Origin of the sequence: Mesorhizobium sp. B2-4-15 (assembly GCF_006658505.1) — a bacterium.
GTDB lineage: Bacteria > Pseudomonadota > Alphaproteobacteria > Rhizobiales > Rhizobiaceae > Mesorhizobium.
On record NZ_VFUZ01000006.1, the window covers coordinates 1 to 55,429 of the forward strand.

At 64.6% G+C, this 55,429-nt stretch carries 56 protein-coding genes (1 of these 56 cut by a window edge); 36 read left to right on the top strand and 20 right to left on the bottom strand.

Features of this window, described 5'->3' with window-relative positions; genetic code table 11:
* Positions 1 to 661 (top strand): sugar ABC transporter permease (locus tag FJ930_RS09100; RefSeq protein WP_141836930.1); only part of this gene is annotated, 661 nt, incomplete at its 5' end.
* The gene (locus tag FJ930_RS09105; RefSeq protein WP_141836932.1) at positions 658 to 1,533 is read left to right on the top strand and encodes a carbohydrate ABC transporter permease; all 876 of its coding nucleotides are present in this window, start codon (positions 658 to 660) and stop codon (positions 1,531 to 1,533) included. The genes FJ930_RS09100 and FJ930_RS09105, both read left to right, overlap by 4 nt.
* A 6-nt stretch (positions 1,534 to 1,539) precedes the next feature.
* Here FJ930_RS09105 and pobA read toward each other — a convergent pair whose 3' ends face one another.
* Genes pobA through pcaD form a run of 6 tightly spaced genes read right to left on the bottom strand, consistent with a single transcriptional unit; the run spans position 1,540 to position 6,345 of the window.
* Positions 1,540 to 2,712 carry a 4-hydroxybenzoate 3-monooxygenase gene (gene pobA, locus FJ930_RS09110; RefSeq protein WP_141836934.1) on the bottom strand — a complete coding sequence of 391 codons (1,173 nt, stop codon included), beginning with the start codon at positions 2,710 to 2,712 and terminating at the stop codon, positions 1,540 to 1,542.
* Positions 2,712 to 3,764 (bottom strand): 3-carboxy-cis,cis-muconate cycloisomerase, encoded by a 1,053-nt coding sequence (locus tag FJ930_RS09115; RefSeq protein WP_141836936.1) that lies wholly within the window; start codon positions 3,762 to 3,764, stop codon positions 2,712 to 2,714. The genes pobA and FJ930_RS09115 overlap by 1 nt, the downstream gene beginning before the upstream one ends.
* A 12-nt stretch (positions 3,765 to 3,776) precedes the next feature.
* Positions 3,777 to 4,391: a protocatechuate 3,4-dioxygenase subunit alpha gene (gene pcaG, locus FJ930_RS09120; RefSeq protein ID WP_141836938.1), complete on the bottom strand. Its 615-nt coding sequence runs from the start codon at positions 4,389 to 4,391 to the stop codon at positions 3,777 to 3,779.
* On the bottom strand, positions 4,391 to 5,143 hold the full coding sequence (pcaH, locus tag FJ930_RS09125) for a protocatechuate 3,4-dioxygenase subunit beta (RefSeq protein ID WP_141836940.1): 753 nt from the start codon (positions 5,141 to 5,143) through the stop codon (positions 4,391 to 4,393). The genes pcaG and pcaH overlap by 1 nt, the downstream gene beginning before the upstream one ends.
* The gene (gene pcaC, locus FJ930_RS09130) at positions 5,136 to 5,540 is read right to left on the bottom strand and encodes a 4-carboxymuconolactone decarboxylase (RefSeq protein ID WP_141836942.1); all 405 of its coding nucleotides are present in this window, start codon (positions 5,538 to 5,540) and stop codon (positions 5,136 to 5,138) included. Before pcaC ends, pcaH begins: the two co-directional genes overlap by 8 nt.
* Positions 5,533 to 6,345, bottom strand: a complete 813-nt coding sequence (gene pcaD, locus FJ930_RS09135) for a 3-oxoadipate enol-lactonase (RefSeq protein WP_141836944.1) — start codon at positions 6,343 to 6,345, stop codon at positions 5,533 to 5,535. The genes pcaC and pcaD overlap by 8 nt, the downstream gene beginning before the upstream one ends.
* Positions 6,346 to 6,438: 93 nt before the next feature.
* Here pcaD and pcaQ point away from each other — a divergent pair, with 93 nt between their 5' ends.
* From pcaQ to FJ930_RS09175, 8 genes are all read left to right on the top strand, one after another.
* The gene (gene pcaQ, locus FJ930_RS09140; protein ID WP_140743591.1) at positions 6,439 to 7,356 is read left to right on the top strand and encodes a pca operon transcription factor PcaQ; all 918 of its coding nucleotides are present in this window, start codon (positions 6,439 to 6,441) and stop codon (positions 7,354 to 7,356) included.
* Between the two features lie 140 nt (positions 7,357 to 7,496).
* Positions 7,497 to 8,813, top strand: a complete 1,317-nt coding sequence (locus tag FJ930_RS09145) for an ABC transporter substrate-binding protein (RefSeq protein WP_141836946.1) — start codon at positions 7,497 to 7,499, stop codon at positions 8,811 to 8,813.
* Positions 8,814 to 8,835: 22 nt separating this feature from the next.
* Positions 8,836 to 9,579: an ATP-binding cassette domain-containing protein gene (locus FJ930_RS09150; RefSeq protein ID WP_141836948.1), complete on the top strand. Its 744-nt coding sequence runs from the start codon at positions 8,836 to 8,838 to the stop codon at positions 9,577 to 9,579.
* A complete protein-coding gene (locus FJ930_RS09155; protein WP_141836950.1) occupies positions 9,576 to 10,301 on the top strand; it encodes an ABC transporter ATP-binding protein in 726 nt (241 codons plus the stop codon). Before FJ930_RS09150 ends, FJ930_RS09155 begins: the two co-directional genes overlap by 4 nt.
* Positions 10,298 to 11,194 carry a branched-chain amino acid ABC transporter permease gene (locus FJ930_RS09160; RefSeq protein WP_141836952.1) on the top strand — a complete coding sequence of 299 codons (897 nt, stop codon included), beginning with the start codon at positions 10,298 to 10,300 and terminating at the stop codon, positions 11,192 to 11,194. Before FJ930_RS09155 ends, FJ930_RS09160 begins: the two co-directional genes overlap by 4 nt.
* Positions 11,191 to 12,264, top strand: coding sequence for a branched-chain amino acid ABC transporter permease (locus FJ930_RS09165; protein ID WP_141836954.1), 1,074 nt, complete (start codon positions 11,191 to 11,193; stop codon positions 12,262 to 12,264). The genes FJ930_RS09160 and FJ930_RS09165 overlap by 4 nt, the downstream gene beginning before the upstream one ends.
* A 2-nt stretch (positions 12,265 to 12,266) precedes the next feature.
* Positions 12,267 to 13,052: a coniferyl-alcohol dehydrogenase gene (locus FJ930_RS09170; protein WP_141837286.1), complete on the top strand. Its 786-nt coding sequence runs from the start codon at positions 12,267 to 12,269 to the stop codon at positions 13,050 to 13,052.
* Positions 13,053 to 13,094: 42 nt separating this feature from the next.
* Entirely contained in the window at positions 13,095 to 14,540 is a 1,446-nt protein-coding gene (locus FJ930_RS09175) for an aldehyde dehydrogenase (RefSeq protein WP_141836956.1), read from the top strand.
* Between the two features lie 27 nt (positions 14,541 to 14,567).
* Here the strand turns inward: FJ930_RS09175 and FJ930_RS09180 are convergent, their stop codons facing one another.
* Entirely contained in the window at positions 14,568 to 15,482 is a 915-nt protein-coding gene (locus tag FJ930_RS09180) for an aldose 1-epimerase (RefSeq protein WP_141836958.1), read from the bottom strand.
* A 59-nt stretch (positions 15,483 to 15,541) separates the two neighbouring features.
* On the opposite strand from FJ930_RS09180, the gene FJ930_RS09185 reads away from it, so the two are divergent.
* From FJ930_RS09185 to FJ930_RS09220, 8 genes are all read left to right on the top strand, one after another.
* Complete coding sequence (locus FJ930_RS09185) at positions 15,542 to 16,333, top strand: FadR/GntR family transcriptional regulator (RefSeq protein ID WP_141836959.1); 792 nt, start codon at positions 15,542 to 15,544, stop codon at positions 16,331 to 16,333.
* Positions 16,330 to 18,057 (top strand): IlvD/Edd family dehydratase, encoded by a 1,728-nt coding sequence (locus tag FJ930_RS09190; protein WP_141836961.1) that lies wholly within the window; start codon positions 16,330 to 16,332, stop codon positions 18,055 to 18,057. The genes FJ930_RS09185 and FJ930_RS09190 overlap by 4 nt, the downstream gene beginning before the upstream one ends.
* Positions 18,058 to 18,068: 11 nt before the next feature.
* Entirely contained in the window at positions 18,069 to 18,848 is a 780-nt protein-coding gene (locus tag FJ930_RS09195; RefSeq protein ID WP_141836963.1) for an SDR family oxidoreductase, read from the top strand.
* A gap of 32 nt (positions 18,849 to 18,880) precedes the next feature.
* Entirely contained in the window at positions 18,881 to 19,879 is a 999-nt protein-coding gene (gene araD1, locus FJ930_RS09200; protein ID WP_141836965.1) for an AraD1 family protein, read from the top strand.
* 51 nt (positions 19,880 to 19,930) lie between these two features.
* Entirely contained in the window at positions 19,931 to 20,956 is a 1,026-nt protein-coding gene (locus tag FJ930_RS09205; RefSeq protein WP_140743615.1) for an ABC transporter substrate-binding protein, read from the top strand.
* A 72-nt stretch (positions 20,957 to 21,028) separates the two neighbouring features.
* Positions 21,029 to 22,132, top strand: coding sequence for an ABC transporter ATP-binding protein (locus tag FJ930_RS09210; RefSeq protein WP_141836967.1), 1,104 nt, complete (start codon positions 21,029 to 21,031; stop codon positions 22,130 to 22,132).
* Positions 22,129 to 23,001: an ABC transporter permease gene (locus FJ930_RS09215; protein ID WP_141836969.1), complete on the top strand. Its 873-nt coding sequence runs from the start codon at positions 22,129 to 22,131 to the stop codon at positions 22,999 to 23,001. The genes FJ930_RS09210 and FJ930_RS09215 overlap by 4 nt, the downstream gene beginning before the upstream one ends.
* A complete protein-coding gene (locus FJ930_RS09220) occupies positions 22,998 to 23,798 on the top strand; it encodes an ABC transporter permease (protein ID WP_141836971.1) in 801 nt (266 codons plus the stop codon). The genes FJ930_RS09215 and FJ930_RS09220 overlap by 4 nt, the downstream gene beginning before the upstream one ends.
* Positions 23,799 to 23,813: 15 nt before the next feature.
* On the opposite strand, the gene FJ930_RS09225 is transcribed toward FJ930_RS09220, so the two are convergent.
* From FJ930_RS09225 to FJ930_RS09255, 7 genes are all read right to left on the bottom strand, one after another.
* Positions 23,814 to 25,217 (bottom strand): FAD-binding oxidoreductase, encoded by a 1,404-nt coding sequence (locus FJ930_RS09225; RefSeq protein ID WP_141836973.1) that lies wholly within the window; start codon positions 25,215 to 25,217, stop codon positions 23,814 to 23,816.
* A 213-nt stretch (positions 25,218 to 25,430) separates the two neighbouring features.
* The gene (locus FJ930_RS09230) at positions 25,431 to 26,690 is read right to left on the bottom strand and encodes an ABC transporter substrate-binding protein (RefSeq protein WP_141836975.1); all 1,260 of its coding nucleotides are present in this window, start codon (positions 26,688 to 26,690) and stop codon (positions 25,431 to 25,433) included.
* 47 nt (positions 26,691 to 26,737) lie between these two features.
* Positions 26,738 to 27,160: a DUF4440 domain-containing protein gene (locus FJ930_RS09235; protein ID WP_141836977.1), complete on the bottom strand. Its 423-nt coding sequence runs from the start codon at positions 27,158 to 27,160 to the stop codon at positions 26,738 to 26,740.
* 5 nt (positions 27,161 to 27,165) lie between these two features.
* Complete coding sequence (locus tag FJ930_RS09240; RefSeq protein WP_141836979.1) at positions 27,166 to 28,221, bottom strand: aldo/keto reductase; 1,056 nt, start codon at positions 28,219 to 28,221, stop codon at positions 27,166 to 27,168.
* Complete coding sequence (locus tag FJ930_RS09245) at positions 28,218 to 28,571, bottom strand: TIGR04076 family protein (protein WP_141836981.1); 354 nt, start codon at positions 28,569 to 28,571, stop codon at positions 28,218 to 28,220. Before FJ930_RS09245 ends, FJ930_RS09240 begins: the two co-directional genes overlap by 4 nt.
* A gap of 1 nt (position 28,572) precedes the next feature.
* Positions 28,573 to 29,055: a DUF3830 family protein gene (locus FJ930_RS09250; protein WP_141836983.1), complete on the bottom strand. Its 483-nt coding sequence runs from the start codon at positions 29,053 to 29,055 to the stop codon at positions 28,573 to 28,575.
* Positions 29,052 to 29,786, bottom strand: a complete 735-nt coding sequence (locus FJ930_RS09255) for a GntR family transcriptional regulator (RefSeq protein WP_141836985.1) — start codon at positions 29,784 to 29,786, stop codon at positions 29,052 to 29,054. Before FJ930_RS09255 ends, FJ930_RS09250 begins: the two co-directional genes overlap by 4 nt.
* Before the next feature lie 127 nt (positions 29,787 to 29,913).
* Here FJ930_RS09255 and FJ930_RS09260 point away from each other — a divergent pair, with 127 nt between their 5' ends.
* Genes FJ930_RS09260 through FJ930_RS09280 form a run of 5 tightly spaced genes read left to right on the top strand, consistent with a single transcriptional unit; the run spans position 29,914 to position 34,664 of the window.
* On the top strand, positions 29,914 to 30,714 hold the full coding sequence (locus FJ930_RS09260; protein ID WP_141836987.1) for an ABC transporter ATP-binding protein: 801 nt from the start codon (positions 29,914 to 29,916) through the stop codon (positions 30,712 to 30,714).
* Positions 30,711 to 31,478 carry an ABC transporter ATP-binding protein gene (locus tag FJ930_RS09265; protein WP_141836989.1) on the top strand — a complete coding sequence of 256 codons (768 nt, stop codon included), beginning with the start codon at positions 30,711 to 30,713 and terminating at the stop codon, positions 31,476 to 31,478. The genes FJ930_RS09260 and FJ930_RS09265 overlap by 4 nt, the downstream gene beginning before the upstream one ends.
* Positions 31,475 to 32,383, top strand: coding sequence for a branched-chain amino acid ABC transporter permease (locus FJ930_RS09270; RefSeq protein WP_141836991.1), 909 nt, complete (start codon positions 31,475 to 31,477; stop codon positions 32,381 to 32,383). The genes FJ930_RS09265 and FJ930_RS09270 overlap by 4 nt, the downstream gene beginning before the upstream one ends.
* Positions 32,380 to 33,363, top strand: coding sequence for a branched-chain amino acid ABC transporter permease (locus FJ930_RS09275; protein WP_181763323.1), 984 nt, complete (start codon positions 32,380 to 32,382; stop codon positions 33,361 to 33,363). The genes FJ930_RS09270 and FJ930_RS09275 overlap by 4 nt, the downstream gene beginning before the upstream one ends.
* Entirely contained in the window at positions 33,360 to 34,664 is a 1,305-nt protein-coding gene (locus FJ930_RS09280; RefSeq protein WP_141836993.1) for an FAD-dependent oxidoreductase, read from the top strand. The genes FJ930_RS09275 and FJ930_RS09280 overlap by 4 nt, the downstream gene beginning before the upstream one ends.
* Before the next feature lie 22 nt (positions 34,665 to 34,686).
* Here the strand turns inward: FJ930_RS09280 and FJ930_RS09285 are convergent, their stop codons facing one another.
* Genes FJ930_RS09285 through FJ930_RS09300 form a run of 4 tightly spaced genes read right to left on the bottom strand, consistent with a single transcriptional unit; the run spans position 34,687 to position 39,030 of the window.
* Positions 34,687 to 35,343, bottom strand: coding sequence for a GntR family transcriptional regulator (locus tag FJ930_RS09285; RefSeq protein WP_141836995.1), 657 nt, complete (start codon positions 35,341 to 35,343; stop codon positions 34,687 to 34,689).
* Between the two features lie 13 nt (positions 35,344 to 35,356).
* Entirely contained in the window at positions 35,357 to 36,673 is a 1,317-nt protein-coding gene (locus tag FJ930_RS09290) for an aspartate aminotransferase family protein (protein WP_181763324.1), read from the bottom strand.
* Positions 36,674 to 37,732 carry a phosphotransferase gene (locus tag FJ930_RS09295; RefSeq protein WP_141836997.1) on the bottom strand — a complete coding sequence of 353 codons (1,059 nt, stop codon included), beginning with the start codon at positions 37,730 to 37,732 and terminating at the stop codon, positions 36,674 to 36,676.
* The gene (locus tag FJ930_RS09300) at positions 37,729 to 39,030 is read right to left on the bottom strand and encodes an ArgE/DapE family deacylase (protein WP_181763325.1); all 1,302 of its coding nucleotides are present in this window, start codon (positions 39,028 to 39,030) and stop codon (positions 37,729 to 37,731) included. Before FJ930_RS09300 ends, FJ930_RS09295 begins: the two co-directional genes overlap by 4 nt.
* Positions 39,031 to 39,206: 176 nt before the next feature.
* Between FJ930_RS09300 and FJ930_RS09305 the strand changes: the two genes are divergently transcribed.
* The 8 genes from FJ930_RS09305 to FJ930_RS09340 all read left to right on the top strand — a co-directional run bounded on the left by FJ930_RS09305 (position 39,207) and on the right by FJ930_RS09340 (position 48,231).
* Positions 39,207 to 39,854, top strand: a complete 648-nt coding sequence (locus FJ930_RS09305) for a GNAT family N-acetyltransferase (protein ID WP_181763326.1) — start codon at positions 39,207 to 39,209, stop codon at positions 39,852 to 39,854.
* Entirely contained in the window at positions 39,851 to 42,565 is a 2,715-nt protein-coding gene (locus FJ930_RS09310) for a LuxR C-terminal-related transcriptional regulator (RefSeq protein WP_141836999.1), read from the top strand. The genes FJ930_RS09305 and FJ930_RS09310 overlap by 4 nt, the downstream gene beginning before the upstream one ends.
* A gap of 83 nt (positions 42,566 to 42,648) precedes the next feature.
* The gene (locus FJ930_RS09315) at positions 42,649 to 43,770 is read left to right on the top strand and encodes a class II histone deacetylase (RefSeq protein ID WP_141837001.1); all 1,122 of its coding nucleotides are present in this window, start codon (positions 42,649 to 42,651) and stop codon (positions 43,768 to 43,770) included.
* A gap of 4 nt (positions 43,771 to 43,774) precedes the next feature.
* Complete coding sequence (urtB, locus tag FJ930_RS09320) at positions 43,775 to 44,632, top strand: urea ABC transporter permease subunit UrtB (RefSeq protein WP_140743651.1); 858 nt, start codon at positions 43,775 to 43,777, stop codon at positions 44,630 to 44,632.
* On the top strand, positions 44,629 to 45,615 hold the full coding sequence (locus tag FJ930_RS09325) for a branched-chain amino acid ABC transporter permease (protein ID WP_141837002.1): 987 nt from the start codon (positions 44,629 to 44,631) through the stop codon (positions 45,613 to 45,615). The genes urtB and FJ930_RS09325 overlap by 4 nt, the downstream gene beginning before the upstream one ends.
* Positions 45,612 to 46,316, top strand: a complete 705-nt coding sequence (locus FJ930_RS09330; RefSeq protein ID WP_141837005.1) for an ATP-binding cassette domain-containing protein — start codon at positions 45,612 to 45,614, stop codon at positions 46,314 to 46,316. Before FJ930_RS09325 ends, FJ930_RS09330 begins: the two co-directional genes overlap by 4 nt.
* A 2-nt stretch (positions 46,317 to 46,318) precedes the next feature.
* The gene (locus FJ930_RS09335) at positions 46,319 to 47,020 is read left to right on the top strand and encodes an ABC transporter ATP-binding protein (protein ID WP_141837008.1); all 702 of its coding nucleotides are present in this window, start codon (positions 46,319 to 46,321) and stop codon (positions 47,018 to 47,020) included.
* 41 nt (positions 47,021 to 47,061) lie between these two features.
* The gene (locus tag FJ930_RS09340) at positions 47,062 to 48,231 is read left to right on the top strand and encodes a substrate-binding protein (RefSeq protein WP_141837010.1); all 1,170 of its coding nucleotides are present in this window, start codon (positions 47,062 to 47,064) and stop codon (positions 48,229 to 48,231) included.
* A 64-nt stretch (positions 48,232 to 48,295) separates the two neighbouring features.
* On the opposite strand, the gene FJ930_RS09345 is transcribed toward FJ930_RS09340, so the two are convergent.
* Positions 48,296 to 49,942: an acetolactate synthase large subunit gene (locus tag FJ930_RS09345; protein WP_141837012.1), complete on the bottom strand. Its 1,647-nt coding sequence runs from the start codon at positions 49,940 to 49,942 to the stop codon at positions 48,296 to 48,298.
* A gap of 368 nt (positions 49,943 to 50,310) precedes the next feature.
* Between FJ930_RS09345 and FJ930_RS09350 the strand changes: the two genes are divergently transcribed.
* Both FJ930_RS09350 and FJ930_RS09355 read left to right on the top strand, forming a co-directional pair.
* Complete coding sequence (locus FJ930_RS09350) at positions 50,311 to 50,610, top strand: zf-TFIIB domain-containing protein (RefSeq protein WP_181763327.1); 300 nt, start codon at positions 50,311 to 50,313, stop codon at positions 50,608 to 50,610.
* Between the two features lie 75 nt (positions 50,611 to 50,685).
* Positions 50,686 to 51,669: a Tim44 domain-containing protein gene (locus FJ930_RS09355; RefSeq protein WP_140743663.1), complete on the top strand. Its 984-nt coding sequence runs from the start codon at positions 50,686 to 50,688 to the stop codon at positions 51,667 to 51,669.
* Positions 51,670 to 51,726: 57 nt separating this feature from the next.
* On the opposite strand, the gene FJ930_RS09360 is transcribed toward FJ930_RS09355, so the two are convergent.
* A complete protein-coding gene (locus FJ930_RS09360; RefSeq protein ID WP_141837014.1) occupies positions 51,727 to 52,824 on the bottom strand; it encodes a lactonase family protein in 1,098 nt (365 codons plus the stop codon).
* A gap of 201 nt (positions 52,825 to 53,025) precedes the next feature.
* Between FJ930_RS09360 and FJ930_RS09365 the strand changes: the two genes are divergently transcribed.
* The 3 genes in view from FJ930_RS09365 to FJ930_RS09375 are tightly spaced (at most 20 nt apart) and all read left to right on the top strand, a layout consistent with a single transcriptional unit that may run on beyond the window.
* The gene (locus FJ930_RS09365) at positions 53,026 to 53,577 is read left to right on the top strand and encodes a MaoC family dehydratase (RefSeq protein ID WP_141837016.1); all 552 of its coding nucleotides are present in this window, start codon (positions 53,026 to 53,028) and stop codon (positions 53,575 to 53,577) included.
* Positions 53,574 to 54,734 carry a CaiB/BaiF CoA-transferase family protein gene (locus FJ930_RS09370; RefSeq protein ID WP_141837297.1) on the top strand — a complete coding sequence of 387 codons (1,161 nt, stop codon included), beginning with the start codon at positions 53,574 to 53,576 and terminating at the stop codon, positions 54,732 to 54,734. Before FJ930_RS09365 ends, FJ930_RS09370 begins: the two co-directional genes overlap by 4 nt.
* A gap of 20 nt (positions 54,735 to 54,754) precedes the next feature.
* Positions 54,755 to 55,429: the 5' portion of an ABC transporter substrate-binding protein gene (locus FJ930_RS09375; RefSeq protein WP_181763336.1), read on the top strand. 471 nt of this gene lie beyond the right edge of the window; only the first 675 of its 1,146 coding nucleotides appear in the window; it begins with the start codon at positions 54,755 to 54,757; its stop codon lies off the right edge, out of view.

The following is a 55,429-nucleotide window of genomic DNA, read 5'->3' on the forward strand; positions in this document are numbered from 1 at the left end:
GATCTACACCGCGCTGTCCGTCATCCTCATCCTGCCGCTGTCGGTGGCCTTCGGCCTGATGGTCTACCAGCATGACATGGCCGGCGGCACGGCTCTGCGGACGGTGCTGTTCTCCACCTACATGGTGCCGATGATCGCGGTGGCGCTTGTTTGGTCGAAGCTCTATTCGCCGAGCGAAGGACCGTTCAACCAGATGCTCGGCCTGGTCGGCATCGGCCCGCAGCCCTGGCTGTCGTCGCCGCGCTCGGCGCTGATCTCCATCGTCTTCCTCAATGTCTGGCAGCAGGTCGGCTACTTCACCGTGCTGGCGATCGCCGGCCTGACGCAAATTCCCGGCAGCCTCTACGAGGCGGCCAAGCTCGATGGCGCCAACCGCTTCGAGCAGTTCCGCTTCATCACCCTGCCGCTGCTGCGACGCACGCTCCTGTTCAGCGCCGTCATCGCCATCATCAATGCCGTGCAGGTCTTCGAGCCCGTGGCGCTGATCACGCAAGGCGGGCCGGTCGGCTCGACCAATGTCCTGACCTATCACATCCGCCGCGTCGGCATCGAGCGCGCGCAGGGCGGACTGGGTTCGGCCATGGCGGTGATGCTGATGCTGTCGCTGATCGTCGTGGTTTGCGCGCTGTTCGCAATTGCCAACCGGAAGGACGACGAATGAGCGCGCGCGACCTGTCGGGACCCTTAAGCCGGCTGCCGCGCAAACGCCCCTCCGGCCGCAAGGCGCTGCTGGCGACGCTGATGCTGCTGGTTGCCGTGGCCTCGGCCTTCCCACTGATGTGGATGGTGCTTTCGAGCCTGAAAACCCCGGCCGAGAGCATGCAGGTGCCGCCAGTGTGGATACCGCATACGCCGAGCTTCGACGCCTATGAGAAGGTTTCGGGCGTGGTCAATGTCGGCCGCTCGATGTGGAACTCGCTGGTCATCGCCTCGATCACCACCGCCGGCATCCTGATCACCAGCATGATGGCCGGCTATGCCTTCGCCAAATACCGCTTCCCTGCCCGCTCGCTTTTGTTCTCGGTGCTGATTGCCACCATGTTCCTGCCGCCGATCGTGACGCTGATCCCGCTCTACCGCCTGGTGGGCTCGATGGGGCTGAACGCCAGCCTTGCCGGCATCATCGTTCCCAACCTCGCCAATGCCTTCGGCATCTTCCTGATGCGCCAGTTCATATCAGGCGTGCCGGACGATCTGATCGACGCCGCGCGCATGGACGGCGCGTCGGAATTGCTGATCCTCTACAAGATCGTAGCGCCCAGCGTCGCGCCGGCGATCGCCGCACTTGCGCTGTTTGCCTTCGTCTATCACTGGAACAGCTATCTGTGGCCGCTGACCGTGCTGCAGGGCAATGCCGACGCCTATCCGATCGTCATCAGCCTCAGCCGGCTCTTGAGCTACAACCGGGGTGCTATGAATACCGGATTGGTGATGGCCGGCGCAACGCTGGCCGTGCTGCCGCCGCTCGTCCTCTTCGCCTTCCTGCAGCGCTTCTTCGTCGATTCCATCGTCGGCTCGGCGATCAAGGGATAGCCGCCCTCAATGGGGCAGACCGACATAGTTCTCGGCGAGCGCCGTCGCTGCCGCGCGCGAATGCACGAGATAGTCGAGTTCCGCCTCCTGGATGCGCTGGCCGAATTCGCCGGTGTCTGGAAAGCGGTGCAGCATGGTCGTCATCCACCAGGAAAAGCGCACCGCTTTCCAAACCCGCGCCAATGCCTTGCCGGAATAAGCGTCGAGACCTGCTTGAGATTTGGCCTCATAGAACTCACGAAACCCGTCGAAGAGATAGCGCACATCGCTGGCGGCGAGGTTAAGGCCCTTGGCACCGGTCGGCGGCACGATGTGGGCGGCGTCGCCGACCAGGAAAAGCCGGCCAAAGCGCATCGGCTCGGCAACGAAGGAGCGCAGCGGCGCGATCGATTTCTCGAAGGATGGCCCTGTCGTGACGCCCGCCGCCGTCCGCTCCGGCAAGCGGCGGCGCAACTCATCCCAGAAGCGGTCGTCGGACCAGTCCTCGACGCGATCGTCCTGTGGGCACTGTACATAGTAGCGGCTGCGGTGTGGCGAGCGCATCGAGCACAGCGCAAAACCCCGCTCGTGATTGGCATAGATCAGTTCATGATCGGCCGGCGGCACTTCGGCCAGCACGCCGAGCCAGCCAAACGGATACTGCCGCTCGAAGGTTTTCAGCGCGCGCTCCGGCACCGATTTGCGGCTGACACCGTGATAGCCGTCGCATCCGGCAATGAAGTCGCAGTCGATGCGGTGCGCCACGCCATGCCTGGTATAGGTGACGAAAGGCGCTGCGCCGTCGAAATCGTGCGGCGCGACATCAGCGGCCTCATAGACAGTGACAAGCCCCGCCGCCTCGCGCTTGTCCATCAGATCATGCGTCACTTCGGTCTGGCCGTAGACGGTGACATGCTTGCCGCCGGTGAGCGCCGCGAGATCGATGCGGTGCAGGCGCTCGTCGAAAGCCAGCGAGATGCCGGAATGCGGCAAGCCTTCGGCATGCAGCCGCGCGGCAGCACCGGCCTCCCCGAGCAGATCGACGGTACCCTGTTCGAGCACGCCGGCGCGCACGCGGCCAAGCACATGGTCGCGGCTCGAGCGTTCCAGAATGATGGTCTCGACGCCGACGCCGGCGAGAAGCTGCCCGAGCAGCAAGCCCGAGGGTCCCGAGCCGATGATGACGACCTGGGTGCGCATCAGTGGCCGAGACTTTCGATCTGCCCGGCCAGGCCGGCGGCAAGGCGCAGCGATGCGGCGGTTGCGACCACCATCTGCGGGAGCAGCAGCCATTCCAGCGTCCAGGCCGCGCCCGAGCGTTCCTGCTCATGGACCAGCGCCTGATGCATGCCCGAAAGCTGCGTTGCGTTGAAGTGGGCGAGCGCCACCAGCGCCTCGGCCTTCACCGGGTTCTGCTTGTGCGGCATGGCCGACGAGCCGCCCCCACCCGACAGCGCGATGTCGGTGCCACCCTGCGCCATCAGCGCGATGTCCTGGCCGAACTTGCCGAGGCTGCCGGTCAGCAGCGACAGCCAGCCGGCAAAATCGGCGAGCGCGTCGCGCTGGCTATGCCATTGCGGCGCATCGGCAAGACCAAGTCTTTCGGCAAGCGCCGCACGCACCACCGGCCCCTTGTCGCCAAACTTTTCCAGCGTGCCGGCGGCTCCGCCGAATTGCACCACCAGCAGGCGCCTGGACTGTTCCGATAGCCTTTCCTGATGCCGCTGCAGTGGCGCGCGCCACGCTGCGACACGGTCCGCCATTCTGATAGGGATCGCCTTCTGCATGCGCGTCACGCCTGTCAGCGTCCTGTCCCCGAAACGCTCCTCGAGTGAGGCGAGGCGCAAAACGGTCTCGGTCAGGAGCAAGCCGAGATGCTCGACGACGGATTTCAGCCGAAGCACAAGACCGGTATCGACGACATCCTGGCTTGTGGCACCGAAATGCACTTTGTCGCCATGCGGTTCGCCGACCGCCGTCCTGAGCTGGCGCACCAATTCCGGCACGATGACGCCGTCCTTGGCGGCAGCGGCCCGCAGCAACGCCGTGTCCAGCCGGAATGAGGCGAGTGCCACCGTGATCGCCGACGCAGCGTCCTGGGTGATGATCCCGCTTTCAGCCTCGGCTTGCGCCAGCGCGCGCTCGAAGGCCAACATCGCCTCGATTTCCGCCTCCACGGAAAAATGCCTGGCCGCCTCCATGTCGCCGAGAAGCGCGGAGAGCAGCGGATGGTCGAAGGGCGATACAGTCATGTCAGGGGTCGCCTAGCTGTCGAAGAAGACCGTTTCCTTCTCCCCCTGGAGATGGACGTCGAAGATATAGGTATCGCCTTGGCGCGCGGCGATCAGGGTGGGCACGCGAACGCGGTGCTCGATGCGCGCCAGGATCGGATCCCCGGCATTGGCTTCTTCCTCGTCGGAGAAGTAAAGCCGCGTATGCAGGCCGATATTGATGCCGCGCGCGACGATCCACAATGTGATGTGCGGCGCCATCAGGCGGCCATCCCGGAACGGCACCCGGCCCGGCTTGACCGTCTCGAATGCGCAGAGCCCGGTTTCCATGTCGGTCGGGCAACGGCCCCAGCCGGAAAAGTTCGGATCGGCGGCACCGCGCAATTCTGCGGGCGAATTGTAGAGCCCCTCCGCGTCCGCCTGCCAGATCTCGATCAGCGCATCCTTGAGCGGCGTGCCGGTGCCGTCGAGAACCCGGATGTGAAGTTTGATGCGCTCGCCTTTGGTCTTGTCGTTGACCATGGCTGCACCGAGATCGCTGGGGTAGACATCGCCGATACCACAGAAATTGGGCGTCAGCCCGATATGGACGTAGGGTCCCGCGGTCTGCGATGGGCTTTCCCTGAGCCGGTCGAGCGACTGGGCCATCAATTGCCCTCCAATCGGTTTTCGAACAGCGATGAGCGCCGCCCGCGCAGCACGATGTCGAACTTGTAGGCGAGCGCATCCATCGGAATGGTCGCCTGCGTGTCGAGAACAGCCGTCAGCGCCTCTATGGCCGCCTTGTCGGCGATGCCGCGCACGATCGGGCATTTCCAGATCAGCGGGTCGCCCTCGAAATACATCTGCGTGATCAGCCGCTGCGCGAAACCATGGCCGAAGACCGAGAAATGGATATGCGCCGGACGCCAGTCGTTGGGACCGTTCGGCCAAGGATACGGTCCGGGCTTGACGGTGCGAAAGGCGTAGCCGCCATCCTCACCCGACAAGGTGCGGCCACAACCGCCGAAATTCGGGTCGAGCGGCGCCAGGTAACCATCCTTCTTGTGGCGGTAACGGCCGCCGGCATTGGCCTGCCAGAACTCCAGCAGCACGCCGGGAACGCCAACGCCGCGTTCGTCGATCACCCTGCCATGGACGATGATGCGCTCGCCGATGGCGCTCTCTCCCGGCCTTGCGAAATTGTGGATCAGGTCGTTGTCCAGTTCGCCGAGCATGGCATGACCGAAGACCGGACCCGATATCTCCGACAGCGTGTTGTCGAAGGACAGCAGCGCCTTCCGCGGCGAGCGCAATACCGAGCTCTTGTAGCCCGGCGTCAGCGCAGGCGGGTGCCATGTCCGGTCGCGCTGGAAGAAAGCGCCGGTCTCGGGCACCCGGTTCGAGCCGGACTCAGGCATTCTTGGCTCTATCCATTTCCGAAAACACGTCCTTGGCAATTCTGAAGGCCCGGTTGGCAGCAGGCACGCCGGCATAGATGGCGACATGCAGGAACGCTTCGCAGATATCGTCGCGTGTGGCGCCGGTGTTGGCGGTTGCGCGCAGATGCAAGGCGACCTCTTCATCATGGCCAAGCGCCGCCAGCAGCGCCAGGGTGACGATCGAGCGCTCGCGTTTGCTGAAGCCCGGCCGCGACCACACCGTTCCCCAGGCGGCCTCGGTGATCAGTTCCTGAAACGGTTGATCGAAATCGGTGGCGCCGACCTCGGCCCGGTCGACATGGCGGTCGCCGAGCACCGACCGTCGGACGGCGAGACCCTTCCGATATCTGGCTGTGTTGCCGGGGACTTCATCCATGGGTTTCTGCTCCAGGGGCAAGCGATGCGATAAAACCGCGGATCAGCGCGACCAGCGCCTCCGGCTGTTCGATGCAGGGAATATGTCCGGCATTGCGGATGATCTCGAAACGCGCGCCCGGGATCAGATCGGCCAGAGAGCGGACAAGATCTGGAGGCGTCGAACCGTCCCGATCGCCGGCGATGCAGAGCGTCGGCACGGCAATGCACCGCGCGCTCTCGGTGAAGTCGGCGTCGCGGACAGCCTTGCATGTCCCGATATAGCCGGGCAGCGCCTGCCTGGTCAGCATGTTGCGGCAACCGGCAAGGTCGGCGGCGCGGGCGGCATGGAAATCCGGCGTGAACCACACTTTCATCACGCCGTCGGCGATCGCATCGATGCCGAAGCGCTCCACGGCCGCAATGCGGCTGTTCCAGCTTTCGGCGGTGCCGATCTTGTGGGCGGTGTCGCTGAGGATCAGGCCCTCGACACGTTCCGGATGGCGGGCATGGAAGCCCTGCGCGATCATGCCGCCGACCGACAGACCGAACAGCACGATCTTGTCGAAACCGAAATGGTCGACGAGGGCGCAGAGATCGTCGACATGGTCATCAATCGAACGGACGCCGTTGCCATTGTCGGAAAGGCCGTGACCGCGCTTGTCGTAGACGAGCAGAGGCATCTCACCGGCCAGAAGCGTAACGACCTCGTCCCATATCCGCAGATCGGTGCCGAGCGAATTGATGAACACGACCGGGGGCGTCCTGCCTTTCGCCTCGACATATCGGTGGTGCAGCGTGATGCCGCCAATGGTGACGAATGGCACGGGTCCGATCCTCCATCTCCACATTGCACGCTGCGTTTGGTTCGGTAAAATGATATTTTGCGCCATTTCATTAACTCAAGGGTTATCAAATTCATGCCCGACAGCCGCATCCGGTTCCGTCATCTGCAAGCATTCCTGGAAGTCGCAAGGCAGGGCAGCGTGGCCCGTGCCGCAGACTTCCTGCATGTCAGCGCGCCGGCGGTGACCAAGACCCTGCGCGAACTGGAGGAGGCGCTGGGTGTGGCCGTCGTCGAGCGTGACGGGCGCGGCATTCGCGTCACAAGGCTTGGCGAAATCTTCCTGGACCATGCCGGCTCGGCGATATCGGCGTTGAGGCGCGGCATCGATTCCGTTCGCCAGGACGGCGCCGTCAACCGCCACCCGATCCGCATCGGCGCGCTGCCGACAGTATCGGCGAAGGTCATGCCGCAAGCCATGAGCCTGTTCCTCAGGGAAAACACCGGGGCGGCGATCAAGATCGTCACCGGCGAGAACGCCGTGCTGCTTGAACAATTGCGCATCGGCGCGCTCGATCTCGTTGTCGGACGGCTGGCGGCGCCCGAAAACATGACCGGCTTCTTCTTCGAGCACCTCTACTCCGAACAGGTGCTGTTCGTGGTGCGGGCCGGGCATCCGTTGCTGGAACCGGGAGCCGACATCTTCGCGAGGCTCGACGAATTCCCGGTGCTCATGCCAACTCGGGAATCCGTCATCCGCCCCTTCGTCGATCGCCTGTTCATCACCAATGGCATGACCGCGCCGGCGATGGAAATCGAGACGGTTTCGGACTCCTTCGGCCGCTCCTTCATGCGGCAGAGCAACGCGGTGTGGATCATCTCGGCCGGCGTGGTCGCCAACGAGCTCGCAAGCCGCGCCTTCGTCGCGCTGCCGGTCGACACGGACGAAACCAAAGGACCGGTCGGCCTGACGATGCGCACCGACACCGCCCCCTCGCCCGCCTTCATGATCCTGCTGCAAACCATTCGCGAGGCGGCACGGCCTGATGCCTGAGCTCCAAGACGGTTCGAACCGAGCTCGGCTGCGGCGCGGTCTCCTAACCCAGGGGTTAATAAAACACCGCAAAATATCATTTTACTGAACCAAACCGCAGGTGCACTGTACCGACCGAGGAGCACAGAGGGAGGAACCGCATGACCCATTCCATTGGCAGCAGGCCCATCATTCGTGGCGTGTCGCGGCGCCAGTTCATCGCCACCTCGATCGCCGGTGGCGCGGCACTCGCGCTTGGCGGCAAGAGAGCCTTCGCCCAGGCAGGCGGCACGCTCAAGGTCGGCTTCGTCAGTCCGCGCACCGGGCCGCTGGCAGGCTTCGGCCAAACCGACGGCTATGTGCTCGATCTGGCCCGCAAGGCACTGGCCGGCGGCCTTGAGATCGGCGGCAAGAAATACAGCGTCGAGATCCTCGACCAGGACACGCAGTCCGATCCGTCACGGGCCGGCCAGCTCGCCAAGGATTTGATCAACAACCAGGCCATCGACCTGATGCTGGCGGTATCGACGCCCGAGGTGATCAATCCAGTGGCCGACGCCTGCGAAGCCGCCGGCGTGCCGTGTCTGTCGACAGTCATGCCGTGGGAAGCCTGGTATTTCGGCCGCGGCGCCAAACCCGGCGCGCCCTCGCCATTCAAATGGACCTATCATTTCGGCTTCGGCGTCGGCGAGTTCTTCAAGACCTACATCTCGCAATGGAACCTGATCGAGACCAACAAGAAGGTCGGCGTCATGTATCCCAACGACGCCGACGGCAACGCCATCCGCGCCAATCTCGCGCCGCTGCTGGCCAAGCAGGGTTTCACCATCGTCGATCCCGGCGCCTACGAAACCGGCACCACCGACTATTCCTCGCAGATCGCGCTGTTCAAGCAGGAAGGCGTCGAGATATTCAACTCCTTCCCGATCCCGCCGGATTTCGCCGCCTTCTGGCGCCAGGCGGCGCAGCAGGGCCTGATCAGGCAGATCAAGATCGCCCAGGTCGCAAAGACCGGCCTGTTCCCATCGGATATCGAGGCGCTCGGCGACCTCGGCGCGAAGATTTCGAGCGCCGCCTACTGGCACAAGGCCTTCCCCTACAAATCGCCGCTGACAGGCGTTTCGGGCACCGAGTTGGCCGACGGCTATGAGGCGGCAAGCGGCAAGCAGTGGACACAGCAACTCGGCGCCTCGATGTCTCTGCTCGATGCCGGCTTCGAGGCCTTGAAGGCGAGCGCCGACGCCAAGGACAAGGCGGCGGTGGCGAAGGCGCTGAGCACGCTCAAGACCGAAACCATGATTGGCAAGGTCGACTTCACCAGCGGACCCGTGGCCAATGTCTCGCCCGGGCCGATCATCGGCACGCAGTGGGTCGCCGCCAAGGAAGGAGCCAAGTTCCCGCTCGATTATGTGGTGACCGAGAACGCCACCGATCCGAAGGTTCCGGTCGGCGCCAAGCTTCTTCCTTACAACGGCTGATGGACCGCTGACGAGGATAGCCCTGGTGACCCATCCGCAACAACAGGCGTTCCTCACTGCCACTGGGATCCACAAGCGCTTCGGCGCGCTTGTGGTGCTGGACGCCGTCGATTTCACCATGGCAGCCGACGAAGCCGTCGGCATTGTCGGCCCGAATGGCGCCGGCAAGACCACGCTGCTCAGCGTGCTTGCTGGCGCCTTTCCGCCCAGTTCGGGCTCGGTCAGCTTCAAGGGCGGTGATGTGACGGCGCTGCCGGCGACACGGCGTTGCCGGCTGGGTCTGGTGCGTACGCACCAGGTGCCGAAACCGTTCAGCGGCATGACCACCTTCGAAAATGTCTTCGTCGCCGCGTCGCATGGCGCCGGGCTCGGCCGCGACGAAGCCTATGAGGAGGCACTCGGTTCGCTGAAACTTTGCGGCATGCTGGGTGTTGCCAACCGGCGAGCCGAGACGCTTGGCCTGCTCGACCGCAAGCGACTGGAACTGGCGCGGGCGCTGGCGGCCAGGCCGGCGCTTTTGCTGCTGGACGAGATCGGCGGCGGCCTGACCGATGCAGAAGCGGGCGAGCTCGTCGACACGATCAAGGAGTTGCGCCGACGCAAGATCGGCATCGTCTGGATCGAGCACATCGTGCACATCCTGCTGCAGGTGGCCGAGCGGCTGATCTGCATGGACGCGGGAAAGATCATCGCCGACGGCGATCCGCAAGCAGTGATGGCCGATCCGCGGGTGGTCCACGCCTATCTCGGCGGAGGCCCGAAATGAGCCTGCTGTCGGTCGAGAATCTTGTCGTCCGGCACGGCCTGCTGCAGGCGGTGCGCGGCGTCAGCTTCAACGTCGAACGCGGCGAGACGCTGGCGCTGGTCGGCGCCAACGGCGCCGGCAAGACGACGCTGCTGCGGGCGATTGCCGGCGCGCACCCGCCGGCCGCCGGGCGTGTGCTGCTGGATGGTGCCGATCTTGCCGGCGTGCCGTCGCACAGGCGCGTCGGCATGGGCATCGCACTGGTACCGGAGGGGCGAAAACTGTTCGTGCAGATGACGGTCGAGGAGAACCTGCTGCTCGGCAGGACCGCTCGCCGGCCGGGCGACTGGAGCGTCGACAGAGTGCTGGAGATGTTCCCAAACCTGAAGCCGCGCCGCCATGCCCGGACGGGCCATCTTTCAGGCGGCGAGCAGCAGGCGACCGCGATCGGCCGGGCACTGATGAGCAATCCGGACGTGCTGCTGCTCGACGAGGTTTCGCTCGGCCTGTCGCCGGCAATCGTCGACCGCGTCTATGCGGCGCTTCAGGGCCTGATCGCTTCCGGCACGACGATCATCCTGGTCGAACAGGATCTCAACCGCGCGCTTGCGGTCTCCGACAGGGTCATCTGCATGCTCGAAGGGCGTGTCGCGCTCGAAGGACCAAGCAAGGAGGTTTCGCGCGACGAGGTGACAAAAGCCTATTTCGGCCTGCATCGGAAAAGCGGGAACGTTCCGGCATGAGCAACCAGATCATCCAGGGCATTCTGCTCGGCGGCTATTACGCGCTGATCGCCTGCGGCCTGTCCTTCATGTTTTCGGTGATGCGCATCATCAACCTCGCCCATGGCAGCCTCGCCGTGTTCGCCGCCTTTGCGCTGTGGCTGCTCGCCTCGCGGTTCCATGTCCCGCCATTCCTGGGCCTGCTCATCGTGCTGCCATTGATGGCGGCGATCGGCTGGGCGCTGCAGCGCTTCCTGCTCGAGCGCAGCGCGCGCGGCGGCGCGCTGCTGCCGATCCTGACCACGTTCGGCCTCGCCATCGTCATCGACAACATGCTGTTCGAGCAGTTCGGCGCCGACACGCGTTCGCTGGCGCCCTATATCGGCAGCCTCTCCTACGATTCATGGGAATGGCCGGGCGGCATCTATGTCGGCAAGCTCGCCGTGATCATGTTCGCCACCGCCGTGATCCTGCTTGGCGGACTGCAATTGTTCCTGACCCGCACAAGGCTTGGCCGCTCGATCCGCGCCACGTCGGAGGATCCCGACACCGCCGGCCTGGTCGGCGTCGACGCGCGCCGCGCCAATGCCATTGCCGCGGCCATCGCCATGGTCACGGTCGGCCTTGCCGGCGCCTTCCTCGGCATGCGCGCCACCTTCGATCCCTATGCCGGCGCACCGCAATTGCTGTTTGCTTTCGAAGCCGCGGTGATCGGCGGCGCCGGTTCGCTGTGGGGGACGCTGATCGGCGGCATCGTGCTGGCGCTTGCCCAGACGCTCGGCGCTCAAGTGCATCCGCAAGGCTTTCTCATCGGTGGTCACGCCGTCTTCCTCGTCGTCCTGTTCGTGCGGCTTTCCACCTCGGGCCTGGGCCTGCGCGGCCTGTTGCGCTTGCCCTCCCGGAGCGCGCCATGAGCGCCTCCGCCCCCATGCCAGTCATCGAGCGCGGCACCGCGACGTCGCGGATCGCCGCGATCGCGACCGCCCTCATCATCGCGCTGCTCGCGATCGCGCCGCGGGTCCTGTCGGCCGGCGCGGTCGACCGGATGACCGCGCTGTTCATCTATGTGATCCTGGCGGCGATGTGGAACGCGCTGGCCGGCTTCGGCGGACTGGTCTCGGTCGGACAGCAGGTGTTCTTCGGGCTCGGCGCCTATTTCGCCATCCGGCTGGCCGATGCCGGCCTCAACCCTTTCGCCGCGCTTTTCGTTTCAGCCATGGCCGTCGGCGCGGTTTCGTGGCCGCTGTCGCTGTTCATGCTGCGGCTCAGGAACGGTGAGTTCGCCATCGGCATGTGGGTGATCGCGGCGCTGACGCATCTCCTGATCAATCTCGACCGGCTGGTGCAGGGCGAAACCGGCACCTCGCTGATCTCGCTCAATGTCTACGACGCCGGCCCCAGGCGGGTGACCATCTACTGGCTGGCTCTGGCATCGATGACGGCGCTGCTCGCGGTCCTGTTCGGCTTGCTGCGCGGCAGCACGGGTGCCGCGATCCGCGCCATCCGGGACAATGAGGATGCCGCCGCTTCGGTCGGCGTGCGCGTCACCGGCACAAAGCGGCTGCTGTTTGTGCTTGCCGCCTTCGGGATCGGCATTGCAGGTGCGCTGTGGCTGGCAACATCCATTACTTTCCAGCCGAAGACCTACTTCAACGTGCAGTGGACCGCCTACATGATCTTCATGGTGCTGGTCGGCGGCATCGGCACCTTCGAGGGCGCCATCTTGGGCGCGCTGGTGTTCTTCCTCATCGAGACATGGTTCGGCGGCACCGGCGTCTGGTACCTCGTCGGCCTTGGCGCCACGGCGGTGCTGTTCTCGCTGTTCCTGCCGCGCGGCCTGTGGGGGACGATCGAGGAACGCTTTGGCCTGCGCCTGCTGCCGGTCGGCTACCGCGTCAGGCTTACGGGAAATCCTGCAGCTTTAGCCGGGGATGGCGCTTCATCCCCGCCGCGCCAAACCATACAGCATCAGGAGAGGGCATGACCATGCTTTTCGGCAAGACCATCCTCATCACCGGCGTCGCCTCCGGCATCGGCGCGCGCACGGCGGAACTCGCCGGCCAGTTCGGCGCGGATGTGATCGGCGTCGATGTGCGCGAGCCGGCCGCATCGGTCGGCAGCTTCGTCAAGGCCGACATCTCGTCGAAGGCGGGCGTCGACGATCTCATCGCGCGCCTGCCGCAACGCATCGATGCGCTTTGCAATGTCGCAGGCCTCTCCGGTAACACTGGCGCGGTGTCGACGCTGGCCGTGAACTTCTTCGGGCTGCGTGCACTTTCGGAAGGCCTCGCGCCCAGGCTTCGCGAAGGTGGCGCGATCGTCAACGTCGCCTCGATCGCCGGCTATGGCTGGCGCGCCAATCTCAATCGCGCCGCTTCGATGGTCGGCATCGAAGGCTTTCCCGACGTCGCCAAGGTGGTCGCTGATCACGCAGTCAGGAACGAGGAAGGCTATCCCGTCTCAAAGGAACTGCTGCTGCTGTGGACCTTCCGCGCGGCGCATCAGGATCTGTTCAAACGCCGTGGCATCCGCGTCAATGCCGTGAGCCCAGGGCCGGTCGAGACGCCGATCCTGAAACAGTTCCGCACCGTGCTTGGCGACGCCCGCGTCGACAGCGACATTGCCAGGGTCGGTCGCGCCGGAACATCGGGCGATATCGCGCCCGTCGTGCTGTTCCTGTGCTCGGATGGCGCACGCTGGATCAATGGCGCCAACGTGCCCGTTGATGGCGGCCTCGAGGCATCGATCAATGCCGAAATGTTTGGCTTCTAACACCCAATTTGTAAGGCTCCATCGAGAGCGAGGGAAAGAACAATGGATATCGGACTTCTGATCGACGGCGACGAAAGGGCGGCAACAGGCTCGGCTTCCTACGAGCGCCTGGATCCCTTCACCGGCAGACTGGCGACGCGCGCCGCCGCGGCTAGTGTCTCTGATGCCGACGCAGCCGTCGAAGCCGCTGCGGCCGCCTTCCCGGCATGGTCGAAGACCGGCCCCGGGGAGCGCCGCGCCTTGCTGTCAAAAGCGGCGGATGTGATGGCGGCCAAGGTCGGCGAATTTACCAAGCTCATGATGGAAGAGACCGGCGCGACAGGTCCCTGGGCTGGCTTCAACGTCATGTTGGCCGCCAACATGCTGCGCGAGGCAGCCGCCATGACGACGCAGATCTCCGGCGAGATCATCCCCTCCGACAAGCCCGGCACTTTAGCCATGGCAATCCGCCAACCCGCGGGTGTGTGCCTCGGAATCGCGCCATGGAACGCGCCGGTCATCCTCGGCACACGCGCCGTGGCGATGCCGATCGCCTGCGGCAATACGGTGGTGCTGAAGGCCTCCGAACTATGTCCCGGTACGCACCGGCTGATCGGCCAGGTCCTGGTTGAGGCTGGGCTGCCGAAGGGCGTCATCAATGTGGTCACCAACGATCCTAAGGACGCCGCCGCCATCGTCGAGACACTGGTCGCGCACCCGGCCGTCCGGCGCGTGAACTTCACCGGCTCGACAAAGGTCGGCCGCATCATCGCGGAACTCGCCGGACGGCACCTCAAGCCGGCGCTGCTCGAGCTTGGCGGCAAGGCGCCGCTGATCGTGCTCGACGATGCCGACATCGATGCCGCGGTCAATGCCGCGGCCTTCGGCGCTTTCATGCATCAGGGCCAGATCTGCATGTCGACCGAACGGCTGATCGTCGACGAAAAGATCGCCGACGAGTTCGTGGCCAAGCTTGCCGCCCGCGCTTCGAAACTGCCGGCCGGCGATCCGCGCGGCAATGTCGTCCTGGGCTCCCTGATCAGCAGCCAGGCGGCCGACAAAATGGAGGAACTGGTCGCCGACGCGCTCGCCAAGGATGCCTCCCTGGCGGCGGGCGGCAAGCGTAGCGGAACTGTCGTGGAAGCGACGCTCCTTGATCATGTCACCGCGTCAATGCGCGTCTATGCGGAAGAATCCTTTGGGCCGGTCAAGCCAGTCATCCGCGTCAAAGGCGAGGACGAAGCGGTGCGCGTTGCCAACGATACCGAATACGGCCTGTCGTCGGCGGTCTTCAGCCGCGATATAAGGCGCGCCATGGCGGTCGCCGCCCGCCTCCAGGCCGGCATCTGCCATATCAATGGCCCAACCGTTGGCGACGAAGCGCAGATGCCGTTCGGCGGCGTTAAGGGCTCCGGCTATGGCCGTTTCGGCGGCAAGGCCTCGATCGCCGAATTCACCGACCTGCGTTGGGTAACGATCGAGGATCCGGGCCAGCATTATCCGTTCTGACCCTGCCTCGCTTTGAGCTACCGAGCGTCAAACAGCCATTGAGGGCGTGAAGCGAACGCTGGCGGATTGCTTCTGGCCGGGCGCCAGCACGATGCGGCCGGTCTCCTCGCCGCCAGGCCGGTTGAAGGCATCGGTGATGTTGCTGACCGGCTCGGCGCAAAAATACGGCTCGCCGGGCGGCGTATAGAGGACCAGGAAATCGAGCGGCGCCTCTGCCTCGATGTCCAGTTGGCGTCCCTGCTCCGGCCAGGAGATCCGGGCGCGGCGCGTCCATCCGGTGAAGACCGTATTGAAGTCCACCTCCGACACATCAAAGCCAGTGGATGGATCGGCCCCCGCCGGCGGCGGGACGTGGCGCGTTGGCAAGACCTCCGCATCCGTCTCCCACATGCCGGACACCGGCGCCTGGATGTGCGTCCACGGCGTCGACGGGAAATAGGGATGGAGGCCGAAGCCGAGCGGCATCGGTGCATCCGACAGATTGCGCACCGCGACGGTCACGCAAAGCCTGCCATCGGTCAGCGCGATTTCCTGCTCGGCCTCATAGCTCCAAGGCCAGGAATCGGCGGTGTGGCGATAGCGCAAGACAACCGCACCAGCTTCGTGCCGCGCGACCGTCCATGGCCTGCGCCAGCCATGGCCATGCTCATAATGCGGATCGTCAGGGGCCGTCGGCAGCTCAACGATGCGTCCAGCGAATTCGAAGCGGCCGCTTCTTATGCGGTTGGAGTAGGGAACGAGCGGAAAGCAGGCCATGGCGCCCGCATCGCGGCGACCGATCGCCGTCGGATCCGCCGGGCGTAGCCAATCCACCGCAGCGCCATTTCGCCACCAGCGATACGACGCCAGCGCGCCGCCGGCGGTCGGAGCAATCTCTGCCGTCGCCAGGGCGTCGCTGATCGAGACCAGCTCCGTGTGCCGTCCGGTGGAATTCTTTGCCATCGCCACTCCCCTCCCTTGACTCCCGCTGCGACCTCTTTAAAACATATCATATGAATAGTATGAAGAATAGAAAATCTTTCAGCACGGCCCGCACGTCAAGGGTCGCGGTAGCGGTTTCCAGCGGCTCCACCGCCCTGCACGCAACGGTCGTCGAGCAGATTGGGCTGCGCATCGTGCAGGGTGACTTTCTGCCTGGCGAGGCCCTGCCCAATGCCGACGATTCCAGCGAGATGCTGGGCGTCAGCCGCACGGTATTGCGTGAGGCGATCAAGGTGCTGGCCGGCAAGGGGCTGGTCGAATCGCGGCCAAAGACCGGCACTCGCGTGCGTCCCCGCTCCGACTGGAACTTCCTCGATCCCGACGTTCTGTCGTGGCGCTATTCCGGCGGCGTCAGCACCGAGGACGTTCGCGCCCTGTTCGAGCTGCGCCGCGCCATCGAGCCGATGTCGGCAGCACTCGCCGCCCAGCGCGCAACCCCGGCGCAGATCGCCGAAATCCGCGCCGCGCTGGCCGAGATGGAAGCGGTGAGCGACGACGGCGACCGCTTCGCCAAGCCAGACCTGGTGTTCCACCAGACCATTCTGCGCATGACCGGCAATGAACTGATCGGCTCGCTGGCGGCGCTGGTCGAAACCGCTCTGGTGATGAGCTTTCGGCTCTCCAACGACAATCCGGAAGGGCAGCGCCATTCCTTGCCGCTGCATCGCGAGGTGGCCGAGAAGATCGCCGCCGGTGACGCGCTCGGCGCGCAAAAGGCACTGCTGGTGCTCATCGACAATGCCGAGGACGACGTGCGCCGCAGCGTCGAGAACCGCAACAAACGCCGCAACGACCGGGGCCAGCAATCGTGACCGAGACCAAACGCAAACTGCGGTCCGAAGCCTGGTTCGGCGGCGAAGGCAAGAACGCCTTCATGCACCGCAGCTGGATGAAGAACCAGGGCATACCCGCCGATGCCTTTGACGGCCGCCCGGTGATCGGCATCTGCAACACCTGGTCGGAACTGACCCCCTGTAATGCCCACCTGCGGGCGCTCGCCGATCACGTCAAGCGCGGCGTCTATGAAGCCGGCGGCCTGCCGCTGGAGTTTCCGGTGATGTCGCTGGGCGAGAGCAATATGCGCCCCACCGCCATGCTGTTCCGCAACCTGGTCAGCATGGATGTCGAGGAATCCATCCGCGGCAATCCGATCGACGGCGTGATCCTGCTCGTCGGCTGCGACAAGACCACGCCGGCGCTGCTGATGGGGGCCGCCTCGTGCAACCTGCCGACCATCGCGGTCTCCGGCGGGCCGATGCTCAACGGCAAGTTCCGTGGGCAGGATATCGGCTCGGGCACCCATGTCTGGAAATTCGCCGAGGACGTGAAGGCCGGCCGCATGAAGGTCGCCGACTTCCTCGCCGCCGAGCAGGGCCAGAGCCGGTCGGCGGGCAGCTGCATGACGATGGGCACGGCGTCAACCATGGCCAGCATGGTGGAGGCGCTCGGCATCGGCATGCCGGACAATGCCGCGATACCGGCGGTGGATTCGCGCCGTGGGGTGCTTGCCCAGTTGGCCGGGCGCCAGATCGTCGACCTTGTCCACCGCGACATGACGATTTCGCAGATCCTCACCAGGCAAGCTTTCGAGAATGCCATCCGCGTCAACGGCGCCATCGGCGGATCGACCAATGCGGTTCTGCACCTGATCGCCATCGCCAACCGGGTCGGTGTCGATCTCGGCCTCGAGGATTGGGATCGCCTTGGACGCGACGTTCCGACCATTGTCGACCTGATGCCGTCGGGTCGGTTCCTGATGGAAGATTTCTACTATGCCGGGGGGCTGGCTGCGGTCATGGCGTCGCTTGATGAAGTGGGGCTTCTTCATCGCGACGCCATGACCGTCAGCGACAAGACGATCGGCGAATTGATCGATGGCGCCCCCAACTACAATAGCGAAGTCATCCGCCCGCTGAGTGAGCCGCTGACCAAGGAAGGCGGCATCTCGATCCTGCGCGGCAATCTGGCGCCCAATGGGGCGGTCATCAAGCCGTCGGCGGCAACGCCCGAACTGATGCAGCATCGCGGCAAGGCGGTCGTCTTCGAAAACATCGAACATTACTACGCCCGCATCGACGATCCGGATCTGGATATCGACGCCTCATCGGTGATGGTGCTGAAGAACTGCGGACCGCGTGGTTATCCCGGAATGGCCGAGGTCGGCAACATGCCGCTGCCGGCCAAGCTGCTCAAGCAGGGCGTCTCCGACATGGTGCGCATCTCGGACGCGCGCATGAGCGGCACCGCCTACGGCACCGTGGTTCTGCACGTAGCGCCCGAAGCCGCGGCAGGTGGCGTACTGGCGCTAGTGCGCGACGGCGATCTAATCGAGCTCGATGTCGCCGGCCGCCGGCTGGAGCTCTTGGTATCGGAGGAGGAACTGGCGATCCGCCGTCGCGACTGGAAGCCGCCGGCGCCGCCCCAAGGTGGCTACCAGAGCCTCTATGTCGAGCGCGTGCTGCAGGCCGACAAGGGCTGCGACTTCGACTTCCTCGTCGGTCGGCGTGACGCCGGCATCCCCCGGCATTCCCACTAGAGAGGCACGCTATGACGGATCAGATCGGCGGCTACGCGACCTACCCCAGCCTCAGGGACCGCAGCGTGTTCATAACCGGCGGAGGCAGCGGCATCGGCGAAAGCCTGGTGCGCCATTTCTGCGCGCAAGGCAGCCGCGTCGCCTTCGTTGACCTGGCGGAAGAGCCTTCACGGCGCCTGGTCGAGGCGATCGCGGCCGAGGGGCATGCCGCGCCGCTGTTCATTGCCTGCGACCTGCGCAACGTCGAGGAGCTGCAGGCAGCCACGGCGCAGGCGGCACAGCACAACGGCCCGATCCAGGCCTTGTGCAACAATGCCGGCAATGACGACCGCCACCAGACCAAGGACGTGACACCAGCCTATTGGGACGACCGCATGGCGGTCAATCTGCGCCACCAGTTCTTCGCGGCCCAGGCGGTGAGGCCGCAGATGAGCGCGCAGGGTGGTGGCTCGATCATCAATTTCGGCTCCATCACCTGGATGGTCGGCGATCCCGATTGCCCGGCCTATGTCACCGCGAAAGCCGCGGTCTACGGCATGACGCGGGCGCTGGCCCGCGAACTCGGCCCCGAGCGCATTCGCGTCAACTGCATGGTGCCCGGCTGGGTGATGACCGAGCGCCAGATGCGCCTGTGGCTGAACCCGGCCGGTGAGCGCCAAATCGCGGAAAGGCAGTGCCTGCCCGACCGGGTGCAACCCTCGGATATCGCGCGCATGGCGCTGTTCCTCGCCGCCGACGACAGCCGCATGTGCACCAGCCAGCAGTTCATCGTCGACGCGGGCTGGGTGTGACCCGGACAGCCCCGAAAGAGGAAGGGAATCTCATGCGTCTTGTTCAGTTCAAAATGTCCGATGGAAGCCGGCGCGTCGGCCGCGTCTCCAAGGATGGCGACCATCTGCATCCGCTCAAGGGAACGACCACCGTCGTGGAACTGGCGGAAGCCGCGATCGCGCGTGGCGTGTCCATCGCGGCGCTCGTCGAGGAGCGCACGACGGCGGAACAGGTCGACTACGACCAACTGTTGAATGGAGGTCGCGTGCTGGCCCCCGTCGATCATGCCGAGCCGGCGCGTTTCCTTGTCACCGGCACCGGCCTGACCCACACCGGAAGTGCGGCCGCGCGCAACCAGATGCATGTGCTGACCCATGGCGAAGGTGCCGCGGAATCCGATTCCCTCAAGATCTTTCGCATGGGGTTGGAGGGAGGCAAGCCCGGTGCCGGCAAGATCGGCATCCAGCCCGAGTGGTTCTTCAAGGGCGTTGGCACCTGCGTCGTGCCGCCCGGCGCGCCGCTGCCGATGCCGGCATTCGCGAAGGCCGGAGCCGAGGAAGCCGAGATCGTCGGGCTTTATCTCAACGGACCGGACGGCCATCCCTATCGCATCGGCTATGCGCTCGGAAACGAATATTCCGACCACGTGACGGAGGGCGAGAACTACCTTTATCTCGCCCATTCCAAGCTCCGTTCCTGCTCGATCGGCCCGGAACTGCTGATCGGTAATTTGCCGGAAGAAGTGCGCGGCCATTCCCGCATCACGCGCGACGGCGCGGTCATCTGGGAACAGGAGTTCCTGTCGGGCGAGGCACACATGTCGCACTCGATCGCCAATCTCGAACACTACCATTTCCGCTACCCGATGCATCGCCGGCCAGGCGACCTGCATGCCTACTTCTTCGGCGCGGCGGTGATGAGCTACGCCTCCGGCGTCCAGACGGCTCCCGGGGACGAGTATGAAATCCAGGCACCGACATTCGGCAAGCCACTGCGCAACCGGATGGAAAAGGTGCCGGACGAAGGACTGGTCACCGTCACGAAGCTGTGACGGCGAAAGTCCGGAAATCGCGGTCCACCAGAAAGAAAATGGGAGATTAAAATGGGACTGAAGAGACTGTTTCTGAAGATGGCGACGGTCGGGCTCGGCATCGGCCTCATGACGTCGGCGGCGCTGGCCGCGAACCTGCGCGTGCTGGCCTGGGATGGCTATGCAGACGCTGACTGGGTCAAGGACTTCACCGCCGCCACCGGCATCGGAGTCGATGTCGTGTTCATCGGCAGCGATGACGAGATCTGGGCCAAGATCAAGGGCAGCGAAGGGCAGGACTTCGACGTCTTCGCCGTCAACACTGCCCAGCTGCAGCGCTATATCAAGGCCGATCTCGTCTCGCCGATCGATGTGACCAAGCTGCCGAACCAGAAGGAGGTGCTGCCACGCTTCCGTGACCTGAGCACGGTGAGCGGCGTCACCAAGGACGGCAAGGTCTACGGCATCCCGTTCTGCTTCGACTCCATCGGCCTGATCTACGACACCGACAAGGTCAAGCCGGCGCCGACCTCGATGTCGGTGCTGTGGGATCCGGCCTATAGGGGCAAGATCCTCGCCTACGACAATGGCGAGCACAATTTCTCGTTCACCGCGCTGACGCTCGGCTACAAGGATCCATTCAACCTGAGCGCGGAGCAGATGGCGGCGGTCAAGGCCAAGCTGGTCGAACTCAAGCGCAATGTGCTCAGCTTCTACACCACCGCCGACGAGGCGCAGCAGATCTACCAGAACAACGACGTTGCGCTGATCTGGGCCAATTACGGCCAGCAGCAGGTCAAGGCGCTGCAGAAGATTGGCGCCCATGTCGCCTACGTCAATCCAAGCGAAGGCGCGCTCGCCTGGCTCGACAATTGGGTAATCTCCAAGGGCGTCCGCGACAATGCGGCGGCCGAGAAATGGATCGACTTCATGCTTAGCAAGAAGGTCAGCGGCGGGCTTTCCGAGCGCACCGGCTTCGGCAACACAGTGGTCGAGTCGAGCAGCGCCGGCAGCAACGACAAGCTGGTCTGGCTCAACAATGTCGAAGACCCGCTCAGGCGTTCGGACATGTGGAACGAGGTCAAGGCAACGCCCTGATTTCGCTGCCCCACCTTCAAGCCCTGGCGGTTCGGACGTTCCGGACCGCCGAAGCGTAAGCGAGAGCATTTCATGAACCAGAACACCGACCTGCTGACGCTGCGGTCCGTCTCGAAATCCTACGGCCCGGTGCCCGTGCTGCACGACATCGACCTGTCGATCCGGGACGGTGAGTTCCTCACCGTTCTTGGACCGTCGGGCTCCGGCAAGACCACGGTCCTGCGGCTGATCGGCGGCCTGGAGCCGCTGACGACTGGCGAGATCCGCCTTGAGGGCCAGGACATCAGCCGCATGCCGATCAACCGGCGGCCGTTCAATACCGTGTTCCAGGATTATGCACTGTTCCCGCATATGACCGTTTCCGGCAATGTCGGCTATGGGCTTTCGGTGCGCCATATCCAGCGCAAGGAGATCGCGCGCCGCGTCGCTGAGGCTCTCGAGCTGGTGCAGCTCGAGCGCTTCGCCGATCGCTTCCCTGCACAGCTTTCCGGAGGGCAGCGCCAGCGCGTCGCGCTCGCCCGGGCATTGATCTGCCAGCCGCGCCTGATCCTGCTCGACGAGCCGCTCGCCGCGCTCGACCTTGAGCTGCGCCGGCAGATGCAGGAATTCCTGAAATCCATCCAGCGTGAGATCAAGACCACCTTCCTGTTCGTCACCCACGACCAGGAGGAAGCCATCGGTATGGCCGACCGGATCTGCGTCATGCAGGCCGGCCATATCCGCCAGCTCGGCACACCGCACGAGCTTTACTACAAGCCGAACTGCGAGTTCGTGGCGCGCTTCTTCGGCGAGAACAATCTGGTCGCTGGAAAACTCGGGCCGGTGCAGGGCGAGCTGCGGCCGATCGAGACGGCACTTGGGCGCCTGGTCTGCTCGATCAGCGACCAGCCGCATCTGAAGGCCGCGCTGGATGGAGCCAGCGCCTTCGCGGCGTTCCGTCCCGAGGCCTTGCGCCTCGCGGGCGCCAAGGACAACGACAACCGCTTGTCCGGCACCATCGCCGATCTGGCCTTCGCCGGCTCGTCGACCGTCGCAACGATCACGGCGGGGGCGGACAACGCCGCCCAACGCCTGCGGTTGCGCATGCCAAGTCGGATCGACGGCAGCATGCTGAAATCCGGCGAGACGGTCTCGCTCTCCTTCGCGCCGCATGAAGGCCATCTGGTGCTGGCATGAGCAAGGCCGGCTCGACACAGCCTTCGGAACGGCACCTGTCGCTGCTGGTGACGGTGCTGGCTTTTGCCCTGCCGGTGGTCTTCGTCCTCGTGCCGCTGGCGATCTTCCTGGTCTACAGCTTCTTCAGCGTCGACCAGGGCACGATCATCCATGCGCCGACGCTCGGCAACTATGTCAGGTTCTTCACCGACCCGATCTTTCTGCCGGTGTTCTGGAACACCATCGTGCTGTGCGTGTCGGTGGCCGTCATCTGCATCCTGCTCGCCTATCCCGCCGCCTATTTCCTGACGACGCTGAAAGGGCGGTGGCGCTATGCCTTGCTGATGCTGCTCCTGGTCCCGCTGCTGATGAGCTACGTCATCAAGATCTATGCGATCCGCAGCATCCTCGGCCTCAACGGCTTTCTCAACAAGGCACTGGTGGCGCTCGGCATCCTTGAGCAGCCGTCGACGCTTTTCGTGTTCAACATGAACGCCATCCTTTTGACGCTGAGCCTGCTTTTGATCCCCTTCGCCATCCTGCCGATCTTCCTGTCGCTGGAGCGGATCCCTCAGACATTGCTGCGCGCCTCCGACGACCTTGGCGCGAGCGGCTTGCAGACGTTCCTGCGCATCATCTTGCCGCTCAGCCTGCCCGGCGTCGCCTCGGCGGCGAGCTTCGTCTTCGTGCTGGCGATCGGCGATTTCCTCACGCCGCAGATGGTCGGCGGGATCAGCGGCTTCACCTTCGGCCGCATCCTCTACAGCCAGTTCGGCACGGCCTATAACTGGCCGTTCGGCGCGGCACTGTCGGTGGCGCTTGCGATCGTTGTGATCTGCGCAATCCTCATCGGCGAACGGTTCGGACGCAACCGGGGGACGTCGATATGAGCGCCTTGCCCCGGCCTTCCACACTTTTCCTGGCCGCGATCACGACGCTGGTCGCCATGCTGCTCTACAGCCCGCTGTTCGTGCCGATCGTGTCGTCGTTCTTCACGATCTCGCATGGCGATGTCGACTGGTCGTCGCCAACCCTGTCGACCTATCGGGCGCTAGCGGCGAACCACGACATCCTGGCCGCCCTGCGCACCACGCTGATCGTCGGCATGTGCACCGTCGTGCTCTCGGTGGTCAGCGGGACGCTGCTGGCGCTCTACTATCACGGCCGCCGGTCAGGACGTTCGGTGCTGCAGTTCATCATCTTCCTGCCGTTCCTGATGCCGCCGATCATCAGCGGACTGGCGCTGCTGATCTTCTTCCGCGAGATCGGCCTCGAACGTTCGCTGCTGACGGTCATCATCGGCCATACCGTCTTTGTGCTGGCGATCGTCTATCGCACCGTGCTGATGCGGCTGCAATCGATGAGCCGCTCGCTGGTCGAAGCGTCCTACGATCTCGGCGCCACCGGCTGGCAGACTTTTTGGCGCGTCATCCTGCCGAACCTGTCGAGCGCGATGGTCGGCGGCGCCATCCTGGCGTTCGCCCTGTCGTTCGACGAAACGATGATCACCATTCTGGTCACCGGTACCCAAAGCACGCTGCCAGTCAGGCTGTGGGCGATGATGCGGCTTGGCTTCTCGCCCGACATCAACGCACTGGTGGCGCTGATCCTGATGTTCACCGTCCTGCTCTGCGTGCTCGCCGCGCGTTTTCTGATCCCCAGGCAGATGGCGACGGAACGGGCCTGAGCTACCGAGCCCCTGTCATCGAGGCAGGGCCGTCGGGTTGAGATCGAAGACACGTCCTGGATTGAGGATGTTCTTCGGGTCGAGCGCTGTCTTCAGCCGCCGCATCGTGGCGATTTCGGCCTCGCCGCGCGCCAGATGCAGCCACTGCTTCTTGTCGAGGCCGATGCCGTGCTCGGCCGAAACGCCGCCTCCCGCCGCCGCCACGCCACGATAGATGATGCCATATGCCGCCGCCGGATCCGCCGTCAGGACCTGATAGTGCAGGTTGCCGTCGCCGAGATGGCCGAAGACATAGATGTCGGCGCCGGGATCGACGGCATGGATGGCGGCGTCCGCTTCCTGCAGAAAGGCGCCCATGCGCGCCAACGGGATGCTGATGTCGGCGCCGATCAGACCTTTGATCGAAAACAGGACGCGATTGGCGTCCTCCCGCACGTCCCAGAGCGCACGGAATTCGCGCGGCGATTGCGAGACGACCACATCGTCGACCACGCCGTCCTCGACCGCTTGCATCAGAACCTCGGCGAAGCGCTCGCCGTCGCGTTCGGGCTCGCTGCCCTGGATTTCGGCCAGCACATAGACGGGTGAGCCGGCCGGCAATGGTGCCGGCATGGCCATGCTGCCGACCATGACGTCATAAAGCGGCGCGAAGTTGACCTCATAGGCGGAAAGTAGCGGGCCGAGCTTTTGCCGGAGCAGCCCAAGCAGTGCAATCGCCGCATCGAGCGAAGGCAGCGCGCAGAAGGCATTCACCTCGGATGCCGGCTTCGGATGCAGGCGGAGCGCGGCGCGCGTGACGACGCCAAGCGTCCCTTCCGCGCCGATGAAGAGCTGGCCAAGGTCATAGCCGGAATTGTCCTTGGGCAGGCCCTTGAGCGAGGTCAGCACACTGCCATCGGCGAGCACGGCCTCAAGTCCCAGCACCTGCGCCCGGTACATGCCGTAGCGCAGCACCCGGATGCCGCCGGCATTGGTGGCTATGTTGCCGCCGACCGTGGCCGAACCGCGCGCGCCAATATCGACGCCGAACATCAGCCCGGCGCTATCGGCGGCCTCCTGCACGGACTGCAGCGTCGCGCCCGATTCGGCAACGATGCTGGCGGCTTGAATGTCCGGAGCGGCGAGGCCGGTCATGCGTTCCAGCGACAGCACGATCTCGCCCGGCTGGACGCGTGCGCCGCCGGCCAGCCCGGTGCGTCCGCCCTGGACGACGACCGCCTGGCCGAGAGCGTTGCATCCAGCGAGTGCTGCCGCGACGCCAATGGTATCGCGCGGGCGCAACACCACTTCGGGAAGCGCGCCAAGCTTGCCGTCGGGATCCTCGCGATAGCGCTGGTCCACGTCGGAGCCGGCAAGAACGCCGCCCGCGCCCAGCCGATCGCCAAGGGCGGACAAAAGTCGTTCCGTTTCAGGCGACATCGGACTCAGGCGCCTGAACGGCAAAGCGCGTCGTCTGCATCCACCGACCGGACGGCCCGATGAGTATCCTTGTCCAACACGCTCGCCATCCTTCAATTGCAGCCGGCCGATCCTATTCGCGATCGCGTGCCGTGCAAGCGATATTGGCCCGCCTCAAGCGAGGCCGGCATCAATCGCGATGAAACACGGTTGATGCCGGAAGCACTGTCCAGCTTACTGAAGCTTGGCCTGCAGGGCGTTGATGTCGTCGGTGGTCATTTCACCGTCGGTGGTCACCTTGCCGTCGACAATCTTCCACAGCCGGAACGGTCCGGTGATATCGCCGAACTTGTCGAAGGCGACAGGGCCGATGACGCCTTCATAGCGGATCGGCTTGCCGTCCTTGATCAGGCCGAGTGCCTTGGCGAACTCCTCCTTGCCGGCAAAGATCGGCGTGCCGGCGGGGTCGACCGCCTTGTACATGGCATCCTTGATCTTGGCCGGATCCTCCGAGCCGGCAATGGCGATGGCCAGTCCGACGATGGCGCCGGCATCGTAGGACCGGTCGGCCGCCGGGTTCGATGGCTCGATGCCGGAGAACGCCTTGTAGTTCTTGGTGAAATACTCGGTCGACGCGGTCGGGTTGGTGCCGGACGACGTGCCGTAGGCATCCTTCAGATAGTCGGCGCCGACCGACTCGATGAAGTCAGGGCTGTTCATGCCGTCATTGAGCAGGAATTTCTGTACGCCGCCTTGCGAGATCCAGGTGCGGGCGATGGTGGCGCCATCAACCGGCGTGCTGACCAGATAAAGTCCGTCCGGCTCGCCTCCCATCGCGGCCGTCACCTCCGAGGCATAGCTCGACTGCTTCTCATTGTAGGGCGTGTCGGAAACGATGGTGCCGCCGAGCGCTTTATAGGCACGCGAGAATTCGGCCACCATGTTGACGCCGAAATCGTTGTTCACGTGAATGATCGCCAGCTTCTTGAAGCCCCTGTCGATGGCGTATTTGGCCGCGGCCACGCCCTGCAGCGCGTCCGAGGTGATGGTGCGGAAGAAGATGCCGTTGGTCTTGCCCTCCCGGCCGAGCGCCGTCAGCGTCGGCGAGGACGACGCCGGCGAGACCTGGACGATCTTGGCCGGCGCGGTCACCGAGGTCAGGATCGGGATCGACACCGAGGAGATGATGCCGCCGATGATGACCGGCACCTTCTTGACCTGAACCAGCTGGGTCGCGGCATCGACGGCGATGTTGCCCTGGCTCTGGCTGTCGCGCGTGTCGGTCGCAAGGTCACAGCCGCGCACGCCGCCTGCTTCGTTGATGTCGCGGAAGGCCATTTCGACCGACTTGGCGCCGGCCTGGCCGTATTCGCCGGCCGGACCGGTCAGTTCCATGACAAGGCCGACGGTGATCTTGCAGTCGGCGGCCTGTGCAGCACTGGCAATCGTGACAAGAGCGAGCGCGGTGGTGAGTTGGAGTATCGTCTTTCTCATTGTTGTTCCCCTTGAGTTACACGAACTGGTTTGACGTCTGGAAAGTGTCAGTGTCCCGGCACCTGCAGCCAGGTTTCATGCAGATGCCGCCATTGGACGCCATTCGGCGCCGATGAACTGGTGGTGAAAACGGCGCTCGACTGGCGGCGGCTACGCTTGCCGCCGTGCAACTGCGCCTCGACATAAAGGACGACGATCGTATCGCCGCCCTGCCAGCCGGGCTTGATGTCCTCGATCGAGATGGCGAAGCCGTCGTCGCAGGTGGCTCGGCTGGAGCGCACATGGTCAACAACGGCGTCACGGTCGAGGATCTGGCCGCCTGGTGCGATCATGGTCAAGCCTTCGCCCATGACGGCTTCGAAGCGGCCGAAATCCGCTCTGTCGGCGCGCGCGGCGACGAACCAATCGACGAAGAAGCGGTGCAGGTCGATAACCTCGGCGCTGGCCTGCGAAAACAGCTTGGCGTCCATGGTTTTCAAACTCGGCCCGCGTTGAGATTGTAGTGCATGATCGAGCCATGGCGGCCATTGCGGTCACGTTCCAGTGTGTAGACGTCGCCCTCGAGGCCGGCGCCCCGCGCTATGACAGCGGCAATCCGCGCGCGGTCCTCGGCATCGAGTTCGATATCCATGATTTTGGCATTGGCCAGCGCATGCGCCTGGTTGCGGGCACCGACGATTACGGCGGCCACTTGCGGTTGCTCCAGCACCCAGGCGCTGGCGATGGTGGCGATGTCGACGCCGTGGCGATCACCGACGGCCTTGAGCGTCCGGAGCAGCTGCTGGAACAGCTCCCAGCCACCGAAATCATCGATGATCAGCTTGTATTTGACCAGCGAGCGGTTTTCGAGCGGCGTGGCGGGTTCGGCCACATCGAGCCATCTGTCGCTGAGGAAGCCGCCGGCCACCGACCCGTAACAGAGGAAGCTGACGCCGTTTGTCTTCGCAAGTGCGGCGAGGCTGTGCGCAGGCCGCTGGTCGAGCACCGAATATTGCAGCTGCTGGCTGACCAGCGGGACTCCGGCGGCCAGGATTTCGGCAAGCCGGGGCGTGTCGAAATTGGTGGTGCCGAGATTGCGCACCTTGCCTTCGCGCCGAAGCTCGTCGAGCCATCCCATCGCTTCGACATAGCGAGGTTGCGCATAGTCCCACCAGTGGAACTGTACGAGATCGAGCCGCTCGGTCTTCAGCCGCTTCAGCGACTGGTCGACAATGCCTCTGATGTAGTCACGGCTGATTGTGGCCAGCCGTTCCAGGTCGGGCACCAGCTTGGTGTGCACCTTCATTTTGGCCGCCGCATCGAGGCCGCGCTCATTGGCCAGCCGCAGGCGCGCGGCGCCGATCAGCTCCTCGACGCCGGTGTAGATGTCGGCGCAGTCATAGGTCCAGATACCGGCATCGAAAGTGGCGATCAGATCGGTCACCGCTTGGCTGCGGTCGATGGCGCCATGGCCGCCGGCGAGTTGCCAACCACCGCGGATGACGCGCGAGATCGTGTAGCCTGGGCCGAGCTCGAAGGTCTTGGCGGTCATGTCGGGTCATTCTCCTTCGGCAGCGGCACGGCCGTGGTTTCGGCATGGCTGAAGCGCCGCTTGGCCAGCCTGACGATCCGCAGCCTGCTGGCGCAATTGGGGTCGGGACAGGCGATCTCGGCGTCCGAGGTCATCCAGTCGTTCGGGTGGGTCGGACGTTGTTTTGCCGCCAGCAGCGGCAGCACGGCGGCGAGCGAATAGATCGAAAAGCCTTGCCCTGCCGGCATTGACAGCATCTCGCCCTTGAGCTCGAAATAGTCGCCGGTCTTGGCGCCGCAATAGATCGGCTTGCCTTCGGGGACGACCGCCTCGACGCGAAGATCGAAGAGTTCGAAACCGTCGTCAGCCATGTCAGGCCTCCATCAGGCTGAAAGTAACATCGCAGCCGCCGTTGCGGCGGATGACGCCGCAGGCGGCCGCGAACTGTTCGCGCTCCTCGGCGACCACCTGTGCCACCACGCTGCCGGCCAGCCAGCCGATCGGGAACAGAAGCCGCGCCCCTTGCCCATAGAACAGGCCGATGTCGAAGATCGCATTGGGGTTGCCGCCCCACATGCGCGGCGGCACGTAGGACAGCACGATATCTCCGGGCTGCGGCGTCAGCGTGGCGTTCTCCGCCGGCAGCGGCCGGGCATAGGGCTGCCCCTCGAGATCGGCTGATGGAACCGGACAGGAAATCTCAGGTCCGGTCCACATCGCATGGATGCCTGGGACGACGCGTGGCGTGGCGAGATACGCTGTGAGGAAGTCTGCGTTTTCCGGCGCCTTCGCTGGCAGCAGCACAGCCGTGACGGAAAGCTTCGAGTGTGGTTCGGTGATCCGGATGGAGGTCATGTCTGATCTTTCCCAGCCGCGGATTGCAGCTTGCTGCGCAGGAAGGTGAAGGGCCGGCTGATGTCGGCGACCAGCGCGTCGCGCGCCGCCTGTGCGTCCTGCGTGGCCAGCGCCTCGACAATGCGGCGGTGATACTGGGCGGTGTCGACCTCGCCGGCTTCCGAGAAGGCGTAGATGGCGACGCGGATACAAGGGCCCGATTGCAACCACAGGCTCTCGATCATCGGGATCAGAACAGCCGAGCCGCAGGAGCGGTAAATCTCGAAATGAAAGCTCTGGTTGAGCGTCACTTCGCGGTCGACATCCTTCTTGTGTTTCAAAGCCCGCATTTCGTCCCATTCGGCCAGAATGGTTTCGATGGTGGCGATCTGGCGCGGACCCATGCGGGCGGCCGCCAGCGCGATCGCCTCGCCCTCGATCAGGATGCGGGCGCGCAGGAGATCGTCGAGGCGATCCAGCGTAATTGGCGGCACGCGCACCGAACGATTGGGCAACGCCTCCAGCGCCTTTTCCGTGATCAACCGCCCGAGCGCCTCACGCACCGGCATGGTCGAGGTGACCAGCGCATCGGCCAGCCCACGGATGGTCAGCACTTGGCTCGGCTCGAACAGGCCGCCGATCAAGGCGCGTCGCAATTCGGAATAGACGCGATCCTGCACGGTCTCGCGACCGACCGGTGCAAGCTGGGCCGCGATCGCCTCGTTGTTCTTTTCGACGGCAGCCTTTTGCATGGAATTCCGTTCTCGGCCGGTTTTCGGCTTGCGGAGGAAATTAAAGCCGAATATCGTGATCAAAGCAAGTGTGATCACAAATCAAAAATCAGGAGACGGCGACGACCGTCTTCGGCCAGAGGGTCTGATGAGCGAGGCAGCCAGACGGCAAGGGCGAGAGACCCATGCGCCGGTGCTGACGGCAAGGAACGTCGTGCGGCGTTTCGGCGGTCTCGTCGCTGTCAATGACGTCTCGTTCGACGTCAAAGCTGGAGAAATCCTTGGTCTGATAGGGCCGAACGGAGCGGGCAAGACCACCATGTTCGACCTGCTCGCCGGCAGCATCCTGCCCTCCAGCGGCGATATCCTGCTCAACGGCACGCGCGTCTCCGGCGAGGCCGCTCACCTGCGCATCGGCCGCGGGCTCGGCCGCACCTTCCAGATCCCGCGCCCACTGCCCAATCTGACGCTGATCGAAAACATCATGCTGGCGGCGCAGGGCCAAGCCGGCGAAAGGCTGCTCGCCAACTTCGTCACGCCGTGGCGGGTGGCGGCGCAGGAAAAAGCCGCCCGAGCGAAAGCGCTCGAACTGCTGGAGCTCGTCACCCTCACCCACCTCGCGCATGAGCCGGCACGCGTGCTCTCCGGCGGCCAGCGCAAGCTGCTCGAACTCGCCCGCGTCATGATGGCCGATCCGGCGATCATCCTGCTCGATGAACCGGCGGCCGGTGTCAACGCGACGCTTCTGGAAGTCATCATCGACCGCATCCGCGACATCAATGCGCGCGGCATCACCTTCCTCTTGATCGAGCACAACATCGACATGGTGACTCGGCTCTGCCATCGCGTCCTCGTCATGGCGAGCGGCCAGTTGCTCAGCGAAGGCACGGCGGAAGAAGTCGCCCGCGATCCGCGCGTCATCGAAGCCTATCTCGGAGGCGCGGCATGAGCGAGACCGTCCTCGATGTCCGCAATCTCGAAGCCGGCTACGAACCCGGCGTGCCGATCGTGCGCGGCGCCTCGATCACCGTCAGCAAGGGTGAGATCGTCGTCGTCCTCGGCCCCAATGGCGCCGGCAAGTCGAGCTTCATCAAGGCGATCGCCGGCCTCGTCCCGATCACCGGGGGCACCGTGTTCCTGGACGGCAAGGATATCACCGCAGCACCTGCCCATACCATGGTGCGGCTTGGCCTCGCCTTCGTGCCGCAGACCGAGAACATCTTTCCGCTGATGTCGGTCGAGGACAATCTCAAGGTTGCCTGCGGCATCCTCGAGCGGCGGGAAATCCCTGCCCGCATCGAGGAAATGTATGCCGCCTTCCCCGACCTCGTCCGCCAGCGCCGCACCGCGGCCGGCAATCTGTCGGGCGGGCAACGGCAGATGCTCGCCGTCGCGCGGGCGCTGATCGTCCACCCCAAGGTGCTGGTGCTCGACGAACCGTCGGCCGGCCTGTCACCGAAATTCGTCTCCATGGTGTTCGAGATGCTGGCCGGCATCCGCAGGTCCGGCGTCACCATCCTGCTGGTCGAACAGAATGCCAAGGCAGCCCTTGCCATCGGCGACCGCGCCTATGTGCTGGTCGAGGGCAAGGACCGCCACGAAGGCATCGCTTCCGAACTTTGGAACGACCCGGTCGTCGCCGAACTCTATCTCGGCCAGCGCCCGCTCAAGGCGGAAAAGACGTCGCACGCCGGGAATGGAGGCGCGGCATGAGCCTGCAGTTCATCGTCGACGGATTGCTGACGGGCTCGATGATCGGCCTTGGGGCCATCGGCGTGACGCTCACCTATTCGATCCTGCGCTTTTCCAACTTCGCCCATGGCGACTTCATGGCCTGGGGGACCTATGCGACGCTGGCCGTGGTCAGCGCCATCGGCGCGACGTTCGGCAAGGTGGCGCCGATCGCGCCGCTGTCCTTCGGCTGGCCGCTCATCGTTGCGCTGGTCATCGGCATGGCGTTCACCGCGCTGCTGGCGCTGCTGCTCGACAAGGTGCTGTTTTCGCGGCTGCGCTCGCAAGGCCAGGCGATCATCGTGGTTATGGCGAGCTTCGGCGCTTCCATGGCACTCCGAAGCCTGCTCGAATTCATCTTCACCTCGCGGCCGACCTATTTCAGCCGGGCCATCCAGATCGCCATGCCGGTCGGCTTCGGCATCCGCATCACGCCTGACCAGATCGCCTTGCTGCTGCTGACCGCCATCCTCGTGCTCGGCGTGCATCTGTTGATGACGCGCACGCAGACCGGCCGCTCAATGCAGGCCTTGAGCCAGAACGCGGCATTGGCGCGCGTCGTCGGCATCGATGTCGCCAAGGTGGTGCGCGTCACCTGGATCGTCGGCGGCGCATTGGCCTGCGTGGCCGGCGTGATGATCGGCATTCTGGTGCAGATCCGCCCGTTCATGGGCTTCGACATGCTGCTGCCGATGTTCGCCGCCGCTATCCTCGGCGGCATCGGCAGCATCCCGGGCGCGGTGCTCGGCGGGTTGATCATCGGGCTTGCGGAAGCCGGCGCGGTACAGCTGATTGGCGCCGAATGGCGCGCCGCCGTCTCCTTCATCATCCTGATGGCGGTGCTGTTCGTGCGGCCGATCGGCCTCTTTGGCGTGAGGGAAAGATGATCGATCTCGTCGGCTATGGCGCCTTCTTCCTGACAACCGCGCTGATCTTCTCGCTGGTCACGCTGGGGCTCAATTTGCAATGGGGCCTGACCGGCCTGTTCAATGTCGGCCTCGCCGGCTTCGTCGCCATCGGTGCCTATACGTCCGCACTGCTGACCACGCCAGATGACGCCGCAAGGCTGGGCGGTTTCGGCCTGCCGCTCCTCGTCGGTTGGCTCGGCGCCATGATCGTCGGCGGCCTTGCCGCGGCACTTACCGGAATGGCCACGCTACGCCTCAGGTCGGACTATCTGGCTATCACCACATTCGGCGTCGCCGTGGTCGTGCAACTGGTCGCGCTCAACGCGCAGAAGCTGACCGGCGGACCGTTCGGCATCGGTTTCATCCCGCGCCCCTTCGGTAGCCTGGCCGAGACGCCGCTGCTGTTCAACCTGTCCAACCTTGCCGTCGTCTCGGCTGTCACACTGATCGCCTATCTCGCCTTGGAGCATTTGTCGCGCAGCCCGTGGGGCCGTGTGCTGAAGGCGCTGCGCGAGGACGAGCGGGCGGCGATTTCGCTCGGCAAGAGCGCGCGCTTCTATCGCGTCCAGGCCTTCGCCGTCGGCGGCGCCATCATGGCGCTGGCCGGCGCTCTGCAGGCGCATTTCACCGGCTTCATCGCACCGGATAATTATCTGCCGATCCTGACGTTCCAGGTCTGGGTGATGCTGATCGTCGGCGGCTCGGGCAGCAATCTCGGCGCCGTCATCGGCAGCATCCTGGTCTGGGCGATCTGGGCCGGGTCGGGCACGCTGACCAGCGTGCTGTTCCCGCCCGAGCAGCAGGCGCGCGCCGCCTCGCTGCAGATCGTCGCCATCGGCGTCATGCTCTGCGTCATCCTGCTGATTCGGCCGAACGGCCTGTTCGGCGACAGGCCACGGCGGCCTCGCTTCGGCAAGCGGCCGAAACTGGCCGCGGCCAAGAGCAGTTCGAGCTCATGAATGCCGTGGTCCGGCAGGAGGCGCGCGGCGCTTCGCTCTGGCACGCCATCAGTCGCCACCATCGCGAGCGGCCGGCACTGAGTGATGATCTCGAAGTCGACCTCGCCATTGTCGGCGGCGGTTTTTCCGGCCTTTCGACCGCACTGCACGCCGCTGGAAAGGGACTTTCCGTCGCCGTTCTGGAGGCCGAAATCATCGCCTGGGGCGCGACGGGCCGGAATGCCGGTTTCGTCGTGCCGAATTTCGCCAAGATGGATCCGGACAGCATCCTCGCGCATCTCGGGCCGGAGCGCGGTGAGAGGCTGATCGATTTCGCCGCCGGCAGTGCCGACCTTGTCTTCGGCCTGATCCGGCAGCACGGCATCGATTGCGACGCCGTGCAGAACGGCTGGATCCAGCCGGCGCACTCGCCAGCCGCCTTCGACAAAGTCCAGTCACGTGCGCGACAATGGGCCCTGCGCGGCCGGCCTGCCGTAACCCTCAATCGGCAGGAGGTGGAAGCGCTGACGGGCGCGCGCGGCTATGTCGGAGGATGGATGGACCGTTCGGGCGGCGTCATCAATCCGGTCGCCTATGCACGGGGATTGGCCGATGCGGCGGAACGTGCCGGCGCGCGGATTTTCGAACAGACACGTGTTACATCGGTTGACCGCATAGCCGATGGCTGGGCGCTAAAGACACCATCCGGATCGGCGCGCGCGTCCAAGGTGCTGATTGCCACCAACGCGTATTCCGGGCCGCCCTTTCAGACGCTGCAGCGGACCTATTTTCCGCTGAAGGTTTTCCAGATCGCGACCAGGCCCCTGCCACTCGAAACCCGCGCGCGCCTGCTTCCCGGCGGGCAAGGTGTCGGCGACACCAGGCGCAATCTCTTCACCTTCCGCTTCGATGCCGACAACCGGCTGATCAGCGGCGGCATGCATATTCTGAGCGCCGGTGCCGATACGCGCGTTCCGCAAACGATCTGGCGGCGGCTCGCCGAGCACCTCGATCTGCCAGACCTGCCGCCGGTTGCCTATAGCTGGTCGGGAATGGCAGCCGTCGAACCGGATTTCCTGCCGCACCTCCTGGACCTTGGTCCCGGGCTGATCGCCGGCCGTGCCTGCAACGGGCGCGGCATCGCCATGACGACTGCCATGGGCAAGGTGTTAGCCAATTGGGCCGCTGGAACCGATGCCCGCGAGCTGCCGCTGCCTTTTGCACCGCCGGCAGCAATTCCGTTCCATGCGCTGCTGCGGCACGCGCCCAACTTGCTTCTCGGCTGGAGCATGCTGCGCGACCGGATGGACGAGAAGGCATAGGCCGGCCGCGCCGGCCGCGCGATCAATGCGCCGTGCGAAGATTTTCGGAAAGAACCGCGGCCGCCATGGTGATATCCCGTTCGAGAGAAGCCCGGACAGCAGGGCCATCGCGCTGTTCCAGCGCATCGACGATCTTGCGATGCGCATCGTTCGATCGCGGAATGTAGCGATCGGCCCGCATCAGCAGCTTCAGATAAGGCCCAACCCTGCCCCAAAGGTCGCGGATCATGTTCAAAAGGATCGGCGCGCCGGCATGCCGGTAGATGGCGAAGTGAAACGCCTCGTTCAGCGAGAGATAGGCCTTGGCGTCACCGGCCTCGATCGCGCGCTGCATGCCGGCCAGCGTCGCCTGTATGTCCACCAACCCGTCTTCCGTCAATCGCGACGCGGCCATCTCACCCGCCAGCCCTTCGACCGCGATGCGGATATGGGTCAGTTCCTCGAAGGCGGGGGCCGACAGCAAGGGTACGATGATCGAGCGGTTGTTCTGCATCTCGAGCAGCCGTTCGGCGACCAACCTTTGCAGCGCCTCGCGGATCGGTGTCGTCGAGATGCCGAAGGTCTCGGCGAGCTTGCGGATGACCAGTGTCTGGCCCGGGCTGAAGCCGCCTGAAATCAACTCCTGCTTGAGCGCGCCATAGGCGCGGTCATTGAGGGTTTGATGTTCGAGCTTCAGCACGCGCGCGTCCCGATCACCAGTTCGACAGCGCGCGATCGAGCGTCTCGGCCAGCTGCTCGGCGTTGTCACGGGCGAACGGCAGCGGCGGCCTGATTTTCAGGACGTTGCCGCGCGGACCGCACGACGAGATCAGCACGCCATCCTCGCGCATGGCTTCGACCACGGAAGAGGTCTTGCCGGCAGCCAACGCCTCGTCACCCCCCGCCGTCAACTCGACGCCGAAATAGAGGCCGTTGTGCCTGACATTGGCGACCATGCCGTGGCGGCCTTGCAAGGAATCGAGCAAGTCGCGCGTATAGGCGCCGACCATCCGTGCATTCTCGATCAGCCCCTCACCTTCGATCACGTCGAGGACAGCGATGCCGACGGCAGCGGCGACCGGATTGCCGCCGAACGTATTGAAGTAGCCGGTGTTCGAGCCGAACGAAGCGACGAGCTGAGGCCGCACGATCACCGCGCCCATCGGATGTCCGTCGCCGATCGGCTTGCCCATGGTGACGATATCGGGCTCGAGGCCGTAGTTGGCGAAGCCCCACATGCCCTGGCCAAGCCGGCCGAAGCCGGACTGGACCTCATCGGCGATGACGACGCCGCCTGCCATCCTGACGTGATCCGCCGCCTCGCGCATGACAGGAGCATCGGGGAAGAAAATGCCGTCGCTGGAAAAGGCCGAGTCGAGCAGCAGCGCCGCCGGGCGAATATTCTGCGCGCGCATATCCTCGATGGCGGCGGCGACATTCCTGGCGAAATCATGCGCGGCGCGGCCATGGTCGCGGAACGTGTCCGGCGCTGCCACGGTCCTGTGCTGTGCCGGCACGCCCTTTGAGCCGACCGCCGCCGGCGACAGCTGCGCGGTCGCGATCGTCGCGCCATGATAGGCGAAGTCGGTGATGATGACGCCAGTGCCGCCACTCGAATGCTGGGCGATGCGGATGGCAAGGTCGTTGGCCTCGCTGCCGGTGCAGGTGAACATGGCGTGGCCGAGGTGAGGCGGTAGGGTGCCGAGCAGCTTTTCCGCGTAGTCGAGGATGATCTCGCTTAAGTAGCGGGTATGGGTGTTGAGCGTGGCGGCCTGACCCGACAATGCCTCGACGACACGCGGATGACAGTGCCCGACCGAAGCGACGTTGTTGTAGGCATCGAGGAATTTGCGCCCTTGCGCATCATAGAGCCAGACGCCGCTGCCGCGCACCAGATGGATCGGGTTGCGGTAGAAGGCGCGGTAGGTCGGCCCAAGCAGCCTGGCGCGGCGTTCAAGCAGGGCGCGCTCGGATGCCAACGTGCTAGCGTCGGCAAGGGCATTTGCGGGCGAGGACTGGGACACGAGCATCTACTCCGGATTGGAATGATCGAGAAAATAGCGGCGGGCGTCCGCCGACGACAGCCCGTCCAGCCGTTCGAGCGAGGCCCAGACCTCGGTGATGAGGCGCAGGACATAGTCGCGCTTGGCCGGGAAGCGTTCGGCCTGCCAGCCGGCGATATTGGCGATCAGGGCAAGGCGGGCACGGATCAGATCGAAAAGAATGCCGATCTCTTCGGGCTCGAGTGGCTGTACCGATTGATAGCCGGAGACGAAGCGCGCCGCCGGCGCCAATGGATGTCCTTGCGCCGGCCAGCGATAGACGGCGCCGATGGCGAGGTCGCAGATCAGCGGCGAATGGATCATGTCGCCGAAATCGAGGATGCCGCTCACCAATTCCGGCCGCGAGGCGTCCATCACCACATTGTAGGAGTTCATGTCGTTGTGGGCGATCTGTGCGCGCAGGCCGGGGATGACCGGCGCCGCATGCTCCTCGAAGGCGTCGATGACGCGCTCGACCATGGCACGGTGGCGAGCATCGGGGATATACGCCAGCATCGGCCGCGTCTTCGCCACCTTACGGATATCCCACAGCAGGTCGCTGCCGGCGGCCGGATGGAAGAAGCCGCGCAGTGCTCGACCAAGCCGGGCGAGGAAGGTACCGAGATTGCGATCCTGCGCCGCTGACGTTGGCGAGCGCGAGAGCAACTGGCCGGGCAGATATGTGACCAGCCGGATGATGCGTTGCGGCGATCCCTCGATGCTGACCGCAAACTGCGCATCGCCCTCAAGGCTTTTGCGCACCGAGGGGACCGGCAAGGTCGGGTCGACCGCGAGGATATGATCGAGCGCCTTGTTCTGAAAGTCGGTGAAGTCGGCCTCTTCGGCCGGATGGGAGACCTTCAGGACGAACTCGCCCTCGCCTTCGGTCTGGATGTGGAAATTGTGGTCGCGTTCGCCCGGCAACGGACGCGCGGTGCCGGTCAGCCCGTAGTGTCGACGCAACAGGGCCAACGCGTCGGCGATCGAAACGTCAGGCGCGTCCTCGGCGAGCGTTTCGCCGAAAGCATCGGGGACCGACGCATTCATGATCTCACCTCGGGATCGATCGGCTCGAGACCGCACCATTCGGCGATGAACAGTGCGATGGTCTGGGTGACCTTGCGCACCGAATCGAGATCGACCGCCTCGTCATAGCCATGCGGCATGCGGCAGATCGGGCCATAGACGATCGCCGGCGTATCGGCATAGAGGCCGAAGAAACGCGCGTCGGTCGTCGCCGAGGTGACATGCTCCTGCAGCGGCTCGCCCCAGACGGCGGTATGGCTGCGCCGCAGCACGGCTTCCATCTCGTCGGCGCCCTCCAGCACATAGCCCTCGGCCATGAAGCCATTATAGGTCATCCTGGGCGGGCGATTGGCCAGGAATGGATCGGCCCGGGCCGCATCGGCGATGCAGGCTTCGAGCTCGGCCCTGGCGTCTTCCAGCTTCTGGCCGGGATAGGTCGCGACCCGCATCTCGAAGACGCAGCGCGCCGGAACGCTCGATGTCCATTCGCCGCCTTCGATCTTGCCGAGGTTGAAGCGGATCGGATGCGGATGATCGCAGAAATGCGGATCATCCACCTTGCGCGCATTCCAAACTATTTCCAGCTGCTTCAACGCCTGGATGATGACGATGGCCTTTTCGATGGCGTTAGCGCCGGCGGAGAAGGCGCCCGACGCGTGCTGCGGGTCGCCGTCGACCTCGACCCTGAACCAGATCGGCCCGACCTGTGCCCGCATCAATCGCGGTTCCAGCGGTTCGGGAATGAAGGCGGCGTCGGCACGGTAGCCACGCTGCAGGCAAGCGAGCGCGCCATTGCCGGTGCACTCTTCCTCGACCACCGACTGCAGGAACACTTTCGCGGCCGGCTGATAGCCAAGGCTGCGCAAGGCGGCCAGCGCATAGAGACAAGCCGACAGGCCAGCCTTCATGTCGCCGGCGCCACGGCCATGCATCCAGCCATCCTCGATCGCCGGATCATAGGGGTCACGGGCCCAGCGGTCGAGCGGTCCGGTCGGCACCACATCGATGTGGCCGTTGAGGATCAGCGAGCGGCCGGTCGTGTTTCGTGGCGTGTGGGTGGCGACGACATTGAAGGCATCGTCATAGGACACCGCCACCGGCGAAAAACCAGGCAGGCCGCGGATGGCGTCGACGTCGACGCGCCACATGTCGACCGCGTAGCCATCGGCCTCGTAGGCCGCCGCCATGAAGGACTGTGCGGCGTGCTCCTCGCCACGTTGGGAGGGAAAGCGTACAAGATCCGCCAGGAATGCGACCTGCCGCGTGAAGCCGTCGTCAACCGCGCGCAAAATGGCTTCGTCGGCAATACGCTCAGGCATGATGTTCCGCTTTCCCGTGGATGGTGTATCATATCTCATATGCCATTCCCTGGAAATGCAAGAGACAGGCGGGCCAAAATCATAACCCACCTATGGAACCTCTTGGCAGGCGAGCACAGGGTTGGCATCAGCGTCTTGCAGGCCGGCAAGGCGGCGCGGCGGAAGATCGAGGACAAATGCTGGTCACCGAGGGCACATTGCCGGATGAAGTCACCGATCTCGCGTCCGGTTACCGGCGCATAGCGGCCGGCAAGATCGTCAATGCGGTGACGTGGATGGAGACGCGCGCGCCGGTGCCGGGTCTCGCCCGACCGTTGGCAATGACCCGCATCACAAAGCCCGAGATTGCCTCCTACCGCGCGACCTTCCTCGAGATCGGCGCTCCCTGGCTGTGGGATCGCGCCGCCGAAATGTCGGACGCCGAAATCGCCACGCATTTTTCCGACCCTCGCCAGCATCTCTTCTACGGCCATGATGAAAGTGGTGGCCATGTCGGCATGGCCGAATTCCGCGTAGCCGATGAAAACGAGATCGAGATCACCTATTTCGGCCTGTTCCCGTCCCTGACGGGCCGAGGTCTCGGCAAGCGGCTGATGGCGGGCGTACTCGATCAGGCATGGCGGCTCGGCCCGAGCCGTATCTGGCTGCACACCAGCAGCATAGACCATCACAGCGTCATCGGTTTCTATAGGGCGTGCGGATTTGAACCGTATGCGGCGGGTTTCGAAATCACCGACGATCCCCGCATAAAGGGGACCTTGCCACGCGATGCAGCACCGCAAATCCCGCTGATCGAAACGGAATGGATGCCCGGCGTCAGATGAGACCGTCTTCGCGACCAGCCAGCCAGGCATCGCCCCACCATCGCCGGTGGGTACGGCGCGAGACCATCCTGTCGAAGCTGGAGCGGCATGTCGACACGCGCATCGTTCTGTTCGCCGCGCCCGCCGGCTTCGGCAAGTCGACGACGATGACGCAGTGGGCCGCGGAAGTCGCGCGCCACGGCCGGTTGACCGCATGGCTGTCCTGCGAGGCGACGGACAATGACGAAGGCGCCTTCCTGTCGCATCTGGTGGGTGCGTTGCGCCACCTCGTCCAGAGCCCGGCCGAGCTCGACCTCGCCTTCCAGTCGAGCCCGATCCCGCAGCTCGATGTCGTGCTCGCGGCACTTGTGGCGGGGCTTGCGGCGCGTGACGCCGACATCACCCTGTTCTTCGACGACTACCACGCCATCGAAGCGCCGGCGGTGAAGCGGTTCATGGAGCGGCTGACACGGCAGGCGCCGGCCAATGTCGTCTTCGTCATCGGTTCGCGCAACCTGCCCGACCTGCAGTTGGGCAAGCTCAGGGTTCTTGGCGACGTTTTCGAAATCGGCCCCGACGATCTGCGCTTCGCCTCGTCCGAAGCCGAAGCGTTCTTCAACGACAAGCTCGGCCTCAGCGTCAGCAGCGGCACGGTGGAGACCCTGTGCTCGCGGACCGAAGGCTGGGCTGCCGGCCTGCAACTTGCCTCGCTGTCGCTCAGCGCCGCGCATGCTCCAGAAACCGTCATCGGCAACTTCACCGGCGCCAACCGCAACGTCGCCGACTTCCTGATGGGGGAAGTGTTCCTGGGGCTGCCGCCGGCCCTGGCCAAGTTCCTGCTCCACAGTTCGATCTTCGAGCGCTTCAGCGCCGAGGCGTGCCGGGCGGTTTTGCGCGCGGCGGACGCCGAGGCTGATATCGCCGAGATCGAGACCCGCAACCTGTTCCTGGTGCCGCTCGACGAGGAGCGGCGCTGGTTCCGCTATCATCATCTGTTCCGCGATTTCCTCAGCCGCGAGATGGAACGGCGTGAACCGGAGAGGATCGCGCCGCTGCACCTTGCGGCTTCGGAATGGTTCGGTGAACGCAAGATGCTGACCGAGGCGATCGGGCACGCTCTGGCCGCCGGCGACCAGGCCCGCGCGGCGGTGTTCGTCGAGAACAACGCGCTTGAGCTCATCGCCCAGTGCCAACTGCTTTACGTCCGCCAGCTGCTGGCGCTGCTCCCCAGGAAACTGGTCGAGCAGCGCATCCGGCTGCAACTCGTGGTGCTGTGGCTGGCGGTGCACAGCAGCCAGCCCGAGATCGCCCAGCAGACGCTCGCCAATGCGCGCAAGCTTGTCGAGACCGGGCCGACCGATGGCAAGGATCCGGGCACGCTGACCGGCACCTCGATCGAAGCCGAGCTCGCCGTCCTTAATGCAGCCGTGCACAGCACGCTGGAACAGTTCGAGGATGCGCGGGACACCGCGCTGGCCGCCCTGCGCATCATCGCGCCCGATGCTTGGTTCATGGAAGGGGCGACCGCCAACGTTATCGGCTACAATCTCTATGCGCTCGGCGACCTCGAAGGGGCGCGTGCGGCGGTGGATGCCGCGCGCAAGGCGCATGAGCGAAGCGGCAGCCTGCTCGGCGTCACCATCGCCAATTGCTACATGGCCGTCATCGAACGCTCGGCCGGACGCCTGCCCGCCGCCGAGCGGCTGCTGCGTAATGCCATTATCGAGGCGAGGACGCGGATCGGCGCGAACTCCTATGCCGAGGCGCTCGCTGGAACACTGCTTGCCGAACTTGCCTATGAGACCAATGCATCCGGCGAGGCGCTGACGCTGGTCGAGAATCTCGGGCCGTTGATCGAGGGCGCAGCGGTCATCGTCTATCCCCTGGCCAGCGTGCCGACCTATGCCCGCGTGCTGCAGTTGACCGGCCGGGGCGATGCCGCGCTGGATATGCTGGAGCGCGTCTACCTGCGCGTGCGCGGCTCCGTCTACCGCCGCCTCGCCTCGGTGCTGGTGCACGACCGCATCCGGCTGCTGATCGACCAGAACCGCACCCCGGAAGCGCGCAAGCTGCTCGACGAACATCGCCGCGACCAGAGCGAGGCCGCGCCCACCGTCGCCAACGAGTTCGAATACTTCGCCGAGGGCAGGCTTCTGACGGCGGAGAAATCCTACACGGCGGCCGCGGCGATTTTCGACGAATTGCTGGAGCGAACGAAAAGCAGCGGGCGCATGCGCCGCCACATACTGGCGCTGATCCTGCGCGCCAGGAGCGCCGGCCATGACCAGCGCGAGGCCGACCGCCATCTCCTGGAAGCTTTACGCCTTGCCCAGCCCTCCGGCTTCATCCGTTCCTTCGTCGACGAGGGCAGGCCTGTTGTCGAAGGGCTGATGCGGCTGCGCGCGGCTCAGGCAAAGACCGACCCGTCGCTATCAGCCTACGCAACGCGCATCATCGACGCCGCGCAGACGATGCCGGTGGCGACGCGCAAGCCGGCCGCGCCGGCTGCCGAGAAGGAACAACTCACCCAGCGCGAATCCGAACTGTTGCGCTGCCTGTCGGAAGGCATGTCGAACCGCGATATCGGGGTCGCGCTGTCGGTGAGCGAGACGACGGTCAAATGGCATTTGAAGAACATTTTCGGCAAACTCTCGGTGTCGAACCGGGTCCAGGCCGTGCGTGCCGCGCAGGCCGCCGCAAACCTCCGACCCCCTCCGAAAGGAGGGGCATAGACATCCGGCACAACCCCTCTTTAGGGTCGGGCCACGCGATCATTAGCCTGCTAGCGTCCCTTTGTTTTTAGGGGACGTTGCGGATGGCGACAGGTTACGTTTTTCACGAACAGCTGATGTGGCATGACACCGGCTCCAGCGCCGACATGATGCCTCCCGGCCGTTTCGTGGAGCCTGGCCGGCATCTGGAATCGCCCGGGTCGAAGCGCCGGCTCAATAACCTCATCCAGGTCAGCGGCCTGGTGCGCCATCTGGTGCCGATCATTCCAGAACCGGTGTCGGTAGAGGACCTCCTGCGCGTCCACACGCAACGCCACGTCGACGACATCAGAATGCTCAGCGAGCGTGGCTCCGGCTTCGCCGGGCCGCAGGCGCCGATCGGCCTCAACAGTTTCGACATCGCCTTGTTGTCCGCCGGCACCACCTATGCCGCGATGCGCGCGGTGCTGACTGGCCGCGTCGACAATGCCTATGCGCTGGCGCGGCCGCCGGGGCATCATGCCGAACCCGACCAGGCGATGGGCAACTGCCTGTTCTCCAACATCGGCGTGTCGGTGCGCCGTCTGCAGCATGAAGGCTTGCTCGGCCGCGCCGCCGTGGTCGACTGGGATGTGCATCACGGCAACGGCACCGAGACGGTGTTCTATTCCGACCCCTCGGTGCTGACGATTTCCCTGCATCAGGACAATCTCTACCCGACCGGGCGCGGCGCGGCGGCCGACAATGGCAAGGGCGAAGGCGAAGGCTACAACATCAACATCCCCCTGCCGGCCGGGAGCGGGACCGGCGCCTATGAGGCGGCCTTCGACCGCGTCGTCGCTCCGGCGCTGCGCGCCTATAAGCCGGACCTCATCATCGTCGCTTCCGGTTTCGATGCCTCGGGCTTCGACCCGCTCGGCCGCATGATGCTGAACAGCGAATGCTTCCGGCGCCTCGCGGCGCGCATGGTCGCGCTGGCCGCCGAAGTTTCGAACGGACGGCTCATGATGACCCATGAAGGCGGCTACTCCGAAGGCTATGTGCCGTTCTGCGGCCATGCCGTCATCGAGACGCTGGCCAATCACCGCACCGAGGTGATCGACCCGTTGTCGGACCATATCGACGAATGGGCCGGGCAGGAGTTGCAGCCGCATCAGGTTGATGTGATCGATGCCGCCGAAGGCTTGGTCGCCGGCCTGCGCCAACGCCTCGCCAGCGCGGCCTGACGCGATGGATTTTGTCGTCACCACGCTGCTCAATGCGCTGACACTGATCAGCATCCTGATGCTGGTCGGGCTCGGGCTGGCGATCAGCTTCGGCCTGATGAACGTCACCAACCTGGCGCATGGCGAGTTCGTCACCGTCGGCGCCTTCGCGGTCTATTTCATCCAGAGCGTGGGCGGTTCCTTCTGGGTCGGGTTGGCCGCCGCACCGATTGCCGGCGCGGTGGTCGGCTGCATCCTGGAATTCGCCATCATCCGCCATCTCTATTCGCGACCGGTCTCGACCGTGCTTGCCACCTGGGGCGTCAGCCTCATCCTGCAGCAAGGGCTGGAACTGACCTTCGGTCTTGGCGCCAAGCCGGTGACGCCACCGATCGAAGGCACGCTCGACCTGTTCTTCACCGTCTATCCGGCGTACCGGCTGATCCTGATCGCGATTGCCATGCTGACCCTGCTCGGCGTCATCCTGCTGATCAACCGCACGTCCTTCGGGCTTGATATCCGCACCGTCATCCAGAATCGCGAGATGGCCGAGGGCGTCGGCATCAATACGCGACGCACCTACGCCATCGCCTTCACCTTCGGGGCGGCAATCGCCGGACTGGCCGGCGGCCTGGTCGCGCCGCTGGCGATCGTGCTGCCGCAGATGGGAGTGAACTATCTCGCCAATGCCTTCTTCGTCGTCATCGTCGGCGGCGTCGGCTCGATCGGCGGTCTCGTCGCCGGCAGCGTCTTCGTCGGCGGACTGACCAGTGTGCTCAACTACCAGATCTCGCCCTCGCTGGCGCAAGCCATCGTGCTGCTCGCGGCCATTGTCGCCGTGCGGCTGCGCCCCAACGGCCTGTTCAACGGGGCATCGCGATGATCGCCCGGGATCGCAACTGGCTGGTGATCTTCGCCGTCTGCGCGGCGCTCGCCGTCGCCTATCCCCTGATCGCCGATGGTTACCAGCTGACGGTGATCCGCGACGCGCTGATCTTCGGCCTGTTCGCGGCGAGCCTCGACTTCTTCTGGGGCCGCACCGGCATTCTGTGTTTCGGGCATGCCGCCTTCTTCGGCATTGGCGGCTACATCATGGCGCTGGTCACGCTCAACGATGCGATCCCCTTTGGCAGCCTGCTCGGCGTCATGGGCGCGGTGGCCGGTGCTGCCTTCGTCGCCGCCATCATCGGTTACTTCCTGTTCTTCGGCGGCATCCGCGGCAGCTACTTCACCATCGTCACGCTCGCCATGGGCGTCATCTGCCAGCAGGCCGCCGTCTCCTGGAGCTCGGTCACCGGCGGCGACAGCGGCCTGATCGGCATCCCGCCGATCGCGTTCGATGTCGGCGGCCTGCATGTCGACCTCAGCCAGGACCTGCCCTCTTATATCTTCGTCGCTGCCATCGTGGCGTTGGTCGTGCTGGCGCTGTGGTCTATCAGTCGTGGCCGCTGGGGTACGGTGCTGACCGCCATCCAGGACAATGAAGTCCGGGCGGCCGCGCTCGGCCACAATGCGCCGTTGCGGCTGCTCGTCACCTTCATCCTCTCGGCGGCGATCGCCGGGCTTGCCGGCGCACTCTATGTCTGCATGGCCGGGCTGGTCGCGCCAGACCTCTCCGGGCTGCTTCTGTCGACCGAAGTCATCGTCTGGGTGGCTGTCGGCGGGCGCGGCACGCTGCTTGGCCCGGTGCTCGGCGCCATCGTCATCCAGCGTGCGCAGCAGACCATCAGCAGCTTCAACCCAAGCCTGTGGCCGCTTCTGCTCGGCTGCGTCTTCGTGATCATCGTCTTCGTGCTGCCCGACGGCATCCTGTCGATCTACGCGCGCTTGAAGAGCCTGTTCAGAGGCCGGAGGCAGGCGCAATGAGCGATGTCCTGCTCCAGGCCGAAAACGTCGGTATCCGGTTCGGCGGACTCCAAGCGCTCGAAGGGCTGAACCTGACGGTCCGCGACAAGGAACTCTGCTGCATCATCGGGCCGAACGGCGCTGGCAAGAGTACGTTCCTCAACGTGCTGACCGGTACGCTTCGCCCGACGAGTGGCAGCGTGTGCTTCCTTGGCCACAACATTGCCGGCCTGCCGCTGCATCGCATCGCGCGGCTCGGCATCGCCCGCAAGTTCCAGATTCCTTCCGTCTTTCCCAGCCTGTCGGTCGAGGACAATCTCAAGGTCGCAAGGTGGGGTGCGCCCTCGCCCGTCAGGCCAATTGGCGAGTTGATGGAACTGGTCGCCCTTGGCAACCGCGCCACGACATTGGCCGGCGCGCTGGCGCACGGCCAGAAGCAATGGCTGGAGATCGGCATGGCACTGGCGATCGAACCGAGGCTGCTGCTGCTCGATGAGCCGACCGCCGGCATGACACCGCAGGAGACGATGGCGACCGCCGAAATGCTGTTGCGGCTCAAGGGCGAGTTCTCGGTCGTCGCGGTCGAGCACGACATCCGCTTCGTGCGGGCGTTGAACTGCGAAACGCTGGTGCTGCATCAGGGGCGGCGGCTGCGCAGCGGTCCTTTCCACGACATCGAGAGCGACGAGATGGTCCGCGACGTCTATCTGGGGAGGCGCTGACCATGCTGCGGACAGTGGCTGTTTCGGCCGGCTACGGCCTGCTTCCGGTGCTGAACGGGATCGACCTCAACGTCGCGCCGGGCGAAGTCGTCGGCCTGCTCGGCCGCAACGGCGCCGGCAAGACGACGCTGCTGCGCGTCATCGCCGGCGGCTTGAAGGTAAGCGGCGGCGCGGTGGTTCTCGGCGACAAGGATCTCACGACCGCTGCGGCCTTCCGCCGGGCGCGCGCGGGCATCGCGCATGTGCCGCAGGGACGCGGCATCTTCAACCAGCTGACCGTGCGGCAGAATCTAGAAGTCGGCACCCGCGCCGCCAAGGATCGCGGCGACGGCGGCATTCCGTCCGACATCTTCGGCTATTTTCCGATCCTGCGCGAACGCGAGGCGCAGGTCGCCGGCACTCTTTCGGGTGGCCAGCAGCAGATGCTGGCTATCGGCCGCGCGCTGTGCGGCCTGCCGTCGGTGCTGCTGCTCGACGAACCCTCGGAAGGCATCCAGCCGAACATCGTGCAGTCGATCGCCGAACTGGTGCCGCGCATCGCCCGCGAGCGCGGCATCGCGATCGTCCTCGTCGAACAGAATCTCGATCTCGTTCTCAAGGCGGCGGACCGCTGCCTGGTGATGGAGAAGGGCAGGATCGTGCACGAAGGCACGCCGGAGGCGTTCGCCGACGAGACCCTGCTGAAAGACCTCTTGGCTTTGTAAGGCGTGCATGGGGTGCGCCTGGACTGGAAGGGAACACAACGATGATAAGCAGAAGAACTGTCCTGAAATCCGGCGGCGCAGCCGCCGCCTTCGCGATGGTCGGCGCGCCGTCGATCCTGCGCGCCGCCGACACCGTCAAGGTCGGCCTGTCGATCCCGATCACCGGGCTGCAGGCGATCCTCGGCGAAACGCTGCTCAATTGCTACAAGCTGGCCGCCGCCGAACTCAACGCCGCCAACGGCATTGGCGGCCGTCAGGTCGAATTGTTCATCGAGGACAACCAGACCACGACCAAGGGCTCGATCGACAAGGCGCGCAAGCTCCTCAACGAAGACAAGGTCGACGTGATCATGGGCACGATCATTTCGCCCGAGCGCAGCGCGACGCTGTCGGTGACGTCAAAAGCCAAGAAGCTGTTCTTCTATCCGACCAATTTCGAAGGTGGCGAGTGCAACCGCTACTTCGTGGCCACCGGACCGATCCCGATGCAGCAGGTCGACCCGATGATGCCGTGGGTTGCGGAGAATCTCGGCAAGACGATCTACATCATGGCTTCCGACTATGCCTGGCCGCAGAAGATGACAGAGGCGATCACGGCTGCCTACGAGAAGGCCGGCGGCAAGATCATCGGCGCCGACTATTATCCGTTCGGGACCACCGATTTCGGCCCGGCCTTCCAGAAGATCAAGTCGCTGAAGCCCGATGTCGTCTGGTCGATGGTGGTCGGCAACGACGCCGTCACCCAGCTGAAGCAATATCGCAGCTTCGACATCAAGCAGCCGCTGATCGCGCCGCTCGACGAAGTCTTCAACAAGGATGCGCTGCCGCCCGGCGTAGCGGCCGGCACCTATGCGCCGCAACCCTACTGGATGGCGCTCGACAACCCGGTCAACAAGAAGTTCATCTCGAGCTTCCGCGAAAAATTCGGCCAGGAGAAGATGGTCAACGGCATCGGCGAAGCCGGCTATAACGGCCTGCATCTCTATGCGCTGGCCGCCGAGAAGGCCGGATCGCTGAAGGACGACGACGTGCTCAAGGCACTGCCGACGATCGAGTTCGATGCACCGCAAGGCAAGATCCGCGTCGATGCCAGCAACAATCACACGCTCTGCCATTCCTATGTCGGCAAGGCGGCGGCGGACGGCATCAGCTACGAGATCGTCAAGGATTTCGGCACGATCGCCCCGGTAACGCCTTACTGCAAGCTATAGGACGTCCGGCTGCGCGGCGATCGGGACTTTGTCCACGCCGCGCAGCCGTCTTGATCGGCAACTGTCAGGTCGACCGCGGCGCCGGCAGCCGCTCGCGCAATTCGTCGACGAGCACCCTGATGTTCTCGGAGTAGTCGACAGGCAAAACAACGAGATGCACGCCGCCGCCGGCGAATGCCTGCTCCAGCACGGGCCGAAGGTCGGCGATAGCATCGACCCTCGTCCCCTTGGCGCCATAGGCCTCGGCGTACTTGACGAAATCCGGATTGCCGAAGGTCATCCCGAAATCCGGAAATTCATCGACCGCCTGCTTCCAGCGGATCATGCCGTAGGCATGGTCTTCCAGCAGCAGGACGACGAGGTTGAGCTTGAGCCGGACCGCGGTTTCCAACTCCTGGCTGTTCATCATGAAACCGCCATCGCCGCAGATGGCCATGACGCGGCGGTTGGGATAGAGCAGCGCCGCCATCATCGCCGACGGCAGGCCCGCGCCCATGGTGGCCAGCGCATTGTCGAGCAGCAGCGTGTTCGCCATGCGGGTGCGGTAGTTGCGCGCGAACCAGATCTTGTACATGCCGTTGTCGAGGGCCAAGATCCCGTCCGCCGGCATCACGGCGCGCACGTCGTGCACGATGCGCTGCGGCGTGAAGCGGTCTTCCGTGGCGCGCGCGGCGATGCGGCTCAAAATGCCTTCCCGCAGCGGCGACAGGGTCCGCGCGTTGGGGATCTTGCCCTCGACACGATCGGCCAGCAGCGCCAGTGAGGGGCCAAGATCGCCGACGATCTCGGCTTGCGGGAAATAGACCTGCTCGACATCGGCCGAGTGGTAACCGACATGGATGACCTTCGGTCCCTCGGCGCCCATGATGAAGGGCGGCTTCTCGACCGTGTCGTGGCCGATGGTGATGATCACGTCGGCCTGTTCGATGGCCTCATGTACATAGTCACGCTCCGAGAGCGCCGCCGTTCCCATGTAGAGTTCGGTGCCGCCGGGCACGGTGCCCTTGCCCATCTGCGTGGTGAAATAGGGAATTTGCGTGCGCAGCACGAACTGGGCGATATCAGGGGTCACGCGCGGGCGTGACGCCGCCGCGCCGAACATCAGCAGCGGACGCTTGGCCTCCATGATCATGCGGCCGGCGCGATCGAGCGCGTCCGGGCTGGCCAGAGGCAGGTCGACCGGGTGCGTCGGCACAAGCGCGACCGGCTCGCACTCGGCCGCCGCGATGTCTTCCGGCAGTTCCAGATGCACGGGGCCGGGGCGCTCTTCCTGGGCGACGCGGAAGGCCTCGCGTACCAGCGAGGGAATCATCTTCGGCGAGACGATCTGGCGCGACAGCTTGGTCAATGGCTTCATCGCCGCGACGATGTCGACGATCTGGAAGCGTGCCTGCCGGGATGACAGGATGCCCTTCTGGCCGGTGATCATGATCATCGGCATCGCGCCGAGCAGCGCGTAGGCCGAGCCGGTGGTCAGATTCAGCGCGCCCGGGCCAAGTGTGGTGATGCACACGCCTGCCTTGCCGGTGAGCCTGCCATAGGTGGCGGCCATGAAGGCGGCCGCCTGCTCGTGGCGGGTCAGGATCAGCTGGATCGACGAGCGGCGGATTGATTCGACGATGTCGAGGTTTTCTTCGCCCGGAATGCCGAAAATCCGCTCGACCCCTTCGTTCTCGAGGGCCGCCACGAACAGATCTGAACCTTTGGTCATGAACCGTCTCTCCTGCGATGCGCATATCCCGTCAGCCATCTATGGCACCGGAATGCTACACCTTAAAGGAAGTGTCTTCGACTGCGGATCGGCGGCACCGTCCGGCAACATCGCGGTGATGCTCAAGCCGTAGCCGTCGCCGGCGTCAGCGCGGCTGCAGAACGCTTGAAGCAGGATCATGTCGGCGATAGCGGACAAATCATTCTTGCGACGCCCTTGAAGGCCCGGCTCTCCCATCCTAAATCCGGGTTGCGGGCCGGGCCCCTCTGACTGCCGCTATCAGCGGCCGTGATGTCGGACCGCTATAACGGGCCCCTTTCCATCATTTCGGTCGAGCGGGCTCACTTTAAAAAGGTTTGGAGCCCCTGATGACATCTTCCCTGCTTGGTATGGTTTGCCCCTCCTGCCGCGTCGCGCTCGTGATGAGTGAGCGCCAAGGCATCGAGATCGACTATTGTCCGCAATGCCGCGGCGTTTGGCTGGATCGCGGAGAGCTCGACAAGATCATCGAGCGTTCGAGCAAGGACGCGGCGCCCGCACCGCAGCCGCAGCCTGCACCATTCACTCAGCCGCAATATAGCCAGGGCCGCGATGACGATTACTCGCGCTCGCATGGCCACCGCTATCCGAAGCGCAAGAAGTCATTCTTCGAAGAATTGTTCGATTGACCGTGCGAGGCCGGCCCCTGCAGGGCCGGCGTTTGCCGGAAAAGTCCGAAACCGCATCGACAAAGGTCCACGCCGATGAATTCCCGCACCAGCCGATTTGCCGCTCTCTTTGCAGGTTTGTTCCTCGCATTTTCCATGGTCGCGATCGATCATGCCGAGGCTCGTCGCGGCGGCAGCTTCGGCAGTCGCGGCACGCGTACGTTCCAATCGGCGCCGCCGACCAGAACCGCGCCGGCGCCGACCGCGCCGGTCGAACGTTCGATGACGCCCAACACCGGTGTGAACACTCCGGCCCGGCAGCCGCAAGCCGGGCTTCAGAGACCCGGTCTCTTTGGCGGCTTCGGCGGAACGATGATGCGTGGCCTGCTTATCGGCGGCCTGATCGGGCTGCTGCTCGGCCAAGGCTTCGGCGGCCTGGCCGGCATGTTCGGCTTCTTGCTTCAGGCGCTGCTCATCGGCGGCGCGATCATGCTGGCCATCAGGTTCTTCCGGTCGCAATCCGCGCGTGGTCCCGCCCCCGCGCTTGCTGGAGCCGGCAATGCCCAGGCTTCGCGGTTTGAAAACCGCGCAAATGATGCGGACACGGCACGCCCCTTCACGATTCCCGGTTTCGGCGGCGGCTCAGGGGGAAGCTCCCCGGCCACCGGTTCCGAGGAGATCACGCTGGCCCAGACGGATCTCGATGCCTTCCAGCAGCTGTTGACCGATGTGCAGGAAGCCTTCGGCCGCGAAGACCATGCCGCGTTGCGCCGGTTGGTGACCCCCGAAATGGTGTCCTATCTGTCGGAGGAATTGGCCGACAATGCCCAGAAGGGTCTCAGGAACGACGTGTCCGATGTCACCCTGCTGCAGGCCGACATCGCCGAAAGCTGGCGCGAGGATGACCGTGACTATGCCACGGCCGCGCTGCGCTACGAGTCGCGCGACGTGACGCGTGAACGGGCCAGCGGCAAGGTGGTCGAAGGCGACGAAGATCATCCGACAGAGACGACCGAACTGTGGACATTCACGCGCCAGAATGGCTCGAACTGGAAGCTCTCGGCAATCCAGCAGGCTTGATCCGGCATCGCCTTCGGCCGCTGTTTTGACCACAAAAATTGGCGGCTTTGCCGGTGCTCAAGTGACGATCTTGACGCACATCGGCGTGCCGATCTCGACGGCCCGCCCGGTGTCGGTCAGCATGCCGCTATCGGCATCGCGCGCGAAGATCGAAATGCGGTCGGCGTTCTGGTTGGCGGAAAACAGATGGCCGCCCGACGGCGTCATCGCCAGGTTGCGCGGCGTGGCGCCGCCGCAGGGGACATAGCCGATGAGGCTCAATGCGCCAGTGTCCTGGTCGATGGCCATGATAACGACGCTGTCGTGGCCACGGTTAGAGCCGTAGACAAAACGCCCATCCGGCGAAATCTGGATATCGGCGCAGTGGTTGCTGTCGCGAACCTCGGCCGGGACTGCAGGCTTGGCGTCGATGACCGAAAGCCTGCCGCTGGCTTGGTCCAACGCCATCGACACCACGGTCGAATCCAGCTCGTTCATGACAAAGACGAAGCGCCCGTTTGGGTGCAGGGCAATGTGGCGCGGGCCGGCGCCCGGCGGCAAAGCGGATTCGGCTGACTTCGTGAGGTTGCCATCACGCCCGATCCGATAGGAAACCAGCCGGTCGATGCCGAGGTCGGCAACGATGGCCGTTCCACCGGCAATGGTTTCGGTGACGCTGTGGGCGTGCGAGCGCTCCTGCCGCGCCGCGTTCGGCCCGGTGCCTTTGTGTGAAACGCTGGCGAGCGGCGCGGACAGCGCGCCATCCCTGTCGAAACCATAGACAACAACAGCGCGGTCCGGACCGCCCTCGCCCAGCCCGTAATTCGCGACAAGCAGTTTCGTGCCATCACGGGTGATGGTGTTGTGGGCGGTGATGCTGCCGAGCGAGGGCTGCTTGTTGAGATAGCTCAGCCTATTCGAGGCGCGATCGAAGCCGTAGGCGGAGACAGTTCCCTCGCGCCAGGTGAACACTTCCGAATTGGCGTAGATGCGCGAACCGTCCGAGGTGACCGACAGGAATGTCGGGTTGTCGACGTCATTGGTTTCGGCCAGTTTCCGGATTTCCAGCGTTTGCTCGTCGAAACTGTAGACGCCGAGGCCCACGCCGCGCGCGCCCTGAAAATAGGGCGCCTCGCGGTTCAGGCTGCCGACAAAGACCAGACAATCCTTGCTCATGATTTTCCTCCCCTGCCCGCCGATGCTGGACGCTCGGGGCGATCAAAATTTCGCTTGTCCTCGCTTGCAACGCAACCCCATATGTGAAAATACTATTTACAAAAGAAGATTGACGGGAGGAGACGTCGTGCATTCGGCCGCTTTGAGGCGTGTTCAAACGATTGGTCGAAGCCTCCTGCGAGAGCGCCGGAGCCATCACTCATGAATGATTTCGCCCCCACTGTCGGCGTCGCTTCGACATACCCCAAAAACATGCCTCAAGAGCACGCCGCCTTGCCGGTGTGGAACGCGGAGAACTGGTTCTACGAGGATTGGTCGGTCGGCCAGAAGATCCGCTCGTTGCGGCGCACGATGGCGGAAGGCGACAGCCATCTTTTCAATACGCTGGTTCTCGACATCCACCCCTATGTGCAGGACCAGATGTTTGCCGAGAGCGAAGGCATTTTCGGCAAGCGCCTGATCGCCGGCGCGTTCGTCTTTTCGGCGGGTCTCGGGCTGGTCGCGACCAACTGCGTCAACGCTTTTTCTTACGGCTATGACAAGTTGCGGTTCATCAAGCCTGTCTTCATTGGCGACACGATCTATTCGATCCGTTCCAATCTCGACAAGAAGCCCCGCTACAAGGAGATGGGGCTGATCCGCGCCAGCTACGAAGTGTTCAAGGGCGAAGGCGAGCTTGTCCTCTATTGCGAGCATTTGCAGACGGTGAAGTACCGCAACCCGGCCGATTTCGTCGGCAAGACGGAGAAATAGAGATGGCAGCCGAATTGCCGCTCGCCGGTCTGGTCGTCGTCGATATGAGCCAGTTCCTGTCCGGGCCCTACTGCTCGCTCAGGCTGCTCGATCTCGGCGCCCGCGTCATCAAGATCGAGCGTCCTGATGGAGGCGACCTGTCGCGCCGGCTCTATCTCAGTGACACCGAGATCGGCGGCGACTCCACCATTTTCCATGCGATCAACCGGGCCAAGGAAAGCCTCGCCATCGATTTGAAGAACGAAGCGGATCTTAAGGCGTTGCGCGGATTGCTGGCCAAGGCGGATGTGCTGATCCAGAATTTCCGGCCGGGAGTCATCGAGCGCCTCGGCCTCGACTACGAGGCCGTGCGCAAGATCAACCCGCGGCTCGTCTATGCCTCGATCAGCGGCTATGGCGAGGAAGGCCCTTGGGTCAGACGTCCCGGCCAGGACCTGCTGGCGCAGTCGCGGTCCGGCGTCATGTGGCTGAACGGCGACGAGGACCAGGGGCCGGTGCCGTTCGGCCTCGCCATCGGCGACATGCTGGCGGGCGCTGCCTGCGCGCAAGGCATCCTGGCCGCGCTGGTGCGGCGCGGCATAACCGGCCAGGGCAGCCATATCGAGACCAGCCTTCTGGAAGCGCTTGTCGATTTCCAGTTCGAGGTGCTGACCACGCATCTGAATGACGGTCGCCGCTTGCCCAGGCGCTCCAGCTTCCGCAGCGCGCACGCCTATCTGTCGGCGCCTTACGGCGTCTATCCGGCCAAGGATGGCTACCTCGCCATCGCCATGACGCCGATCCCGAAATTGGCCGATCTGCTGTCGCTGAACGAACTGGCGCCATATCGCGACAAGCCGGCATCCTGGTTTACGGCCCGCGACGACATCAAGGCGATCATCGCGCAGCGGATCGCCACCAAAACGATCGACGAATGGCTTGCCATTCTGGAGCCGGCCGACATCTGGTGCGCCAAGGTGCTGACCTGGCCGGAAATGCTGGCGAGCGAAGGATTCCAATCTCTCGACATGCTGCAGACGGTGACGCGCGAGGACGATGTTTCCATCCTCACCACCAGTTCGCCGCTCAGGGTCAATGGTATCAGGGCCAAGGTCGACCGCGCGGCGCCACGCATCGGCGAGCACAGCGTGGCAATCCGCGAGGAGTTCGGCCTGTGAGTTCCCAGACGCTCAAGGGCATGACCTGGAGCCATCCACGCGGCTACGATCCGATGGTCGCCTGCTCGTTGCTCTGGAAAGAGAAGACCGGCGTCACGATCGAATGGGACAAGCGCTCGCTGCAGGATTTCGAATCCTTCCCGGTCGAGGAGCTGGCGCGGGCCTACGATCTGATCGTCATCGACCATCCACATGTCGGGCAGATCACGGCCGAGCGCTGCCTCGAACCCATCGACGTCGCGGGCCGTGAGGTCGAGCGCGCAGCGCTCGCGACGGGCAGCGTCGGCCAGTCCTATCCGAGCTATAGCCGGCAAGGGCGGCAATGGGCCTTTCCCATCGATGCGGCGACGCAGGTGCAGGCCTGGCGGCCGGATGCGCTCGATGCGCCGGCCGCGAGGTGGAGCGAGGTGCTCGATCTCGCCCGGCAAGGCCGTGTGCTGCTGCCGCTGCGGCCACCGCATTGCCTGATGACATTCTACACGCTGGCCGGCAATCTCGGGCATCCCTGCGGCACCGATCCGGTGCGCGATCTGATCGATGTCGAGACGGGCAGCGAAGTCTTCGAGAGGATGCGCGAGATTGCCGCGCTGCTCGATCCGGCTTGTTTCGAGATGGATCCGATTGCCGTTTTTGAACGCGTGGCGGAGGCCGGTTCCCGCTTCGTCTGTTGCCCGCTGATCTATGGCTATGTCTCC

Bases quoted from the DNA above. Each gene is read 5' to 3' on its own strand.
- FJ930_RS09305 (WP_181763326.1), top strand. From the start codon at position 39,207: ATGCTGGTCACCGAGGGCACATTGCCGGATGAAGTCACCGATCTCGCG.
- FJ930_RS09230 (WP_141836975.1), bottom strand. From the start codon at position 26,690: ATGAGAAAGACGATACTCCAACTCACCACCGCGCTCGCTCTTGTCACG.
- FJ930_RS09105 (WP_141836932.1), top strand. From the start codon at position 658: ATGAGCGCGCGCGACCTGTCGGGACCCTTAAGCCGGCTGCCGCGCAAA.
- FJ930_RS09210 (WP_141836967.1), top strand. From the start codon at position 21,029: ATGAACCAGAACACCGACCTGCTGACGCTGCGGTCCGTCTCGAAATCC.
- FJ930_RS09175 (WP_141836956.1), top strand. From the start codon at position 13,095: ATGGATATCGGACTTCTGATCGACGGCGACGAAAGGGCGGCAACAGGC.
- FJ930_RS09255 (WP_141836985.1), bottom strand. From the start codon at position 29,786: ATGCAAAAGGCTGCCGTCGAAAAGAACAACGAGGCGATCGCGGCCCAG.
- FJ930_RS09180 (WP_141836958.1), bottom strand. From the start codon at position 15,482: ATGGCAAAGAATTCCACCGGACGGCACACGGAGCTGGTCTCGATCAGC.
- FJ930_RS09260 (WP_141836987.1), top strand. From the start codon at position 29,914: ATGAGCGAGGCAGCCAGACGGCAAGGGCGAGAGACCCATGCGCCGGTG.
- FJ930_RS09360 (WP_141837014.1), bottom strand. From the start codon at position 52,824: ATGAGCAAGGATTGTCTGGTCTTTGTCGGCAGCCTGAACCGCGAGGCG.
- pcaH (WP_141836940.1), bottom strand. From the start codon at position 5,143: ATGCCTGAGTCCGGCTCGAACCGGGTGCCCGAGACCGGCGCTTTCTTC.
- pcaG (WP_141836938.1), bottom strand. From the start codon at position 4,391: ATGGCCCAGTCGCTCGACCGGCTCAGGGAAAGCCCATCGCAGACCGCG.
- FJ930_RS09315 (WP_141837001.1), top strand. From the start codon at position 42,649: ATGGCGACAGGTTACGTTTTTCACGAACAGCTGATGTGGCATGACACC.
- FJ930_RS09300 (WP_181763325.1), bottom strand. From the start codon at position 39,030: ATGCCTGAGCGTATTGCCGACGAAGCCATTTTGCGCGCGGTTGACGAC.
- FJ930_RS09160 (WP_141836952.1), top strand. From the start codon at position 10,298: ATGAGCAACCAGATCATCCAGGGCATTCTGCTCGGCGGCTATTACGCG.
- FJ930_RS09290 (WP_181763324.1), bottom strand. From the start codon at position 36,673: ATGCTCGTGTCCCAGTCCTCGCCCGCAAATGCCCTTGCCGACGCTAGC.
- FJ930_RS09165 (WP_141836954.1), top strand. From the start codon at position 11,191: ATGAGCGCCTCCGCCCCCATGCCAGTCATCGAGCGCGGCACCGCGACG.
- FJ930_RS09185 (WP_141836959.1), top strand. From the start codon at position 15,542: ATGAAGAATAGAAAATCTTTCAGCACGGCCCGCACGTCAAGGGTCGCG.
- FJ930_RS09220 (WP_141836971.1), top strand. From the start codon at position 22,998: ATGAGCGCCTTGCCCCGGCCTTCCACACTTTTCCTGGCCGCGATCACG.
- FJ930_RS09145 (WP_141836946.1), top strand. From the start codon at position 7,497: ATGACCCATTCCATTGGCAGCAGGCCCATCATTCGTGGCGTGTCGCGG.
- FJ930_RS09350 (WP_181763327.1), top strand. From the start codon at position 50,311: ATGACATCTTCCCTGCTTGGTATGGTTTGCCCCTCCTGCCGCGTCGCG.
- FJ930_RS09195 (WP_141836963.1), top strand. From the start codon at position 18,069: ATGACGGATCAGATCGGCGGCTACGCGACCTACCCCAGCCTCAGGGAC.
- FJ930_RS09345 (WP_141837012.1), bottom strand. From the start codon at position 49,942: ATGACCAAAGGTTCAGATCTGTTCGTGGCGGCCCTCGAGAACGAAGGG.
- pcaC (WP_141836942.1), bottom strand. From the start codon at position 5,540: ATGGATGAAGTCCCCGGCAACACAGCCAGATATCGGAAGGGTCTCGCC.
- pcaQ (WP_140743591.1), top strand. From the start codon at position 6,439: ATGCCCGACAGCCGCATCCGGTTCCGTCATCTGCAAGCATTCCTGGAA.
- FJ930_RS09205 (WP_140743615.1), top strand. From the start codon at position 19,931: ATGGGACTGAAGAGACTGTTTCTGAAGATGGCGACGGTCGGGCTCGGC.
- FJ930_RS09250 (WP_141836983.1), bottom strand. From the start codon at position 29,055: ATGACCTCCATCCGGATCACCGAACCACACTCGAAGCTTTCCGTCACG.
- FJ930_RS09240 (WP_141836979.1), bottom strand. From the start codon at position 28,221: ATGACCGCCAAGACCTTCGAGCTCGGCCCAGGCTACACGATCTCGCGC.
- FJ930_RS09115 (WP_141836936.1), bottom strand. From the start codon at position 3,764: ATGACTGTATCGCCCTTCGACCATCCGCTGCTCTCCGCGCTTCTCGGC.
- FJ930_RS09270 (WP_141836991.1), top strand. From the start codon at position 31,475: ATGAGCCTGCAGTTCATCGTCGACGGATTGCTGACGGGCTCGATGATC.
- FJ930_RS09355 (WP_140743663.1), top strand. From the start codon at position 50,686: ATGAATTCCCGCACCAGCCGATTTGCCGCTCTCTTTGCAGGTTTGTTC.
- FJ930_RS09340 (WP_141837010.1), top strand. From the start codon at position 47,062: ATGATAAGCAGAAGAACTGTCCTGAAATCCGGCGGCGCAGCCGCCGCC.
- FJ930_RS09365 (WP_141837016.1), top strand. From the start codon at position 53,026: ATGAATGATTTCGCCCCCACTGTCGGCGTCGCTTCGACATACCCCAAA.
- FJ930_RS09225 (WP_141836973.1), bottom strand. From the start codon at position 25,217: ATGTCGCCTGAAACGGAACGACTTTTGTCCGCCCTTGGCGATCGGCTG.
- FJ930_RS09295 (WP_141836997.1), bottom strand. From the start codon at position 37,732: ATGAATGCGTCGGTCCCCGATGCTTTCGGCGAAACGCTCGCCGAGGAC.
- FJ930_RS09245 (WP_141836981.1), bottom strand. From the start codon at position 28,571: ATGGCTGACGACGGTTTCGAACTCTTCGATCTTCGCGTCGAGGCGGTC.
- FJ930_RS09330 (WP_141837005.1), top strand. From the start codon at position 45,612: ATGAGCGATGTCCTGCTCCAGGCCGAAAACGTCGGTATCCGGTTCGGC.
- FJ930_RS09265 (WP_141836989.1), top strand. From the start codon at position 30,711: ATGAGCGAGACCGTCCTCGATGTCCGCAATCTCGAAGCCGGCTACGAA.
- FJ930_RS09275 (WP_181763323.1), top strand. From the start codon at position 32,380: ATGATCGATCTCGTCGGCTATGGCGCCTTCTTCCTGACAACCGCGCTG.
- FJ930_RS09170 (WP_141837286.1), top strand. From the start codon at position 12,267: ATGCTTTTCGGCAAGACCATCCTCATCACCGGCGTCGCCTCCGGCATC.
- FJ930_RS09215 (WP_141836969.1), top strand. From the start codon at position 22,129: ATGAGCAAGGCCGGCTCGACACAGCCTTCGGAACGGCACCTGTCGCTG.
- FJ930_RS09335 (WP_141837008.1), top strand. From the start codon at position 46,319: ATGCTGCGGACAGTGGCTGTTTCGGCCGGCTACGGCCTGCTTCCGGTG.
- FJ930_RS09155 (WP_141836950.1), top strand. From the start codon at position 9,576: ATGAGCCTGCTGTCGGTCGAGAATCTTGTCGTCCGGCACGGCCTGCTG.
- urtB (WP_140743651.1), top strand. From the start codon at position 43,775: ATGGATTTTGTCGTCACCACGCTGCTCAATGCGCTGACACTGATCAGC.
- pobA (WP_141836934.1), bottom strand. From the start codon at position 2,712: ATGCGCACCCAGGTCGTCATCATCGGCTCGGGACCCTCGGGCTTGCTG.
- FJ930_RS09280 (WP_141836993.1), top strand. From the start codon at position 33,360: ATGAATGCCGTGGTCCGGCAGGAGGCGCGCGGCGCTTCGCTCTGGCAC.
- FJ930_RS09325 (WP_141837002.1), top strand. From the start codon at position 44,629: ATGATCGCCCGGGATCGCAACTGGCTGGTGATCTTCGCCGTCTGCGCG.
- FJ930_RS09310 (WP_141836999.1), top strand. From the start codon at position 39,851: ATGAGACCGTCTTCGCGACCAGCCAGCCAGGCATCGCCCCACCATCGC.
- FJ930_RS09235 (WP_141836977.1), bottom strand. From the start codon at position 27,160: ATGGACGCCAAGCTGTTTTCGCAGGCCAGCGCCGAGGTTATCGACCTG.
- araD1 (WP_141836965.1), top strand. From the start codon at position 18,881: ATGCGTCTTGTTCAGTTCAAAATGTCCGATGGAAGCCGGCGCGTCGGC.